The 56979-nt window shown below is 42.6% G+C and carries 65 protein-coding genes, 1 other RNA gene and 1 pseudogene (1 of these 67 only partly in view); 17 read left to right on the forward strand and 50 right to left on the reverse strand.

The window, feature by feature from the left end:
• Positions 1-158 precede the first annotated feature (158 nt).
• Both FED51_RS17760 and FED51_RS17765 read left to right on the forward strand, forming a co-directional pair.
• On the forward strand, positions 159-428 hold the full coding sequence (locus tag FED51_RS17760; protein WP_010899621.1) for a hypothetical protein: 270 nt from the start codon (positions 159-161) through the stop codon (positions 426-428).
• Positions 429-442: 14 nt separating this feature from the next.
• Positions 443-766, forward strand: a complete 324-nt coding sequence (locus FED51_RS17765; protein ID WP_010899622.1) for a spore coat protein — start codon at positions 443-445, stop codon at positions 764-766.
• Positions 767-808: 42 nt separating this feature from the next.
• On the opposite strand, the gene FED51_RS17770 is transcribed toward FED51_RS17765, so the two are convergent.
• On the reverse strand, positions 809-1057 hold the full coding sequence (locus FED51_RS17770; protein WP_010899623.1) for a YusU family protein: 249 nt from the start codon (positions 1055-1057) through the stop codon (positions 809-811).
• Between the two features lie 116 nt (positions 1058-1173).
• On the opposite strand from FED51_RS17770, the gene FED51_RS17775 reads away from it, so the two are divergent.
• Genes FED51_RS17775 through FED51_RS21220 form a run of 3 tightly spaced genes read left to right on the forward strand, consistent with a single transcriptional unit; the run spans position 1174 to position 3091 of the window.
• Positions 1174-1563, forward strand: coding sequence for a GntR family transcriptional regulator (locus FED51_RS17775; protein ID WP_053430322.1), 390 nt, complete (start codon positions 1174-1176; stop codon positions 1561-1563).
• The gene (locus tag FED51_RS17780; protein ID WP_053430321.1) at positions 1541-2392 is read left to right on the forward strand and encodes an ABC transporter ATP-binding protein; all 852 of its coding nucleotides are present in this window, start codon (positions 1541-1543) and stop codon (positions 2390-2392) included. The genes FED51_RS17775 and FED51_RS17780 overlap by 23 nt, the downstream gene beginning before the upstream one ends.
• An 18-nt stretch (positions 2393-2410) precedes the next feature.
• Positions 2411-3091, forward strand: a complete 681-nt coding sequence (locus FED51_RS21220; protein WP_053430320.1) for an LTA synthase family protein — start codon at positions 2411-2413, stop codon at positions 3089-3091.
• A 112-nt stretch (positions 3092-3203) separates the two neighbouring features.
• Here FED51_RS21220 and FED51_RS17790 read toward each other — a convergent pair whose 3' ends face one another.
• On the reverse strand, positions 3204-5090 hold the full coding sequence (locus FED51_RS17790) for a zf-HC2 domain-containing protein (RefSeq protein WP_053430319.1): 1887 nt from the start codon (positions 5088-5090) through the stop codon (positions 3204-3206).
• A 139-nt stretch (positions 5091-5229) separates the two neighbouring features.
• On the opposite strand from FED51_RS17790, the gene FED51_RS17795 reads away from it, so the two are divergent.
• Entirely contained in the window at positions 5230-5634 is a 405-nt protein-coding gene (locus FED51_RS17795; RefSeq protein WP_053430318.1) for a secondary thiamine-phosphate synthase enzyme YjbQ, read from the forward strand.
• 435 nt (positions 5635-6069) lie between these two features.
• Here FED51_RS17795 and FED51_RS17800 read toward each other — a convergent pair whose 3' ends face one another.
• Entirely contained in the window at positions 6070-7626 is a 1557-nt protein-coding gene (locus tag FED51_RS17800; protein WP_053430317.1) for a flotillin family protein, read from the reverse strand.
• 465 nt (positions 7627-8091) lie between these two features.
• On the opposite strand from FED51_RS17800, the gene FED51_RS17805 reads away from it, so the two are divergent.
• Complete coding sequence (locus FED51_RS17805; protein WP_138090788.1) at positions 8092-8292, forward strand: hypothetical protein; 201 nt, start codon at positions 8092-8094, stop codon at positions 8290-8292.
• Here FED51_RS17805 and istB read toward each other — a convergent pair.
• Both istB and istA read right to left on the reverse strand, forming a co-directional pair.
• Positions 8269-8994 (reverse strand): IS21-like element helper ATPase IstB, encoded by a 726-nt coding sequence (gene istB / locus FED51_RS17810; protein WP_134229558.1) that lies wholly within the window; start codon positions 8992-8994, stop codon positions 8269-8271. The two genes, FED51_RS17805 and istB, sit on opposite strands and share 24 nt — an antisense overlap.
• On the reverse strand, positions 8994-10502 hold the full coding sequence (gene istA, locus FED51_RS17815) for an IS21 family transposase (RefSeq protein WP_134230280.1): 1509 nt from the start codon (positions 10500-10502) through the stop codon (positions 8994-8996). Before istA ends, istB begins: the two co-directional genes overlap by 1 nt.
• Positions 10503-11007: 505 nt before the next feature.
• On the opposite strand from istA, the gene FED51_RS17820 reads away from it, so the two are divergent.
• The 3 genes from FED51_RS17820 to FED51_RS17830 are packed head-to-tail and all read left to right on the forward strand — an operon-like array spanning position 11008 to position 13924.
• Complete coding sequence (locus FED51_RS17820; RefSeq protein ID WP_053430315.1) at positions 11008-12045, forward strand: FtsX-like permease family protein; 1038 nt, start codon at positions 11008-11010, stop codon at positions 12043-12045.
• On the forward strand, positions 12042-13241 hold the full coding sequence (locus FED51_RS17825; RefSeq protein WP_053430314.1) for an ABC transporter permease: 1200 nt from the start codon (positions 12042-12044) through the stop codon (positions 13239-13241). The genes FED51_RS17820 and FED51_RS17825 overlap by 4 nt, the downstream gene beginning before the upstream one ends.
• Positions 13238-13924 (forward strand): ABC transporter ATP-binding protein, encoded by a 687-nt coding sequence (locus FED51_RS17830; protein ID WP_010899635.1) that lies wholly within the window; start codon positions 13238-13240, stop codon positions 13922-13924. Before FED51_RS17825 ends, FED51_RS17830 begins: the two co-directional genes overlap by 4 nt.
• 450 nt (positions 13925-14374) lie before the next feature.
• Here the strand turns inward: FED51_RS17830 and FED51_RS17835 are convergent, their stop codons facing one another.
• Positions 14375-15262, reverse strand: a complete 888-nt coding sequence (locus FED51_RS17835; protein WP_053430313.1) for an AraC family transcriptional regulator — start codon at positions 15260-15262, stop codon at positions 14375-14377.
• A gap of 459 nt (positions 15263-15721) precedes the next feature.
• Here FED51_RS17835 and FED51_RS17840 point away from each other — a divergent pair, with 459 nt between their 5' ends.
• Complete coding sequence (locus FED51_RS17840) at positions 15722-15940, forward strand: hypothetical protein (RefSeq protein ID WP_138090791.1); 219 nt, start codon at positions 15722-15724, stop codon at positions 15938-15940.
• A gap of 9 nt (positions 15941-15949) precedes the next feature.
• Here the strand turns inward: FED51_RS17840 and FED51_RS17845 are convergent, their stop codons facing one another.
• The 3 genes from FED51_RS17845 to FED51_RS21635 form a co-directional block, all read right to left on the reverse strand.
• Complete coding sequence (locus FED51_RS17845) at positions 15950-16195, reverse strand: helix-turn-helix domain-containing protein (protein ID WP_138090794.1); 246 nt, start codon at positions 16193-16195, stop codon at positions 15950-15952.
• Entirely contained in the window at positions 16192-16353 is a 162-nt protein-coding gene (locus tag FED51_RS21225; protein WP_175414336.1) for a hypothetical protein, read from the reverse strand. The genes FED51_RS17845 and FED51_RS21225 overlap by 4 nt, the downstream gene beginning before the upstream one ends.
• An 89-nt stretch (positions 16354-16442) precedes the next feature.
• The gene (locus FED51_RS21635; protein WP_276403784.1) at positions 16443-16577 is read right to left on the reverse strand and encodes a hypothetical protein; all 135 of its coding nucleotides are present in this window, start codon (positions 16575-16577) and stop codon (positions 16443-16445) included.
• 219 nt (positions 16578-16796) lie between these two features.
• On the opposite strand from FED51_RS21635, the gene FED51_RS17850 reads away from it, so the two are divergent.
• Together FED51_RS17850 and FED51_RS17855 are read left to right on the forward strand one after the other, a co-directional pair.
• Positions 16797-17333: a Panacea domain-containing protein gene (locus tag FED51_RS17850; protein WP_138090797.1), complete on the forward strand. Its 537-nt coding sequence runs from the start codon at positions 16797-16799 to the stop codon at positions 17331-17333.
• Positions 17334-18410: a hypothetical protein gene (locus FED51_RS17855; protein ID WP_138090800.1), complete on the forward strand. Its 1077-nt coding sequence runs from the start codon at positions 17334-17336 to the stop codon at positions 18408-18410.
• 25 nt (positions 18411-18435) lie between these two features.
• Here the strand turns inward: FED51_RS17855 and FED51_RS17860 are convergent, their stop codons facing one another.
• From FED51_RS17860 to FED51_RS18025, 35 genes and pseudogenes are all read right to left on the reverse strand, one after another.
• Complete coding sequence (locus FED51_RS17860) at positions 18436-19602, reverse strand: peptidoglycan-binding protein (protein WP_138090803.1); 1167 nt, start codon at positions 19600-19602, stop codon at positions 18436-18438.
• Entirely contained in the window at positions 19602-19829 is a 228-nt protein-coding gene (locus FED51_RS17865) for a phage holin (RefSeq protein WP_138090806.1), read from the reverse strand. The genes FED51_RS17860 and FED51_RS17865 overlap by 1 nt, the downstream gene beginning before the upstream one ends.
• Positions 19826-20110 (reverse strand): hypothetical protein, encoded by a 285-nt coding sequence (locus tag FED51_RS17870; protein WP_138090809.1) that lies wholly within the window; start codon positions 20108-20110, stop codon positions 19826-19828. The genes FED51_RS17865 and FED51_RS17870 overlap by 4 nt, the downstream gene beginning before the upstream one ends.
• A gap of 76 nt (positions 20111-20186) precedes the next feature.
• The gene (locus FED51_RS17875) at positions 20187-20450 is read right to left on the reverse strand and encodes a hypothetical protein (RefSeq protein WP_138090812.1); all 264 of its coding nucleotides are present in this window, start codon (positions 20448-20450) and stop codon (positions 20187-20189) included.
• Positions 20450-20860, reverse strand: coding sequence for a hypothetical protein (locus FED51_RS17880; protein WP_138090815.1), 411 nt, complete (start codon positions 20858-20860; stop codon positions 20450-20452). Before FED51_RS17880 ends, FED51_RS17875 begins: the two co-directional genes overlap by 1 nt.
• Complete coding sequence (locus tag FED51_RS17885) at positions 20857-25422, reverse strand: phage tail spike protein (protein ID WP_175414337.1); 4566 nt, start codon at positions 25420-25422, stop codon at positions 20857-20859. The genes FED51_RS17880 and FED51_RS17885 overlap by 4 nt, the downstream gene beginning before the upstream one ends.
• Positions 25423-25439: 17 nt before the next feature.
• The gene (locus FED51_RS17890) at positions 25440-26135 is read right to left on the reverse strand and encodes a distal tail protein Dit (protein ID WP_138090821.1); all 696 of its coding nucleotides are present in this window, start codon (positions 26133-26135) and stop codon (positions 25440-25442) included.
• Positions 26132-30286 (reverse strand): tape measure protein, encoded by a 4155-nt coding sequence (locus tag FED51_RS17895; RefSeq protein ID WP_138090824.1) that lies wholly within the window; start codon positions 30284-30286, stop codon positions 26132-26134. The genes FED51_RS17890 and FED51_RS17895 overlap by 4 nt, the downstream gene beginning before the upstream one ends.
• Entirely contained in the window at positions 30287-30850 is a 564-nt protein-coding gene (locus FED51_RS17900; protein WP_138090827.1) for a Gp15 family bacteriophage protein, read from the reverse strand.
• A 9-nt stretch (positions 30851-30859) separates the two neighbouring features.
• On the reverse strand, positions 30860-31309 hold the full coding sequence (locus FED51_RS17905; protein WP_138090830.1) for a hypothetical protein: 450 nt from the start codon (positions 31307-31309) through the stop codon (positions 30860-30862).
• A gap of 111 nt (positions 31310-31420) precedes the next feature.
• A complete protein-coding gene (locus FED51_RS17910) occupies positions 31421-31873 on the reverse strand; it encodes a phage tail tube protein (RefSeq protein WP_138090833.1) in 453 nt (150 codons plus the stop codon).
• Positions 31874-31875: 2 nt separating this feature from the next.
• On the reverse strand, positions 31876-32274 hold the full coding sequence (locus FED51_RS17915; protein WP_138090837.1) for a phage tail terminator protein: 399 nt from the start codon (positions 32272-32274) through the stop codon (positions 31876-31878).
• Entirely contained in the window at positions 32274-32600 is a 327-nt protein-coding gene (locus FED51_RS17920) for a minor capsid protein (protein WP_138090840.1), read from the reverse strand. Before FED51_RS17920 ends, FED51_RS17915 begins: the two co-directional genes overlap by 1 nt.
• Positions 32600-32941, reverse strand: a complete 342-nt coding sequence (locus FED51_RS17925) for a putative minor capsid protein (protein ID WP_138090843.1) — start codon at positions 32939-32941, stop codon at positions 32600-32602. Before FED51_RS17925 ends, FED51_RS17920 begins: the two co-directional genes overlap by 1 nt.
• On the reverse strand, positions 32935-33339 hold the full coding sequence (locus FED51_RS17930) for a head-tail connector protein (protein WP_138090846.1): 405 nt from the start codon (positions 33337-33339) through the stop codon (positions 32935-32937). The genes FED51_RS17925 and FED51_RS17930 overlap by 7 nt, the downstream gene beginning before the upstream one ends.
• A 5-nt stretch (positions 33340-33344) precedes the next feature.
• Positions 33345-33812, reverse strand: coding sequence for a putative Ig domain-containing protein (locus FED51_RS17935; protein ID WP_138090849.1), 468 nt, complete (start codon positions 33810-33812; stop codon positions 33345-33347).
• 79 nt (positions 33813-33891) lie between these two features.
• Positions 33892-34824 carry a phage capsid protein gene (locus tag FED51_RS17940; protein ID WP_138090852.1) on the reverse strand — a complete coding sequence of 311 codons (933 nt, stop codon included), beginning with the start codon at positions 34822-34824 and terminating at the stop codon, positions 33892-33894.
• 18 nt (positions 34825-34842) lie between these two features.
• Positions 34843-35412: a phage scaffolding protein gene (locus tag FED51_RS17945; protein ID WP_138090854.1), complete on the reverse strand. Its 570-nt coding sequence runs from the start codon at positions 35410-35412 to the stop codon at positions 34843-34845.
• 114 nt (positions 35413-35526) lie between these two features.
• Positions 35527-36696 carry a phage minor capsid protein gene (locus tag FED51_RS17950; RefSeq protein WP_138090857.1) on the reverse strand — a complete coding sequence of 390 codons (1170 nt, stop codon included), beginning with the start codon at positions 36694-36696 and terminating at the stop codon, positions 35527-35529.
• 4 nt (positions 36697-36700) lie between these two features.
• The gene (locus FED51_RS17955) at positions 36701-38200 is read right to left on the reverse strand and encodes a phage portal protein (protein ID WP_138090859.1); all 1500 of its coding nucleotides are present in this window, start codon (positions 38198-38200) and stop codon (positions 36701-36703) included.
• A 13-nt stretch (positions 38201-38213) separates the two neighbouring features.
• Positions 38214-39512, reverse strand: coding sequence for a PBSX family phage terminase large subunit (locus FED51_RS17960; RefSeq protein ID WP_138090862.1), 1299 nt, complete (start codon positions 39510-39512; stop codon positions 38214-38216).
• Positions 39463-40278, reverse strand: coding sequence for a phage terminase small subunit (gene terS, locus FED51_RS17965; RefSeq protein ID WP_138090865.1), 816 nt, complete (start codon positions 40276-40278; stop codon positions 39463-39465). Before terS ends, FED51_RS17960 begins: the two co-directional genes overlap by 50 nt.
• 80 nt (positions 40279-40358) lie before the next feature.
• On the reverse strand, positions 40359-40580 hold the full coding sequence (locus FED51_RS17970) for a hypothetical protein (protein ID WP_138090867.1): 222 nt from the start codon (positions 40578-40580) through the stop codon (positions 40359-40361).
• Positions 40581-40684: 104 nt separating this feature from the next.
• On the reverse strand, positions 40685-41590 hold the full coding sequence (locus tag FED51_RS17975) for a hypothetical protein (RefSeq protein ID WP_138090870.1): 906 nt from the start codon (positions 41588-41590) through the stop codon (positions 40685-40687).
• A gap of 182 nt (positions 41591-41772) precedes the next feature.
• Complete coding sequence (locus tag FED51_RS17980) at positions 41773-42210, reverse strand: DUF722 domain-containing protein (protein WP_138090873.1); 438 nt, start codon at positions 42208-42210, stop codon at positions 41773-41775.
• A complete protein-coding gene (locus FED51_RS17985) occupies positions 42194-43603 on the reverse strand; it encodes a DEAD/DEAH box helicase (RefSeq protein WP_138090876.1) in 1410 nt (469 codons plus the stop codon). The genes FED51_RS17980 and FED51_RS17985 overlap by 17 nt, the downstream gene beginning before the upstream one ends.
• Positions 43600-43935 carry a PDDEXK family nuclease gene (locus tag FED51_RS17990; RefSeq protein ID WP_218973202.1) on the reverse strand — a complete coding sequence of 112 codons (336 nt, stop codon included), beginning with the start codon at positions 43933-43935 and terminating at the stop codon, positions 43600-43602. Before FED51_RS17990 ends, FED51_RS17985 begins: the two co-directional genes overlap by 4 nt.
• 281 nt (positions 43936-44216) lie before the next feature.
• Positions 44217-46619: a virulence-associated E family protein gene (locus FED51_RS17995; protein WP_175414338.1), complete on the reverse strand. Its 2403-nt coding sequence runs from the start codon at positions 46617-46619 to the stop codon at positions 44217-44219.
• Positions 46620-46961: 342 nt separating this feature from the next.
• Entirely contained in the window at positions 46962-47456 is a 495-nt protein-coding gene (locus FED51_RS18000; protein WP_233443849.1) for a hypothetical protein, read from the reverse strand.
• A gap of 63 nt (positions 47457-47519) precedes the next feature.
• Positions 47520-47654: pseudogene (locus FED51_RS21780) on the reverse strand (zinc-finger domain-containing protein); the annotation flags it as partial.
• 19 nt (positions 47655-47673) lie between these two features.
• A complete protein-coding gene (locus FED51_RS18005) occupies positions 47674-49650 on the reverse strand; it encodes a DNA polymerase (protein WP_138090885.1) in 1977 nt (658 codons plus the stop codon).
• Positions 49647-50399, reverse strand: coding sequence for a DUF2815 family protein (locus FED51_RS18010; RefSeq protein WP_138090888.1), 753 nt, complete (start codon positions 50397-50399; stop codon positions 49647-49649). Before FED51_RS18010 ends, FED51_RS18005 begins: the two co-directional genes overlap by 4 nt.
• An 88-nt stretch (positions 50400-50487) precedes the next feature.
• A complete protein-coding gene (locus FED51_RS18015; RefSeq protein ID WP_138090891.1) occupies positions 50488-51675 on the reverse strand; it encodes a DUF2800 domain-containing protein in 1188 nt (395 codons plus the stop codon).
• The gene (locus FED51_RS18020; protein WP_138090895.1) at positions 51672-52100 is read right to left on the reverse strand and encodes a hypothetical protein; all 429 of its coding nucleotides are present in this window, start codon (positions 52098-52100) and stop codon (positions 51672-51674) included. The genes FED51_RS18015 and FED51_RS18020 overlap by 4 nt, the downstream gene beginning before the upstream one ends.
• Before the next feature lie 27 nt (positions 52101-52127).
• Positions 52128-52391, reverse strand: a complete 264-nt coding sequence (locus FED51_RS18025) for a hypothetical protein (protein WP_138090897.1) — start codon at positions 52389-52391, stop codon at positions 52128-52130.
• A 67-nt stretch (positions 52392-52458) separates the two neighbouring features.
• Here FED51_RS18025 and FED51_RS18030 point away from each other — a divergent pair, with 67 nt between their 5' ends.
• Positions 52459-52836 carry a DUF2513 domain-containing protein gene (locus FED51_RS18030; RefSeq protein WP_138090900.1) on the forward strand — a complete coding sequence of 126 codons (378 nt, stop codon included), beginning with the start codon at positions 52459-52461 and terminating at the stop codon, positions 52834-52836.
• Positions 52837-52901: 65 nt separating this feature from the next.
• Here the strand turns inward: FED51_RS18030 and FED51_RS18035 are convergent, their stop codons facing one another.
• From FED51_RS18035 to FED51_RS18050, 4 genes are read right to left on the reverse strand one after another with little or no spacing between them, the layout of a single operon-like run.
• The gene (locus tag FED51_RS18035; protein WP_138090903.1) at positions 52902-53156 is read right to left on the reverse strand and encodes a DUF7667 family protein; all 255 of its coding nucleotides are present in this window, start codon (positions 53154-53156) and stop codon (positions 52902-52904) included.
• Entirely contained in the window at positions 53065-53367 is a 303-nt protein-coding gene (locus FED51_RS18040; RefSeq protein ID WP_138090906.1) for a DUF771 domain-containing protein, read from the reverse strand. Before FED51_RS18040 ends, FED51_RS18035 begins: the two co-directional genes overlap by 92 nt.
• Before the next feature lie 48 nt (positions 53368-53415).
• On the reverse strand, positions 53416-53616 hold the full coding sequence (locus tag FED51_RS18045) for a helix-turn-helix transcriptional regulator (protein ID WP_138090910.1): 201 nt from the start codon (positions 53614-53616) through the stop codon (positions 53416-53418).
• A gap of 13 nt (positions 53617-53629) precedes the next feature.
• A complete protein-coding gene (locus FED51_RS18050) occupies positions 53630-53812 on the reverse strand; it encodes a helix-turn-helix domain-containing protein (protein ID WP_138090913.1) in 183 nt (60 codons plus the stop codon).
• 372 nt (positions 53813-54184) lie between these two features.
• Here FED51_RS18050 and FED51_RS18055 point away from each other — a divergent pair, with 372 nt between their 5' ends.
• From FED51_RS18055 to FED51_RS18065, 3 genes are all read left to right on the forward strand, one after another.
• On the forward strand, positions 54185-54610 hold the full coding sequence (locus tag FED51_RS18055; RefSeq protein WP_338035666.1) for a helix-turn-helix domain-containing protein: 426 nt from the start codon (positions 54185-54187) through the stop codon (positions 54608-54610).
• 8 nt (positions 54611-54618) lie between these two features.
• The gene (locus FED51_RS18060) at positions 54619-55020 is read left to right on the forward strand and encodes an ImmA/IrrE family metallo-endopeptidase (RefSeq protein WP_138090920.1); all 402 of its coding nucleotides are present in this window, start codon (positions 54619-54621) and stop codon (positions 55018-55020) included.
• 93 nt (positions 55021-55113) lie between these two features.
• Positions 55114-56199 carry a site-specific integrase gene (locus tag FED51_RS18065; RefSeq protein ID WP_138090923.1) on the forward strand — a complete coding sequence of 362 codons (1086 nt, stop codon included), beginning with the start codon at positions 55114-55116 and terminating at the stop codon, positions 56197-56199.
• A 60-nt stretch (positions 56200-56259) separates the two neighbouring features.
• Here the strand turns inward: FED51_RS18065 and ssrA are convergent.
• Positions 56260-56620: a transfer-messenger RNA gene (gene ssrA / locus FED51_RS18070) on the reverse strand.
• Positions 56621-56689: 69 nt separating this feature from the next.
• Positions 56690-56979, reverse strand: partial view of an SsrA-binding protein SmpB gene (smpB, locus tag FED51_RS18075; RefSeq protein WP_041820891.1) — the 3' portion only. The gene runs 175 nt beyond the window's last position; 290 of the gene's 465 nt are visible here — the last part of the coding sequence; its start codon lies off the right edge, out of view — the gene reads right to left on this strand; it ends in the stop codon at positions 56690-56692.

Consider the following 56979-nt stretch of genomic DNA (forward strand, 5'->3'; position numbering starts at 1 on the left):
CCTAATTTTTCATATTCACGCAAGGGATTTCTGAAAATTTTGCCGAACCATTTTACTTTCCAATGTATAAAGCGGTTTCCAGTCATATTTCCTCCTTGTTTTACAAAACTAACATTGTACCGGAAATAGGTGCACTACTGTAAAAAGGAGGCTCACTCATGCAGCAACAATCATTCATGCAATCTGGACAACAGCAAGGTGTCATGCCGCAACCACCACAGGTGATCACGGTGAAAGACCAACTGTACATTACGGATATGCTGTCATGGAATTTATTGGCTTGTAAAAAGGCTCATTTCTTCGCCCAGCAGTGTCAAGATCCTGAAGTGAAGCAGGCACTTGAACAAGCGGGGCAAATGCACCAACGCCACTACACGATGCTTCTTGGCCACTTACAAAACCAGCAAAACATGGCAACGGTTCAATAAAGGAGGCTTTTTACATGAATCAGCAGCAAAAAATCCAGAATCCAGAAACACCTGTTCAGAAGAACACGCAAATGTCCGATCGGGATTTCATCAATGATCAACTAGCAACGGAGAAGTACATCACTTCTTCTTACAGCATTGCAATGAACGAAGCGAGCCACCAACAGCTGTACCAAGATATTTTTACCGCCTGTCAAGAAGCACAAGATTGTCAACGTCAACTGTATGAACTGATGTTTAAGAAAGGGTGGTACAGCTTAGAAGCAGCTCCTGAGCAAAAATTACAAGAAGCGTACCAACAATTTTCCGGTTACATGAATCAGCTTCCGTATCACTAAAAAGATACAAACAAAAGCCTAGGGAAAATCCTAGGTTTTTGTTTACTGTTTATTTTCTCGTTGCTTTTTATTTAGTTGCTGGATGTCGAGGAATAGAGCTTTCATTCCTTCTTTCGCATCAGGGTATTGACTGCTCCAGTGTTTTGCGAGAGGTGGCATCGTTTTTGAAATATGAGAATAGATGGCGTAGGCACGAATTTTTTCTTTCATCTCCTCACTTGTATCCCCAACGAGAAGCTCTGCATATTTCTCCACCAATCCGTCCAATTGCTCTTTTAATTTTTCGTCCAATTAAAACACTCCCTGCCAATTGTTTCCGTCATTATACCATAGTCAAAAATATGTTTGACATTTTTACCGCCACGTTATATGGTTAGTTACATAAGTAACGAACCAAGGAGGTTGTGATGAACTATACGTTTGATGACAGCCGTCCTCTCTTTCAACAAGTGGCCGATGCAATTGCGAATGACATCATTCACAACGTCATTAAAGAGGGGGAGCAGGTCCCATCCACCAATCAATTTGCTAAGCATCATCAGATCAACCCTGCTACGGTGGCGAAAGGCTTTCATTTATTAGTAGGCCAAGGCATTTTATTTAAAAAGCGAGGGGTTGGCATGTTCGTAGCAAAGGGGGCACGAGATCAATTGTTGGAACAACGGCGAGAGACTTTTTATTCTGATTTTATCGTTCCACTTTTAAACGAAGCAAAAACACTTCATTTGTCAGAGGAAATGATTTTAGACCTGATTAAAAGAGGGGGAGCTAACGATGACAGCGACGATCACATGTGATCATGTCTCAATGACCATCAAAGGAGAAGAGATTCTTTCCTCCATTTCATGTACGTTTGAGGAAAACAAAATCTACGGCTTGCTTGGGCGTAACGGTGCAGGAAAAACAACATTTATGAAGCTATTAACAGGACAGCTGCTGCCTACATCAGGTTCAATACGCCTCAATGGAGAAGATCCATTCAATAACGAAAAAGCACAGATGCACCTTTGCTTCATTAAGGAAAACGGCAACTTTTTAAAGGGCTTAACTGTCAACCAGCTGATAAAAAACATTCCGAGCTTTTTTCCAAATTGGGACGATCAGCTTGTAGACGAATTACTCGATCGCTTTGAGTTGCCCCGTCATAAACGAATATCAACTTTTTCAAAAGGGATGGAATCGGCACTGGGCATTACGGTCGGTTTAGGCTCTAGGGCACCTGTGACGATTTTTGATGAGCCTTATATCGGGATGGATGCGGCTAATCGTCAGCTGTTTTACGATCGGTTGGTCGAAGATTATGCAGAGCATCCACGGACCATTATCATTTCCACCCATTTAATCGATGAAATTGCTAGCGTTTTTGAACGGATTACCGTCATTCGAAAAGGAAAAATGATTGTTGACCAAGAGGTTGATTCCCTTCGAAATCATGCCTTTAAACTGACAGGCAAAGAGAATGACTTTGATTTCCTTCAAGGGGTACAGGTTCTCGATGAGCAGCGCTTCATGGGAAAACGGACATTGACAGTACTCGATGAACATGGGACGCTCCAGTCGATTCCAGCGTCAATACAGAAACAGCCTCTATCGTTACAAGACTTTATGGTTCAAGTGACAAAATAGAATTAGGAGGGTTATCAAATGTACCATTCTCTCACCCAGCTTCGGTTACAAACCTACGATACAGGACGATCTTTTCTTATTTTCTGGTCGATTTTATTCGGATTTATCGTATTAAGCTTTGCCTTAAGTTTGTTTTTAACAGAAACGAACATTATTTTTTATGTCAGTTTCCCTAGCTATATTTTTGTAACCATTACAGGATTTTTAATGGTGAAGCAGGACTTTGCCTTTCTTGTCCATATGGGAAAATCAAGAACACATTTTACGTATGTGGCTTTTGCATTTTTCGTTATTCTTGCCATCGTCATGTCGTTCATCAATGCAATGGTTCACGTGATCACCCATTTCATCATTAACCAATTCGCCTTGACGATTACGATTGATACCTTCGCCATATTACTGCTGTCCCAGTCTAATTTTCTAACGAGCATTTGGGTAGACGCAACAATTATGCTCACCTTACTAACCGTATCGTTTTTCGTCGCAAGCATTTCGTACCGATTCGGCCGAGTAGGAACGTACCTTTTCTGTGCTCTCGTTTTGCTACTCCTCATTTTTCCACCGGTCCGTGACGTCTTGCATCCATTTTTCTTAGGCTTTAGTGAAAAAGGCGCGTCTCACTTCTCATGGCTTTTGCTGCTCAGTGTGTTTTTCACCAGCCTGTCAGTAGTCACATTGCGCAAATCGTCGTTATCTTAGGATAGTCGTGTACTCGGTTCCTACTCATTTAATATAAAGAAGAATCCATTTTGATCGTTAAAAACGCCGAATGCAAAAAGTCAGCCAAGGATAATTCAGGCTGACTTTGCTTTTATTCCTCTTTTAGTTCAAAACGGGTTGCACCTTTAATCACCTTCGTCTGACGGTGACCGTAAATTTTCATTAAAAGGGTACCATTCGCTTCTGTATCGGATAAGGAAAACGTGGATTCATATGGTAAGTAGCGATGCCCTGCTATTCTTAAAAGATGAGGCCCGTTTTTTTCTACCACTGATCCATCTCGATCCACATAAACAAACTGTTGTTCAAAATCATAAGGAAACACCTCTTGACCTTGCCCCGTCTCAAGGACGAAATGAAGGGCGTCATAAGGCCGGTCCGCGGAACGATCCTCCCTCATACGAAAGGTCCATTCGCCATTTTTTCGCTCGCGAATAAACGTTATCGGTGAACCGAGATAGTAAACGGTGGCGTAATTCTGGCCGTTAAAATCGAGCGGAATCTCTTGATAATATTCCACATTCTCAACGACGGTCGGGTCGATCAGTTCAACAGATGTCACATCGACAGGCTCCATCGGTTGAAAAGCGACTTTAAACTGCGTTTCCTCCCCCTCGGTATTCATATGAAACGAAAGGCTGTTCTGATTACGAACACGGTATTTATCGTTGATCATAAGCTCATGCAAGGAATAACTAATCTCGTATCCGAACCGATATTCAGGATCACGAACCGCGAAATCAGCGATCGTGGCTGTCGGTGCGAAGGTTAACGATTTTAACGTTAATTCCCATCCATCTAGAGTTGATGTCTCATTCACATCGACGACCGTAACAGGTTCACGCTCCACCTCGACACTAACCGACCATTCCCCAACTTGCTCAACTGGATTCTCCTCTTTTAGCTGGACAGGATACAGGCGCTGGAGCTCTACATGAATCATACCTTTCTTTTCAGGAATCGGTGGTAAAATAATAATTCCTGTGCTTACATTCTCATCAAATGTCAATGGTTCAATCCGCATGCTATCCCCTCTTTTAATAAGAGGCTTCAGCTGCCCACTTTCACTTTCAAACATCACCTGTCGACCATATTCTGGGAACAATGTTGTGTTTCCCTTCACGTTTTTCACTTCGTAATAGAGATACGTTTGCATTTCATCTGCCACAACATCGGTGATGGCAAAGCGCACCCCGCTGTCCTCCGCGGTCACATACATGGCATACCCCTTGAACATAGACCACCATTGATGAAGCCGCTCACTACCCGCAGGGGTCATCGATAAACCGACACCGAGGAGGAGAACCGCGGCTAAACCACCCGCCAACGTCAGTCGCCTTTTTCGAGCCCGTTGTTTTTTTCTCATGTACCAATCGATCCATTGCTCTAGCTCTTCAAAAAATTGATCAGATGGCTGCCGCGTACTGACATCTCGTTGAAAGCTTTCAATTGCCTGTTTAAACGCTCGTTCCTTTTCACGACACGACCCGCATGAAGCTAAGTGCTCTTTGACCTTGTGTTTTTCAAGGAAATTTAAGTGTCCATCCATATATTCGAACATAATCCGGCCCGAAAGCGAGCACGAATCATGTTCCTTCCCTGACCGAGCGCCTAACGTCACAAGACCTGCGAACTTTTCGTTTAGTACTCGTTCACGTTTAACATTGACCATTCGACTAATCGTCTCTACGGGCAGCTTTGCGATATAGGAAAGAACGATGACATCTTTCGTAAGCCCTTTTAATTCGGCTTCCATCCTCCCCTTCTTTTTCCGATGAACATGCCGATAAATGGCCTTAACAAGCTGCTCATGGGAAAACGGTTGTGACGAATGGCGATCTAATTCAATTAGTATTTTTGCAAATAATAAGGGAATCTCTTTTTCTTCTACATAAAAAGAAGCGATCTGGTAATAGGGCGTGCCATGCTGTTTCAGCCACGTCAGAAGGTCATGACCTCTTTTCTCTTGTCTTTCCATTTGTCGCCCCCTTTTCTCTCCATACTACTTCCTCTCTCCTCCACCATTATACTACAGAATCCCACCAAAAAATCATTGATCGAACGGCACATATTTGCTAAATCTAAATATATGAACTTGATTAGAAAGGGTGGTCCTTATGATGAAAACCTTCCATCTTACGACCCAATCTCGAGATGAGATGGTCGATATTACGTCACAGATTGAAACATGGATTCGCGAAACGGGTGTAACCAACGGGGTCGCGATTGTTTCCTCATTGCATACGACAGCGGGCATTACGGTCAACGAAAATGCGGACCCTGATGTCAAGCGGGATATGATCATGCGTCTTGATGAAGTCTATCCATGGCATCACGAAAACGACCGCCATATGGAAGGAAACACCGCCGCTCATTTAAAAACGAGCACAGTAGGACATGCACAAACATTGATCATTTCCGAGGGAAGACTCGTCCTCGGCACGTGGCAAGGGGTTTATTTTTGTGAGTTTGACAGACCGAGGACGAACCGCAAATTTGTCGTCAAATTGTTGACCGATTGACGTTATTACTATTAAGTTACTCGGCATCATTTATCACCTTAAGGATATCACGGCTCAAATCATTAGGATAAAAAATAACATATAAGCTTCCACTAAAAAGATCAATTTTTTATTGAGCATGAATCATTATTATAAGCCAATTGGCAAAAGAGAAAGGCCTGGTCATCCACACATTAAGGTATTCCGGGAAAGAAGGTCTTTTACCGAATATTCAGTACGAATACTGTCAAGGTATCTTTTTTGTGTATACGCATAATTAGACGGACGTTTCTATGTTAATTGGTCAAAATCATGAGACACCTGCGGGAAAAGCAAGAGAAGTAGATCCATCGGGGCGCTTTCCCCCGATTAGCTGAAGTTGAAACAATTTAAGAGTGGCACTCACCGTCCGAGTGCCACTCTTATTAACTGGGTTTTGTCCCAGCACCTATAAATTTATTTTTCCTCACTGTCACTGTTCTCAAGCGGCTGATCTTCTACTGGCTCTTCCGTTTCCGTTGATGCCGCTACGGGACTCTCGTAATGATCAGTTGGCACAGCTTCTGTGCGAACGACCGTGTGAGTATTTCCTCGGTTCACAAGATCGGTTAACAGCTTAGAGACATCAAGCCCTGTTAACTCTTTTAATGGCTCTTGGATTTGGGCCATCGTGTTCGTAATGCTCTTGCTATAGGAGGATACGCCGTTTCCATTGCCTGTATCGATAATTTTGACCGATTCAATATTCGATAAAGGTTTTGAAATCGATTCAGCAAAATGCGGTAACATTTCGATTAGCTTTTCAATGATAATGACTTCACCATGTTTTGCAATCGCCTCCGCAAGTAATCGCTTCGCTTCGGCTTCCGCTTCCCCGCGTTTACGGATAACTTCCGCTTCTGCCAAACCTTCTTCTCGCTTGATTCTTGCTTTCGTTTCCCCTTCAATCCGAGCTTTTTCCGCGTCTGCTTCCGCCTTTCTCGTCGTCTCATAGAAATCGGCATCTGCTTTTGCTCTACGCACTTTTGCTTCTTCTTCCTCTAGCTTTACCGCGCGTTCCCGTTCAAGATGCTTAATACGCAATTCTTCTTCTTTTTTCCGAGCAAGGAGCTGCAATTCCTCTTCTTGTACCTCTTTATCCAACTTCGCTTTCTCTAACAAATAGGATTGTTCTGCTTTTGCTCTCGCCCGTTCCGTTTCTTCTTTAATCGCTGCGTCTTTCAAGTCTTTTTCCTTTAACGCCGCAGCAATTTCAATTTTCCGTTGAAACTCTTGTTCTTTCGCTTCTTTATCATTATTCGCTTTATGAATTCGAGTTTCTTTATCACTATTCGACTCAGCAATTTCGGCCCTTTTGCGGACTTCCGCAATACGTGGGCGACCTAAATTTTCTAAATAACCGTTTTCTTTATCGGCATCTCGTAAATCTTGTAACCCTAATGACGTAATTTTGAAGCCCATGCTATCTAATTGCTTTTGCGCCACTTCGGTCACTTGTAAGTTAAAGCCTTCGCGATCTTCATTGATTTGTTCCACCGTCATTTTCGATAAAATCGCGCGTAAATTTGCATTCAGCACTTCTGAGATTTCACTTTCGATTTCCTTTTGTTCCTTGCCTAAAAATTGCTCAGCATAAATGGCGATTCCTTTTAACGTATCGGATACCGTCACCATCGCAACCGCATCAGCAATGATCGGAACACCACCATTTGTAAAGACACGTGGCGTCGTTAATTTTAATTGAAACGATGTTAAATCAACAGGGGTTGCCGTTTGGTGCATCTTAAGAAGGTGTCCTCCGCCACGAATGATTTTAATGGACCGCCCTTCATTATCCGTAAAAATATTCGTTTCCTTCTTTGGATCACCTAACTTCGGCCCTGCAATAATGAGCGCTTCGTTCGACCTCGCCGTTTTGTAGCGAAGCTTCATCCAGAACCACCAAACCACTCCGCCAATGGCTGCAAGCACAAGAATGGGGATTAAAAAAGCAAGAAACGTCACAACCGTCAAACCAATCTCCTCCTTAAACAAATAAAATGTAAACCTATTGTGCTTGCGATGGTCAAATATGCGGATATAAAATTGCATTCATAATAGAGCCATCTCAAGTACAATCCGACATTTTCGCTAGATTCCACCTTATGTAAAAATGTCTTATTTTTTTACGAGTAACAGGAGAAAAAGGTTCCACTCTTTTATACTCAACTATCAAAATAATGATTTTATCCAACATGAATCTATTTTTTAAAGCCTCGCCGGATGTCATATGCATATTTGATTGGAGAATGGATGCTTTTTAATGCTGTTTAGTTTTTGTCTATTTTTGTCGAAATGGTTGATATTTCATTTTATTAGATTAATATGGTAATTGTTAATTTCAACATAATGGATATCGCTATCCATATATTGGGGTTAAATCCCATTCACCCCTCAAAACATATGCAAAGGAAATCTATTCAAAGGAGTATAAGAGCTATGAAAAAGGTTACAAAATCTTTAGTAGTTTGGGGTCTAGCTTTTGGGCTAGTTTTTGGCGTAGGAACGGTAGGAGCAATGTATGTTGATAGTAAAACTCATAATGGCTTGTATTTGGCAAGAGAAAAATGCATAAAACGGCAAGCCTTTTTGCAGCCACTTAATAACACTTATTCCTTACATATTGTTCAAAAGGAATGACTCTTTCATTCGGTTACTATCTCCTCCGAAAATCACTAAATGAGAGTGGTGAATCAGGCGATCTACCACGGCTTCCGTTAAAATAGGGTCGCCAAATACATGATTCCATTGCCCAAACTGCAGATTTGTAGTGATGATAATACTCCGCTTTTCATAACACAAGGAGATGACCTGGAAGAGTAGCTCGGCCCCATGTTTGTGAAGCGGTATATATCCCAGCTCATCCAGAATTAAAAGATCAAGCTTCTCGATTTTCTTAAACAGCTTATTGAGATTTCCTTTGTCATTCGCCTCTAATAACTCATTGGCTAGAGAAGCAATGGTATAAAACTTTACTCGTTTCCCATATTTTTGTATCGCATTCATGCCAATGAGGGTGGAAAGGTAGGTTTTTCCTGCACCAACGCCGCCATAAAACACCATGTTTTCTTTTGATTCAATAAATTCACCGTCCAGGAGAGATTGTTGACTTAACCCCTGCCCCAGCTGAATATCCTTCCAGTCAAAAGGTTTGCCGGATACGTTCGGCAGGGTTGCCGCCTTGAACAAAAGATTAATTTTTCGTTCTTCACGCTGTTCTATTTCTTTTTCAAAGAGCTTCAGTAAATATTCTTCTGTGTTCGCCGCTTCTACCTCTCGGTAGTTCTCTCGAATCCAGCTTAGCTTTAAGCGCTTGGCATATTCTTGGATCTGTTCCTGCATTAGGCCTTCCTCCTTTCCTGCTGGAAGAAGACATCGTATTGATTCATACCTCGTTCAGCTATTGGCATTACTGGAACTGTACTTTTTAGCCTTACTGTCTCTCTGGAGCCTCTGCCATGAATGAGCTGATGAAAGACTTGCTTTATTGTTTCTGTGGATGGATGACATCGCTCGGATGCAATTTCCAGGGCCTCTGTAGCTGTCTCCAGACTATGGTCTTTAAGAAGGTCTGAGAGTAACTGAAGCGCCTTTTTCTTTTCTTCCAGAGTACATTCCTCCAGATAAGTTTGCCATTTAAAGGGCAGTTGATCATAGAAAGTTGTATATTTTAGCGCCGTCGGCCTTTTAGCCATTAGGTACAGATAAGGCTGCCATTTCATCGACTTTGATTCTTCTCCATACAGTCGTTCATGGCTCACAATCACTTCATAGTTGTCCGAAAGGATATCTATCCTGTTATAAGTGATGCCAGCCAATACCTTTTGATTGGCAAAGCGCGGGGAAGTAGAATACCTTTTCGTATCTACTAAGATATAGCCGTACTTGTCTGCTTTGAGAGTTTCATAGCGTACACAAGAGTATTCTTCCGGCGGTAAATACATTAACGCTTCTTTGTCCTCTTCAAACAGCCTGGCAATTTCTTGTTTCTTTTCATAATGAGGACGGTTTCGATCCTTTTCTGCCTCCTCCCATAACCGATCATTCAAATTATCCAGCTGATATACCGTTCGTTCCGGAAGGAAGAAATTATTCCTCGCATATTTAACCATCGCTTCTACATGTCCTTTTTCATTGCCGGCACCCGGATTACAAAATTCATACTCAAACCCGTAGTGCAAAGCGAAGCGCTTGAAACCCTCAGTAAGCTCGCGTTTTCCTTGTGGTAAAACCTTTTTTACTGCGGGGGATAAATTATCAAAACGAATCCTTTTTGGCACTCCTTGCAGATGATGGAAGAACCGTTTTAAGCCCTCCAGGAAACATTCCTGATTTTCAGCTTCAAACACCTGAACTAAGAATGCGTTACTGTATGGAAAAGAAAGCACCAAATACGGCAGGTCTATAACCTTTCCCTTTACTTTAAAAGGGGCTTCCCCAAAATCTACTTGAGCGTCTCCTGGCTTGGATTCCAACGGAAGAGCAGCGTCATCGCTTTCTTCCAATAACTCCTTTTTCCGTTTGGAGACATACCCGCGTACAGTTCGCTCTGAACCTTTGAAACTTACTTCATCTTTAAGTAATTGCCAAATACGTTTGGCAGTCCTTCGATACTTCTTTTTCTTCTTCATATCCTCTCTCAACCATTGATCAACTATGTCTTTGACTGGATCCATTACTGGAGCCGGCTGAGCTTTCTTCTTCTTCTTTTCCGGTTGGAAATTGTCCATATCGGCATACTTTTTGACTGTGCGGAAATCCGTGTTTGTTCTTCTCGCAACATCTGAGTACGAATACCCTTTTGAGTTAACTTCATTTCTGATATACTTAATTTCGTCCACTTGTAACATCTCCTAAAACTACCTCCTGCCAGATTATTGGGTCCAACAGGAAGTGTATTGAATTTTTGGGGTGTTAGCAAGTGGCTTTTTTTATGCAGGCCCCCCGCGGGGGGCCTGCATAAAAGGAATGCCATAACCTACATTTTTATTCTGCCATAAACATAATGGCTTTTATGTAACAGGTACACTTAAAAAGACGGCCAAGATTTGGTTTAACCCGAGTTGGGAAACAGATAATAGTTATGGTATGGAAAAGGGTAAGCACGTGAAACAATCGTATGTCCGTATTACGGAAGGGGATTATGACTCTGGGAGGAAATGGACATCTACAGCCAAGAGTAAAACTGAAAATAAGGAATATAGCAGGTCTATAACTAAAACAAACAACCCGGCTAAAACAATGAAAGCCAATTATGGTTGGCGTTATTTTTAATTTGTAAATTTCTTGCTAAGATTTTAGTATGGTACCTGCTTCAGTTGCAGCAGGTACCGCTATATATTAGGAAGGATAATCATGACATTACTAAAAAAGTCTCTATATATTATTGCTTACTATATCGTTGTTGCTACTTTTTCTTGCCTAGCCTTTTCTTCTTTAATTGATTCGTATGAACAAACAGCAACATTACCTGATGGCTTAAGCCCTGACAGTTTGCGAATTACCATTTACTTAGAAGAAGCCGATAAAGAACTGCTAACAACCGATCAATTCATTGAACAGTTAATGTCTCAAGGTGATCAACCTTTTTTACTGTATAAAGATGTTGATATGGCCTATGGAAAGTTCTTTTATTTACAACAACGTGACCTACCAGTAAGTAAAGTAGATTGGATGCAAGCCTATGAAGATCAACCTGTTGCCGTACTAGACCATGCAATGAAACACAATATAATTGAAAAAGGCGAGAAGAAATACTTCCGTTATAACAATCAAGACTATGAAGTAATCGATCTATTTACACCTAAGAACCACGTCATGGAATTAGAAAGGTCATTTTTCATTTCACTTGATCCAACAACAAATATAGCGGGAGTGTATAACATTGATGGATTATCCCCGAATACTGTCAATCAGGCATTAATGTCATTACAGGAAGAAGTACCGGCGTTATTATTTGAAATCAATCCGCTACAGCCTACAATGAAAGAGCGAATAGAATATGTCCTAGAAGATCAATTCATAGTCATCATCATATTGATTGTCACGATTAGTTTCATTGGGATGAGTACAATTGGAATAACTTCCGCTTGGATTGATTCTAGACGCGATGAAATATTTGCTCGTTACTTGGTTGGTGCACGGTTTAAAGATATACAGTGGTGGCTCCTCAGAGAATACCTGATTGTGCTGACTGGAAGCTTTACTATAGGTGCTATATGCGCTCTTCTGTTGGTCTCAGTTAATGCATTTGACAAAGTAGTCACTGTATTTGATGGACGTGGTCTTATGACATCACTCGCATTTTGCTTAACAATTGGTACATCGACACTTATCATTGCCTCATGGTTCAGTCAAATAAAAAAAGGAATCATTAGAAAGGGAGCATCATGATAGAGAATCAATTTATATTAGCATTAAAAGATTTGTGGCGAAAAAAGTGGCATTCACTCATTTTGTTGATTCAGGTAACACTTGTCCTCGTTTTGATTCATCTATCAGTTCTTTCTTTTCTTGATTTACAGCAAATGAAAGAGGAAGTATCACGATTGTCAAAGGATAAAGAGATTTATGCGCTGATGGATTTGACAAGTAATGACGATATTATGAGGCTTGTAAATGATGATGGCAAAGTTCCAGATATGCGTGCGTTGTATAACTATATTTTTCATAACGAGTCTTTTTCAGCTTTTACTTTATATTCAAATTTCATGTTTTTAGAAAACCCTCATTTACGCGGAATAAAGGGAGTATTCTATAACAATGAGGATGGTTCAAGTGAAGTTGAGTATGTATTGACATCAGAAGAATTTTTCAACTATTTCGAAGTGAATATTGCTGAAGGACGACGATTCAATACAGAAGATTACATCGAAAAAACGGAGGTCACCCCGGTCGTTATTGGTCAACATTTTGCACATATATGGAATGTCGGTGAGACTTTCACTGATGTATTTGACAATGAATATGAAGTGATAGGAATCCTAGAAAAAGGGGCAACATATATCAATATTATGTCCTCTCGAGAAATTTATCGATTGGATTCAATGATTTTATTACCGGTTAATGAAAGTAACTTGCAAAGTGTACCGGACTTTGATGAAATCATCCCAAGTGCGTATATTGTCCCACAAGATGAATCAATGATGAGGGAAATTATTGATTATGCTGCTCAATTGGAAACCTATACGTTGGTATATAAACGTTTAAGTGAACAAGTAAAGCATGTTATTAAAGATAAACAAACATGGATCCAGATGCAATTGTTTCTGTTGTCATTAGTGACATTGTTCACGCTGATTTCATTAATCGTTTCTCTTTTACAATTTATTGATAAAAATCAATATGAATTCGGTGTACATTATCTCACCGGAGCTGAAAATAAGCATGTCATGACGCGAATAATTTTCCATACATTACCTTTTATTATTATTGGTAATATGGCTAGCTTCTTTATAGACACATCCGTGTTGTCAACTTTTATTACACTATTAGCAAGCATACTTTTAGGAACTATAGTAGTGATCATCCCACTTGTAAAAATACAGCGATTGGGACTAAGTACAGTGTTGAGGTGGAAAAACAGATGATTCAGTTAGAAGGGATAACAAAAACATTTAATACGAACGCTGTTTCGTTTCAGGCGCTAAATAATGTGTCGCTATCTATTAAGGAAGGAGAGTTTGTAGCGATCACTGGAACATCTGGTTCTGGCAAAACGACATTGTTAAATATCCTTGGCTGCTTAGATGATCCAACGAGTGGCAAGTATTCGCTAACAGGGGAAGATGTTAGTCAGTATAATAAAACGAAAAAAGCACTACTACGTAATGAAATGATTGGGTTTGTATTACAGGACTTTGCATTGGTAGAACATTATACGGTGAAACAAAATGTAATGTTGCCGTTAATGTATGTGAGAGGAAATAAAAAGAAGAAAGAGCGCCAACAAAAGATAGAAGAATTACTTTCCAAACTTGGGATAGCTCATAAGGAAAAAGAAAGAACAGCCCTGTTGTCTGGTGGACAAAAACAGCGTGTCGCCATTGGTAGAGCATTAATTAATGAACCAAGGTTAATTTTGGCAGATGAACCGACAGGAGCATTGGACCAAAAGACATCAAAAGAAATTATGGAAATATTAAACAAACTACACAAGGAAGGAAAAACAGTGATCATTGTTACTCATGATCCTTTTGTTGCGGATTATTGTGATAGAATCATCCAGTTGGAGGACGGAAAGGTCGTGTCAGATACGTCTAAAGCAGTATAAATTGAGAGTATAGATTCTTTTGTGCAAATGAGAATTGCTCCAAATAAACGAAGAAGGCTTTACGTGGAGATGTGGGCATGCTAGACTTAGCAGACCGTTATGTCGCTAGTAATCATGCCCCCCAAGGCTCCATGTCAAGCAGAAAACCAATCCGTACTAGACCGAAAGCCCCCACGTAAGCCGCTCTTCAAAATAAATGGCTAGCTATAACATCATTCTGGCCAATCTCTTATCAGCATCGGTCAATTTTTAATTTTTCCGTCGTAGCTAAATAAATAATCTTTTAATTCCTCATCTGTCGGATAGGCTATTTTTGCTAAGCTGTCTATGATAACCGTTTTAGATCCTTCTTCTGCATCGCAGGTGGGTAAGTAAAAATAATCGGGTGTTTCTGCAACTGTTGTCAACAATCCGTTAAGTTGAGCCTAATAAGATAATAGCTCTTATTTCTCACCGCTTCGTTTTTTTTACAGGGATGTAGATGTCCATCTCTATGTTCTCTGTTCCATGGCACCTTTCGTCATACAGCTCGAATTCCACTACTCCATTGTGTTCATAATCCGATTGTGGAAACCATTCTGTAAAAATATAATTCCATGTGGACTGAATGGAAGAAGTAAACGATTCCTCATTTGCCTTCGGTGTAGTGAACACTGCATACTCCAGTTCGGGAAAACTTTTATACACCATCCCTTCAGGTGCTTTTGTTCCCTTCTCTACTTCCATTCCGATTACATACACGAACTCACCTGTCTCAGGATTAAACTCCGTGCAAATGCCGAGTTCCACATGTTTGTGTAGCGGATTCGGAATAGTGCAGCCTAATTTATTTTTCAAATAATGCTGCCAAAATTCAGGAATGTCTTTATTGTTTTGACCGTCTGCATTTTTCGTTTTAAGTTCGTATCCAATGATGTGAAAAGCAGGTTTCGTGACAAATTTCGGTTCCATCTTATGACCTCCTAGCCAAAGTTTTTTATCGAGACAGGCTTTTCCACGAAGGGGGCCGGATATTCTTTTTGCGTTTCGGTATTGTCTCGGTGAAACGCCATAGATCTTCTTGAACGCCCGATTAAACGACTCTTGGTATTGAAACCCAACCTCAATTGCAATCGTTATCACCTTTTCATCTGTATAGAATAAGCGTTCTGCTGCACAAGTCAGCCTTCGCTTTCTAATATAATACATCACAGATTCTCCCACTATTGCCTGGAAGACACGATGATAATGAAACGGTGAAAAGCAAGCGATCTTTGCTAATTGCTCCAGAGTCATTTGTTCCTGAAGGTTTTCTTCAATGTAATCAAGCGTTCGTTGGATACAAACCACATAATCCATTCCCCTTCACCTACCCTACATCCACTATAACAGCAAACAAACATTCGGTCTTAACCATTTTTGCTCTATTTTTTCTAAAGCAAAATAGTTATTCTGATCGTTTAAGTGCAAACTAAAACCCCTCATGAGGAAAATGTTGCTCCTTCAGGAGGGGTATGGACAAAAAATAAAGCATAAGTTAACCTCAACGGCAACTTATGCTTTATAGTATGTTCCGTACCATTTTGTTGAATTCGATGGAGACGGTGGGAATCTTGTCACTACATTTTATCTAGACTAACTTTTTAGCGAATATCCTAATTTATAGGCGTTTTTGCAAATCTCCTATAAAGAAAGTTAGTGAATATTTTAAGCAGTTTGTTACCAAAAACGTTACCACAAAAGAGCAGCTAAATGCTGTTCTTTTTTACCTTGAATACGAACAAATATTCGCATAAAATTAAGTTAGAGGTGAGCAATTTGGAGACAGCAAGAGACTTAACAGACGCGGAACGCAAATTGATGATTATTTTATTCCATATGATCAATGCAGGAAAGCCACTTTCCCTTCCAGTTATTAGTCTGCGTACAGGAAGAAGTGAAGAGGAGATCCGTAAGATGGTTGATGATTTATGTGAAAGAGGATGGTTATCGCTTGAAAATGGGCGCTTGAAGGTGATGAGGAGTGTAATAAAATAAAGGCCGCCCCTATTCATCATAAGGGCGGTATTTTTTGCGCAGCTGCTCAAGCTCTTTTTTCTTTTCTTCAATGTCATGCCTTAGAAACAGGCTCCCTCTTGGCAGTTCTTTAACCGGCTTAACTGCTCCGCTTTTTAAGAGCTGCGTCATTCTTCCTTTTGAAATGCCTAATAGAGCAATTGCTTCTTGTGTGGTGAGGACTTCATTCCTGATAAATTCCTCAACCTGCTCTCTGTTTTCTAAAATGTACTTCATTTCTTTTCATCTCTCTTCATACTAAGAATCATAATAATTCTCGCCAAATGAATGAGTACAGTAAGTCCAGCTAATGAAAGGATGATCCAATCCATTACTCCTAAGTCATTGAAATCAACCGCTAAATAAATACACAGCCCTAGCAAAACTAATATCATTACATTAGTGTATCCAAACTGTTTTAGCATAATTTGATGTGGATGTGTTATACTTTATTTAGTAGGGAGGGTTTCCCCTCCCGTGGTGGTTAACGGCGTTTCCTTTGGCGAGGACGCCGTTTTTGCTTTTCCTTGAGTTCTTGCAAGTCCTTCAAGCCCGACGTGATGGCTTTAAAAGCTCCTGCTAAAACCCCGATCAAAGCGATTAACTCTTTCACATCCACTTCATCACCTCCTTGATTATATTATAACAAATCTATAAACTTTTGTATAGTGTTTAAATAAAAAAATAAATTCTTTAATCACATAGGATGTTTAATTGAGCATGACTAAAAGAAAAATCGAGATAATTAAGATTAAATTCAGATAAATTAGTCTAAACAAAACAAATTTCATTTTATATGATATAATATGGTTACTAAAGAAGAAGGGGGTAAAACCGTATGCCAAATAATAAAGCTATCGATGTCGCTAACTACTTTGTCCATTTGGCTTTGCAACAAGGTAGTCCTCTTTCACATTTAAAATTGCAAAAATTACTTTACTTTGCTGAGGCCCATTATTCTCTCATAAGTAATGAACCTCTTTTCGAAGGTTCAATGCAAAAATGGAAACTCGGTCCTGTAGTTCCTGAAGTTTATCACGAGTATAAAACTTTTGGTTCAAGAAATATTACTCACATTCCTACAAAAAGTGAAGTATTATTTGATTTTGAAAAAATGGAGTTTATTAATTCTAAGCCTAATGATGATGACGTGATTGAAAGAATTGATGATAATGATAAACAGATTATTAAAGATGTTTTTGATAAATATAACTCATCCGATCCTTACGATTTAGTTCATAAAACGCATGAGCATACATTATGGAAAAAGGACGAAAATCAAATTTTATCAGGAGTAAGAGATTTAGAATACGATAAAGATGAGATGCGTCATTATTTCCGTGCTAATCCTGAACTATTGATTGAGGTGGATTAAATGAAGGAGCAGGGTCAGCAGGCGTTTCTTGATATATTAAATGACTTAGCTAAAGAAACCCCTCGGGACTCTCTTGACAGGGAGTCCTATCTTTCTCGTTTCAAGGCGCTTTATAGTAAATACCAAAGGCATTATTATGCAGAATTAACCCAACTTGTTTTCTTTGTGTTTCACGAGGAAGATGCTGAAATGTTAGATGAGAATTTACTGTATCTAATTGAGCATGAAAAAGACGACGATCTAAAGAAAAAACTCCACAAGATGCAAGACCATATTCAACTTACAATCAATCAAAAAAGGTACTACGAACAAATCCAAGCAAATGTTATAGATCATTTTAATAAGGAGCGTGTTAGGTTCCACATAAATCAAAAAAAACTGACAGATAAAATAGAATCAACTAACCAAATCGTGAGCCAAACTACAAAGAAATGGGAAGATACAGAAGAAAAACTATCAAACTTCAGTTCAAGGCTCTACGCAGAATTTATCGTGGTGCTTGGGATTTTTACCACTATTATTTTTGCTAGTTTCGGTGGTTTTGAAATTGGTTCTAGTATTTTTAGAAACATAGTGGAGGTTTCTACTGGGAAATTGATGGTTTTCGGAAGCATGTCAATTGGCGCAATGCTTTTATTGCTTTTTCTACTTATAAATAGTATCTCTAAACTGACCGACTTTAATATAAGAAGTTGTGGGTGTTCGACTAATGATAAATGTAACCATAATTCTTTTCAAAAACACCCCCTGGTTGTCATCGGTTTCTTTATACTAACTTACATATTTGTATTAGGAATTACCCAATATTTCTTCGACTATGAAAAAGAACTTAAGGCAGTTTTTAATTTTAATTTTTCCTTAAGTTCATTAAGTCTTGCCCTTATGTGTGCTTTCCTTTTTATTTTTGGTTACTTCCTATGGGTAATATTCAAATTCAACTATAACTACAACCGAAATGAGATACGAGGTTTCTGGGAGTTCTTTAAATATTTTAACCCAATGTATTCTGGACAAGAAAAGTTTGATAAGGGTCAATTTCATACTTCAGAAAAAGTAAAAACTCCTCTCTCCGATTAATTAGATTTTCGGAGAGGAGTTTTTGTTATCCCAATAGCGCTCCCCAAGTTTGAGGACCCGCAATCCCATCCACGCTTAAACGTCTAGCCCGTTGAAACGACCGAACAGCCGCGGTAGTCATAGCTCCGAAAACCCCGTCAAATGGTCCTGGATTAAACCCTCTAATATAGAGAATGGCTTGCAGCACGCGGGTAAGATTACCACGGGTCCCTGCTTGTAAATTGATGAGTGCAGCCCGTGTTCGCGGTCCAGGAATACCATCTATCTTTAATCCTCGGCCAAACTGTTTATTGAGCTCGGTTTGCAGCACCTTAACTAATCCTCTCATCGTTTGCGGTCCCGCGATCCCGTCAACCGCAATGCTGAATCCATAGCTGTTTACAAACTGTTGGATATTACGTACATATGGGTCACTACTTGGTTTAGCCTTAGAAGCACCAGATTGGGGTTGTTTGTGTTCGTTGTTTGACTTACTAGCTTTTGTATTAAAATTGATGACTTGGCCAACTTTAAGTTTAGTTGGATCAACTCCAGGGTTGGCTTTAATCAAACCTTCCACTGTTACTCCAGTTGCGCTATTTTTATGGGCGATGCTCCAGAATGTATCTCCTTCTTGAATCGTGTACGTTGAAAGTACAGTGGCTGGAGGTTTTGTGTTGGTTTGATCAGACGGCGACTGTGCCTTAAATGCCTTTTTATAATCAAATGTGCAACACTGTTTCCAAGCGTATCCCGGAAATTCGTGGTGTGATTTGTCACTACTTCCGATCTTGTCGGCTACTAACGCCGAGTGTAAATCTGCAATTGACGCTAAGGTCGGTTGATCTAGCTGTTCAGTTCGATAGTCGCCTGCAACACAAATACCTAATGCAAATGAGTTGCTGTTACCAACATGATAAGTACGACGATCAATGTCATGGCAATATACAATTCTTGCCCGCTTACCGTTTGGTGTATTTACTATATTTTGTGGTTCGATCACAAACGTATAGCCAATACCAGGCCATCCTAAAGACCCCACATGATAATTTGCAAATCCGGCAGCGGTCGAACCTGCAGAATGTTTTTTAGTCAAAGAATGATGCCAAGCACGAACAGTGATAGGCTGTGTACGTTTTGAATAATTCCCCTTTTTTCTTAATCGGTTCCGTTGATCGGATAACTGTGAAAGTTTCTCGAATCTATATCCCATTACTCGATCTTCCCTTTCTTTAGACCAGCTTCCTCTAAAACTTTCTTTTGTTCATGCCCTTTTTTGCTGATATAGTTGTTTTTCCATGCAGCGTAAACTGCTAGAGCGGCAACCACAAAACTAGTAACCGCCTCTGTTAAATCCCCCGGCACATTAACCCCGAAATACGCCAATAGTGCAGCAATCAAACCAAAAAACCGTGCAATGCTTCCTGTATCGAACATCATTTTTTACCCTCTCCTTTTAATTGGTCAATTCGCCGATGTGCGGACTTTGTTGATTCTTCAACCCTTGTTACCCGCTCTGAAATCTCTGACATCCTCATTTCATTAGCCTTTAGATCAATCCTAATGCTCTCAACACCTTGACCAATTGCATCAAGTTTTGTACGCACGACAGCCGATTCTGTAGCATCTGACTTAACATCTTTTGTGCGGTTAAACTGATAAGCCAAATAACTTATCACCAAACCACCGATAGCAACTAAAACGCCAAATTCGATAGACAAAACATCACCTACTTTTCAACAAAATTAAATGAGCCAACCATCACAGTCGGCTCATTTCAAACAAAATAAAAAAGCCTTACTCGGCTCCTTCCTCTGGCTCTTCTGTATTTTCATCATCCTGACTTTCGAGACGTGCAATGATCTTTTGTCTAACTACCTCTTGCAGGTCAGTTTCGGACGAGCAAGCAAAAAACTCTTCCTTTGTTACATCAGGTGTAAATCCACTTAAATTGATTTCTCCTTTTGCATCCAACCCTCGAAACTCAACTCTTACGTTTCCATTATCCAAAAACCGAGTGCCACTAACTCTGATTTCTAATTTTTCGATAAGTCCCACCATTACTCGGCTCCTCTCTCAAAAGCTTCGACTAGGACAAAATGAGCTTCTGCATCTTTTTCGGATAGTTCTTTGTTATAGTCGTTCACGATTTCTTCCAACGTTTTGAGGGCACTTTCTAAATTCTTGTCATTGATAACGAAATCTTCGTTATACAGTTCCTCCTGCTGTTTTTTAAACTCTCTGGCATCGTTCTTAAATTTGAGTTTTTCATTTTCATATATAAATTCGCCCTTTTCATCTGTTTCAACGTATTCCTTTAAAAGCTCCACCTCCTCTTCTCCAAGCTTTTTGTTTTGTTCTTCCAAAACCTTAACAATACGCATACGGTGAACGGATTTTTTGCCTTTTAGGGATAGCTTTCGCAAAAACTCTGACACGTCTTTTAGATGTTTGTTTGGAATTTTGATCATGCTATCTTCTCCTTTAATTGTTTTATTTCAACTCGTAATAGCTGGTTCTCAACTTTGAGCCAATTCACTTCATTTTCTAGTTTTGTATCTAGCTCTTGCACGGCTTTTATTGTAGGCGCGATAAGCTGTTCATACTGGACACCGTACATGCCGTCTTCGCCCCTGCTTATAATGCTGTACTCTTCTAGCTCTAAATCCTCATCTTCGAGTGTTTGTATAAGCTGTTGAGCTACAACCCCAAACTGTAATAGATTTTTTGATTGATCAGCAGGTGAATGCTTTAATCTAAATCGTTTTGTCTCCACACTACGAATAAAACTTAAACCAAGCGGGTTATTCGTTATATCTTCTTTTAACCTTTCGTCCGACCGAACATCCGGGCTGTTTCTGAGATAAATGTTACGTATCCTGTGATTATCTGCACTACCGCCGATCTGATAGTTATACGATCCACCATTTAACCCCCTAAACGTAATGTCGCTACCACCTCCACTGTAATTAGTTTCGATTAACCAGCCGCTTAGCCCGTTAAAATAGTTTCTTATGTTGAACGCTTGGGCTCCACGAATCTCATCACAAAAGAATCGATTAAACCTGCCGTTTTGGCTGCCTAGCTCATAATTGTGAGTAGAACCATTGATTAGAGTGATAGTTGGCGTGCCGAACCAATCAAACACAAGCCCCTTATCATATGCCATATCTCGAATCCTGAACCTATTACCCACAACAGAGTTGGACGAGTTGTTATTGCTAATACGGTAAGCGGTGTTTGTAATAAATCCGGTGAAACTATCATGTAAGCTATCTAGCGACCCCCCTGGTGTTGTACCTAGATACGCAAAAGGGACATCTCCACCTAAAGCCGACCCTATACCTAACCCGGCGGTCCGATAAAAGTTGTTAGGTCCGAGTTGGCTGAAAGAGATCGTGTTACCGACGTTAGTGAAAACTATTTTAGCTCCATTACCTAGTGTAAAATCTGCATTTGTCATGCTCAGATTTCCTGTGTTTAAGTTAAACGTTGTTGTGTTATTATTCGACCTTAAAATACCCGCCGTCACAGTACCCAAGTTAGCTGAGATTGCTGATAGACTGGCAGCATTAATTTTGTCAGCGTTGACACTTGCAATCTTGGCAGATGTGACAGCCAGATCCTCAATCTGTGCTGTCCCAATAACAGCTGTATCTAGTTTGGCTCTTGTAATAGCAGCGTTGTCAATGTGTGCGGTTTTGATGATCCCACTGTCGATCAGTGTTAATCCGTCAAGGTGGATCAAGCTCCCCTTAATGCGAATGCCCTCTTGCGACAAGTTAATAGCTGATACAATGCCATCCACATCAACTTTGAGGTTTATTTCGTCCGCTAATACCACCAATTCCGCCTCGGCTTGTGTCATGCGGCCAGCTAAGGAGTTTACTTCCGTTTTCGTCGCCCTAAGCGCAATCTGTTGCGCGTTTTGATCGATGAGCGTTTCAGCGCGGGTAATACGAGCTTCTGCATCTTCGGGAGCGGGGGACCAGTCTGAAGCATGATTTCCCTTTTCGAGTTGAGCCCGCCAAATAACAAACTCAATTTCGTCTTCTTCTTGGTTCGGCATCGTGCTGTACTGCGCCTGAATCCAATGCGATGCGGTTTCGTGGAAACGCCACGTCCCCGTGTGCACGACACGCTTCATTTCACCCGGTGCTATTGTTTCCGAGCCTACTCCATTCAAGCCATTTATGTTTATTCTCATTGGATTTGAGCCTACATTCCAAATCCATTGTGAAAAGGTGTATGTCTCGCCGGATACACCGCCATCAATCCGTCCGGTCGCTTTGACAACTTGCGAAGTAGACGGCACTCCCCAAAGACGCATACGTACAGCGTTAGACGCTCCCCATTCCTCGACTTTAACGCCAGTTGTGATGTCGCTACTTACACCTGCGCGGATGGCTATCCATCCATTTCCCTCACTGTTTCGGATGTAGTTACGCCCACCGATCTCTAAGTTATCTAAGTCCGATCTCAACGACAATACTTGTGACTGTATCCCGTTTACACCTATGGTTAACTGACTTAGATCGTACGCAACGTTGGTAATCTCGCCTTCAATCGCGTCTACTTGTGTTTTCTCCGCCTTTAGGCTAATAGCATGAGCATTTTGATCAATGCGCGTTTCTGCTTTCACTAACCGATCAATGGTGTCTTCTGGGGCTGGTGTCCAGTCTGTAGCTTTATTCCCCTTTTCCAATTTCCATCCACTTATGATGACTCTACCGTTTTTTCCTAGAGCAAAAGCTATTTGTTCCATCCCTGAATAATCTTCACGAACCGTCCCTGTGCTCTCAAAGTAATGCCAAGTGTCATAATCATAATCTACCAATCTTACTGGAACATTAATCAGGTCATGGAATGTGCCTGAACTACCTGCTTGATACTTTCGAACAAATATGGAACTATTCGTAGAGTCAAAAGTTACCGATGAGTCAATATAAAACCAACCTGAGAGTGTATATGTTTCTCCAGCAAGTAAAACTAAATTGCTAGTGTTGGTTTGTCTTAAAAAACGTCGATCATTCCCATCATAATTTCGTCTTTCGTTAACCGCCCCTTTTAATCCTATATACCCATCAGTAATGGGAATATTAATGTTTCCAGTGACACTCCAATGGTCTGTTCCCTCTTCAAACCCGCTATTTCTTAGAAGATTCCGTCCGCCGATCTCCAACCCGTCAAAACTTGACTGCAATGACGACACTCGCGTTGATATACTATCCACATTTACATTAATCTGCGCGATGTTGCTATTTATCAGATCAATATCGTAATCGATAAACGAAAATTTACCGTTAACGTAGTCTAGCCCCGCTTTTTCAGCAAGCTCTGCGTTAATTTGCTCCTCTACCGCCCTTATTTCCGTATCGGTGTACCGGCGTGCTTCTTGCTCTAATAGATCACGGGCATGTTGAGAAATGTTTTCAAACCTTACCCCTTCTACGCCGATAATGTCACTGATACGGTTTAATTCTCTTAACCTCTCCGCAAGGTCGGGACCAAATAAAATGTCATCGCTAATGACGCGGTGAGTGGATGCGGATACTTGATCCGACCAATCGGATGGGCGGCCGTGATAGTTAACAGCTCTCACTCGGTAATACCACACCTGATCCCGCTCAACCCAATGGGCAAAGGCAGATACTTTTCCTCTCCACAACAAGTGCTGGCTGTCCGGCACAAAATCCTTAACTTGCGAACCGTAAACCTCGTAATTATCAATGTAAAGCTCATCCGCGTAATCCCAATACAATTGGATCGCTTCAAAGCCGCCTTCTGCTCGTAAGTTGGCTGGCTTTGATGGCTTAATATCAGGAAACCTGCCTCTTGTAATCGTGCCACCACTGTCCCACTTTCCTTGATTGCGATTGATCGTCTCTATCACCCGATCAAGGCGATCATCATCAAGGTTAAGGAGCTGTCCCATCTCAACGACCATCGTACCCTCTACGTCTAGCAGATCGTACTCAACGGCGACCACACGAGCCTGTATTTCTATTGGTCTGGCAAACTGCCGATCGATGGCACGGGCTGTGTCGCCTAAGCTCACTTTTTGATCAAACAAGTCTACTGACAGCCTATAGTTAACTTCTGGCTTTTGAGCCGTTTCTAACTGCTCCCATGTAGCCCTTAGCAACTCGGCAGGATCTTCGATGTCTTGGTTCTGCCAAATACCATAACGGTGTAACCTTTTACCATTTTGTAAATAACCGTACTGTTTGAGTGCGTTTGGATCCCCCACCCAGCGCTGGCCTTTAGGCTTGTCAACAGGATCGCCATTTGCTTTACTCCACACAACATCAGCAAAATCAATATAACGAGTGTATCCACCTGTGTGCTCGCCCTCGTCATCCTCAATAGGCAAAGATGCGCCACGTCCATACAAAGCTGTGACAGGGTATGACAAGACCGTGCGACCAATCTCAGTCGTGTTATGGTCGATCTCAAATCTCTTGCCATGATCGGCACCTAAGCGTTGTTTGATCCTGATTTGTCGTGACGTAATATTGTTTTGGCTATCGAATGTGACTACATCCTTAAAATCGCCGCCCCAAACCTGCAATATGTTCCAGATGCCTTCAATTGAGCTGATATAGTAAAAGTTTGTGGTAGCTGTGCTTAGTTCAACTTCTACCGTTCCTGTCCATCTGGTGCCTTCAAGGGCAGCATCTATCGCTTCTTGTGCTTGCTTATCTACAAACCTACGATCAACAATAATATGATCATTGAGCTCCATGCAGGCAGGCTCACAAGTTGCTGTTGTGACAGGGCCGTCGATGTTGTCCTGATCGTCAATTTCTTTGATTCTAAAAAGTCTCAAGTCGCCCTCCGTATCACGAAAGACGACCTGATTTTCTTCAACAATATATTTTGCTTTAGGGATATCAGCTTCGACTGAAAAGACAAAAGGTGTGTCAGGAATATGGTTCAGTTCTTCGCGAAACTGGGTACTGAGTAGCCCTGTTTCTTCATTAATGATGGTTAATAATTTATCATCTTGATCAAAAATATATAACTCTGCCACGGACTTCCTCCTTTCTACTAATAGTATCTCTCCGTATAGGTGACTGTCGTTGGCTCACTTGCCCTAACCTGTACCGCACCTGGTTGCAACATTGTCCAATTAGTGTTCAAACTTACGGACACAGCCAAGTCCTTATTATTGAGCGTAACCTCTCGCTTACTGTAATCAATGCGTAAGATGTCACCCTCAATAAAGCTGTAATTAAGCAGCACATACAGGCCTTTGTTTGTCTCAAGCGTGTATTGTGAATGTGGCGCTGTAAACCGCGTGTAAGTCGTCCAAGGGGTTTGATCTTGGCCTTTTATGATGTGAGCTGTGTAAGACGCAGTGACATTGATTTCATTATCCGCTCCGAATCTATAGCCCTCAGGCAAATAAAAAGAGATAACCCCTTTTGCGTATTTATAATGTTCATTTAGTTCCATACCCTGATAGTAAGCTAGGTAATATCGATCGGGCATGTCTAAAAACTCAAGTTTTTTCGGTTCATCATGCACAAGCCATTCGGATAGTTCTTGTTTTAACTCCTCTATTCGTCTGTCACTTCGGATGGTGATGGGTACGTTTAGTTCCATCCCTCTATACCGCTTGCGGCGTACTCTGTCCCCGCCCTTTGGCTTTTCTGCTGTAATAAATTCAATCGGGGGAGTTGGCGGGCGATACAAATCCATGTTGACCCGCACATAGTCTTTTTTTATGCCGTTATAGATCATGTCACCCTCACCCCGTTTCTTCTTTTCCGATAGTTCTTTCGTTCCTGTAGTTCCGTAATATCGTCGACTAACTCACTTGCAAGCTTTTTATTGCCCACGTACACGTTGATGGTTGCCGGCTGCTTTTCGGATGGACCGCCTTTGCTACTATTGTCAGTAGGCCATTTAAAGTTTCTTAATGTGTTCAGCATCAGATCCCCTGGGCTTGTGTGTCCCATTCTAGATGCTCCCAAGGCAGCTTCAGGAGTTGATGCCAACACCATTTTTCCAGATAGATTATCCAGTTCTTTAAAGACCGATTTAGCATTTTCTCTAATCCCTAATGCAATCCCTTCTGGGATCCACTTTCCGACATCATCCCTCATTAGTCGTGAGGGTGAATGGATTTTTAATGCATTTTTCATTGTACTAGCAACTTGGTTTGCGATGCCTCTGGCTGTTGACATCACTCTACCCCTGCCAGCGTTTAATCCAGCATTTAACCCGGACATGGCGTTAAGCCCGATCTGTCTAAATTGTGATGGTGTTGAACTAAATGCACCAGTCAGGTTTCTTGCTAATCCACGCATTTGGTGTACTTGTCGGTTCGCGCCATTACCCAACTCAGTCAGCATAAATTGCATTGCCGTTTTAGCAATCTGCCTTAATTGTTGCGGGGTTTGTCTTAGAGCAGTTACTTTATCTCTTGCTAAATTACGCATCAATGTAACCTGTTGGCGACCACCGTTTTGCAGCTCCATCAGCATATATCGCATCGCCGATTGCGCAACTTGTCTAAGCTGTTGTGGGGTTTGTTTAAATGCTGCTACTTGATCCCGCGCTAAGCGTTGCAATGTTGTTACTTGTTGCTTAGCTCCAGCTAGTATAGCGTTAGTGCTCTGTGTCATCGCATTTTTCGTAATAGGCCCTAACTTACTTAACGCATTTTGGATAGACTGCACACCGGACTGATAGTTATTAGCAATCGAATTAAATCCTTGTTGGCTCCCTTGTATCACGCGATTAAACATTTGCTGTACAGCTTGTATAACCTTATTCGTGCCATTGTTAATGCCTAAGGCTAGACCTTCAGGAAGACCTTCTCCCATTCTTTTGAAGACTCTCGACGGACTATTAATTTCAAACGCCTGTTTCGCAGCATCTGTTGTATCATCAGCCATTTGTTTAGACGCTTGTTCTGCTTGAGGCGCACCAGTTTCAATCCCATCAGCCAGGCCATCCGGGATAGCATTTCCGATTGACTTGAAATCAGCAGATTCTATTTGTTGGGCTAGTGTTTGTTCCGTGTCAGTTACTAAGTGGCCAACAGCTTCCATTACACCTGATTCTTCGATGCCTAACGATTTACCCAAAACTTCCGTTGCTGTACTTCCAGCTCCAGCGAAGGCTTCGCTTAGAGCTGCTAGTTCTTCATCTGATGCTTCTACCATCGCTTTAACGTGTCCAGCTGACTCTGGACCAGCTCGACGCATCTCTTCCAGTAACCCCTCATCAATTCCACGTTCTGCTAGGATTGCGATATTATCAGCCCATTCGCTCATAACACGTTGATTCTCTAACAGATTTTCTTCCATTTCGGCTACAGTGACAGTTACTTCATCACTTAATGTGTCAAACATATCAGTGGCAGCGTCTTTATAGTCTTCCCATGCGGATTTCATAGATTCGACTGTTGCTTGCTGCGATTCTGATAAGTCCTCGAAAGCTATTATTTGATTATTAACCCCGTTTTCGGTAGCTTCCGTAATCGCATTGATAGAAGAAGTCAGTTGTTGTTCAGTTTGCGTATATTCGTCTCTTAATCTAATCTGAGTTTCTTCAAGTAACACGTTCTGTTCATCCAGTTCAGCGATAGCTTCTTTGTGATCACCAGCTTTTACAGACCCTTCTTCGAGCTTTTTGTTCCACTCTTCCCTCAACTGATTTGTTTCAGCGAGCTTTTCTTCAACTTCGGCCTGCTCTTTTAAAATTTCCGTAAGCCTAGATTGCGCTTCCTGGGCTACCTCTTGCTCTTTCATTAAATCGATGCGTGCCTGCAACTGTTCAGACGACATACTCAGTGCATCGGCCTCTTCGTTGTAAGCAAGGTTCAGCCCCTCTACAGACCCGTTCAACTCCTCAATATAGGAATTGAGTAGCGCTTTTTCCTGGGCTGATTTATTTTCCTTAGCAGCTAGTTCTTCAATTTTATTTGCAAGTTCTCCGTTTGCCTTTGCACTAGCGTTAATTTCGCTTTGATTTTTCTTATAGGCTTCAGATGAACTATTCAATGAATCATTTAATGCATTTGTTGATTTTCCTAGCTCTTCCGTTTCTGCGTTAAGCTTTTCGGCTTCAGGACTTGTTCTTTTGAACCACTTGACTAGTCCGACAACAGCACCCACTAAAGCACCAATGGCAAGCGTCACCCATCCGACAGGACCCAACAGCACTTTGATAGCGACATTTAACACATGGATAGCTCCGCTCAACCCAATCGTTGCAACGGATGCAAGCGTCATACCTGACGCGAGTGCAGCTTGGACAGCGGTCGCAATGGCGACAACCTTGTTATACGCCACAAGAGCAACTGTTGTGAGCTTAAGCTTAGCCCCATGCAAAGCTATCGCTAGTGCGACACGGTTGGTGGCTATTGCATAGGCGTTTTTAATCGCGGTCGCGGTGGCAATCACCGCGGTGTTGGTTTTAATGGCAGTAGTGGTCAGATTAATCACTTGATGCATAGCATAAGCTGTAGCCATGCCGATTAGCGCTGGGGTCAAAGCCTGCACAACTGGCATAACCGATTGTACCGCTGACGCAAATGCTTTTACATAAGGTGATGCCCCTTCGATTGCTGAACCTATCACTTTAAACGATGCATTGACAATGTTTTTTAAGCTATCAATGTTTTGTGCAATGTCTTTCCCAGTCACTTCTTTCGATAGCCTGTTAAAGGAGTCTATAATATTCGCTACTCCTCTAGCAGCAGCGTTTCTTAAGTTGCCGATCGACGTGGCAATTCCAAGGCTGTTTTCCTTTGCTAGTTGCGCCATGATGCCTGTTCCGGTACCCACTTCAATTAACTTGTCGTTAAACTCATCAAGTGTGATGGTCCCATCTTGTAAAGCTTTATATAAATCATCCTTAGCGCTTTTTCCTGCATAACCAAATGATTCGGCGATTTTTATCAACCCTACATCCATCGTCTCGCTTAAAGTGTTCCAGATGTCCATGTTCATCTGCCCTGTTTGGAGCGCTTTTATATACTGCTCTGTTCCACGCTTCGCTTGCTCAGCAGAGGATCCGCTACCTAATAAGGCATTATTCAAAGCTATCGCTGTATCAGCGGCCTTGTCCATGTCGTTAAATGACGTGTACATGCGCTGTGCGCTGGCAGCTATATCGTTAAGCGTCGTAGGTAAGCCGTCAATTCCCTCAGACAATTTGTCCATGGCTCTTTGAGAGTCTTCAGCTGACACGCCCAACGCCTGCAATACCTTGGGAAAGGCGTTAAGTGTATCGAAACGAGAGATTGCGGCATCCATAGATGACTTTAGTGTGTTAAATGCTGCAGATGCGATAGCAACAAGCCCCAGAGATACAGCTAGACTTTTAATACTAATTGACGCTTTGCCGGTTTCCTGCCCTACGCCTGCTGCCTCTTCCTTGGCCTTTCTAGCATTACTTGCCGCTTCATTCGCGCTGTCCGACATACCGCTCAGGCTATCAGAGACACCTTTAACGCTAGATGCCGCATCCGCGCTACTGTCCGACAAGCCGTCAATGGCACCATCTACACCCCTCAAATCCTTCGCTGTTTGGGACCCGCTACCGCCAAGGTTATCGATCGCGTCTTTTGCCCCTTTAACGCTAGACGCGGCGTCTGCACTACTATCTGCTACTCCATCTATAGCACCGTCTACACCTTTTAAGTCCTTGCTAGCTTTTGACCCACTATCACCGAGACTATCAACCGCATCCTTAGCGCCCTTGACACTTGATCCAGCTTTCGCGCTGCTGTCGCTAAGACTATCCATGCTGTTCTCTGCAGCTTTAATGCCTTTGCCGGATTTAAGAGCTGTATCTTCTAATCTGTCTAATTCTTTTGATGCTACTGTGACCTGTTTCCCGTCAACCTCAATCGATATTTTAATCGATCCATCTGACAATTAGTCCACCTCCTCCCTGTCAGCCTTAAGTGCGTAAATCTTTTGTAATTTACGCATGGATTCCTTATACTCCGCAGAATCTCCTTTGCTTGGTTTCCAACTCCTGATGTTGATGATACGCTTTAGTATCGTGTCGTCAGGCAAACCGTGCAAAAGTGCCTGAAATTCCTGCCAATGTAATCGCCCTTGCTCGTCAAACAGGTTGATGTCATATGCTTGTTTAAACGATGCGAAGATATACTTTGCATCCTGTTCCAAGTCAATTAGCTTCTCTTGGTCCTCCTCTACGGCTGGCATAGGGTTGCCCTTTCTGTCATATTCGATCGGTTGTTTGTTTTCGATATGGATAAAAGCTTCGTACACATACTGCCACAGCTCGTATACCTTCTCCTTCTCGTAATCGCACAACAAGAGGGCAAGAGCAGTGTCAGCTTTCTCATAATCTCTGAGGTTCGGGTCTTTGAGGACGTCAAACACGTCCAGTACGTTATCAAACGCTAGATCGATAGAGTATTCCTTACCTTCAAATTCAAAGCTAGTGACAAGAGGATCGTTCAGCCTCACAGCTGTCACCTACTTCTTTTTTGAGGCTTTTTTGTTTAAGTACTCATTTTTCTTGGATTCGGCTTTTTTCACACGTTCTTCTTCTAATTCCTCAATCCGTTTAGCAATTGCGGCACCAACGTCATCCAACGCCTGCTCTAGCGCCACGATGTCCGGGTACTTTTTATAGATCTCCTTGAACGCACCTTTCCCAAAGATAATGTCATATTGTGCTGCGATAAACTCTTTATTCACGTCAAATGCGGCGTCGATCGTTTTAACGTCGATGCTTTCAACGTCAATCTCTTCTGGAAAATGAATGTGTTTCGCTTTTTCCTGCGCTTCTTTTAGTTTTTGATTAGCAATTTCTTCCACGTTAAAAAAACGTCTAAGATTCTCAAGCGAGCTGTCGAACCACAGTTCAACGGTTCCGATCTTAACCGGAAACCCTGTCCGGTCTATGTTAATTTGTATTGACATTGTTTCCCCTCCTCTAAAAAGAGACACTCCACAAAGAGTGCCTCTGTTATTATACGAGCGTTACAGTCGCCCCATCTGTCGTAGGGTCAACATTTTCAACAGATGGGGGATCTACTCCCCCGACAGATCAGTCTCTTCCGGGATGGAGTCAAATCGAATGTTGCAGCTGAACGTTTCGTAGGCACTTGCGTCACCAGCTCCTGCGACAATTGACGATACTGTTGCCCGTCCTACCCATTCTTTCGTTCCGTCTGCCGAAACAACTTTGTGCCAGATTTTGCGACCTTCGCCCGTTTTGTACTTGAGGCTAGCAATCAATGCCTGTGCTGGATCTTCCGGATCGTAAAAGCCTTCAGGTGTGTAAGCACCAGCTACAGATACTACATCTGTCTCTGGCGTGCCATCCCCGTCATAAAACGCGGTATCTTCCGTTTCTTCTTGGGTATCGTCACCAATGGTAGAGATCCACTTCGCCAATTCCAACCACTCTTCTCCCGGTTCTGTTTGTCCTGGTTCGTAAGCTTGCACAAAATGTCCACGCAATGCGTTTTTATTTCTTGCCATTCCTATGCATCCTCCTTAAAAACTGTAATGTTCGCTTGTACATCTAGTAAAAAAACAAACCATCCTTGATCATCAATCTGATTAATAAATGGTTTGTTTGTTATGACCAGCTCGTCAAACTCAAAACTACCATCTTGGCTTTCCAACTCCTCCAATGCTTCCAGTTCGTTTTGTACTAGCCATAAAACACTACTAATCTTGCTTTGTAACTTTGACTTCATAGCAATCTCATAATTAAGCTGCTGATCGCTAGTGCCGTCCATATACTTAGCTGTTATCCTTGATCCGGGCAACGGGTACAGTACAAGAGACTCTTCTGTCCCTAGGTATCCAAGCTTGCAAGTGACAGGGAGCCCTGGGATTTCATTTATTCTGTCACAGAGCCTATCAACAAAATCCATTACCAATCAGCTCCCTTCAAAAACGCATTGATCCAATCACTCATAAACATGCCCTTTGCACGCATATCCCATCTTGGACCAGTACCTGGTGTCGTGTAGTTGTACATGTAGATATAAAACAAACGGGCAGCATACGGCGTATTCCAGATGAGCGCGTCGGCATTTGCAGTAGTATGCCCCGTACCTCTTAAGATTCCTTCTCGCATAGGGACAAACTGGTTCATATCTGCAAGCATTTGATTAGCAGCAGCATACCTTCCACGTCTTACGTTTTCATGGCTAAGTTTCTTTTTGGCACCAGTTAAGCTAACGCTAACCTGTACCATCAGACCACCTCTAATTCGTAAGAATATATGGTGGTACTGTATGCCTCATAAATGGGTATCACTTTAGTTACGACATGATCTTGTCCATCAAACACAAGGATAGACTGTGTTTTAAACTCTAGTAGCGGTGTTGTCATGCCCCCATAACAAAAAACAACCGCATTATATAGCAGTTGCTTACCGGATGAGTTTGAACTGTACTCTGCACCTCGATCTATACGGCAATGTTCAATTAACACAGGTTTAGCGTATTGAGGCTCAGACCACTTATTATCACCGATGTATTCATGGTACTCAAAGGAGTCAATCAGAAAATCAAGCGGGGGTTTTGGCATTACCATGACCTCACCCCGCTATAAAGTAAGCCCGTGCCCTCCAAGTAGATAAACACGTCCTCAGCGACTAGCGGCTTGCTTTCGTTTGCGCCAGACGGATTATACCTACTAGCATTTGATACACTCGTACGCCCTGCCTGGAAGGTCTGAGGCGCGTTGTTGATTTCCTCAAATGTTGTGGCTCCAAGCACATTGAAATACTCGATCTGGCTACACAGCCCGCGCTTAAACTGACGCACCCGCCACTCATTGTCCTTTTTAATGTCGTGTCGGTGGTAAAAATGACTAGTGATGTTATCAAGGGTGGCAGAAGCTTTCGGCAACAACTTTTTAAACTCCTCTTCTGTTACCTTAGTGCTACCTTCAGTCAAGTCCTCAAATTCTTCATATGTGAGATATGCCATTTTGTTTAATCCTCCGGATCAGGCTCTGGTGGCTCCGTCAATGTTAAAGTGTGCGTGTCCGTCTTTCCGCCATCATCCGTTGTCACAGTTGTTGTGTATTGGCCAGCAGGCACGTCTTCTGTCCACTCGATTAGCCCGCTATTGCTTACAGTAAGCCCTGTTGTTGGCGAGATGGAATAAGTCACGCCTTTATTCGTTGCGTTAGTAGGCTCAATAGTTGCTGTCAATTGACGGCTGCCTGCTGTCCCAGCTTCAGCTGTCGATGTTTTAGGCGACAACGTTACTCCTGTTACAGCAATCGGCAACATGGTAAATGCCGGAATATCCACTCTAACGGACTCCTTGCCATCTTCAACACGTACCGCCTGATACTCCCCTGCTGCCACTGTCGTATTTGGCGCGACGCCTCTAATTGTTAAAGGGCTTTCCCCCTCGGCTATCACAGTTTCACCTCGATAGATTTTAAAAGGCATTATACCCCTCCTCTATATCATGATAAATCAATAGTCGCCCCATCTGTCGTTGGCGTTACGCTGTCAACGACGGGGCCTGTTACTCCCCCGAATCGCCTGATACAACTTTAGCTACTGCTTTTTTATTGTCATCTAGGATAAACTCTCCTGCTTTACCGGCACCCTGCAACGCTACACCGTCAAAGTCCTCAGATTCGATAGTGCGGGCCGTGTTAATGCCTGTGAAGGCTTTACCGATGCCTGTGATGTAGGTATAGGCGACTTCGCCATCTTGCAGCATCGCATCTGGAATTTCTTCGATTGCAAAACCTTTAAAAGTTAAAATATTGTTTTGGTCAATATTTGCAGATGAGCTTTTAGCACTAGTAGTCAAAGGGTGATCCACAATAGCGTTATATAACTTTGCATTTACTTTGGCTACTTTTGTTCCAACAGCTTCGATGTTCACATAGTACTCAGATAGAGCGTTAAATAAGGCAAGCACGCTATCAGCGGTGTAATCTCCTAATGATTCTTCATGTTCAGCAACACTTGAAATAAATGCGCTGTGCTGAGCGTTAAACTTTTTGATTTTAGCTTGTGCCTGCAAATCCAACCGGTCGGCGACAGCAGCCTGAAAATCATTATTAACCGTGTGCCGGTCAATCCCCTCGTGATATACCCATTCCCAGCGGTACGGCACTGGTGTATCTTGATAAATGATTTCTGTACGTGGACCAAAGCGTGTGCTATTACCTGTACCTGTTCCAAAGGCAGTGTTAGCGTCCTTATTGTATTCAGTTCCTACAACCACCGGAATGTCGCTTGTTTTAACGTAAAAAGCTGTCTCGTTGTGCTGAACTCCGTCCAATGCTTCGATTTCCCCGCCGAAAAAGTCGCGGAAGTAAGCCTGCGTACGGAATACTGCTTGAAGCAGCTCTCTAAATTGTTTTTGATAACTGCGTGCTGCTAAGTTTTGATTTGCTGTACCCTCAGCAAAGAATTGCAAATTAATTGGTAAACGCTTGTTCATTTTCTCTACCTCTTTCTTTTAATTTTGATATTTAGCCAATTTCGCAACAAACGGATCATCCCCGCTACTATTGCTCCCTCCGTTGGGATTACCGGGAGTTACGATTTGCGGCGTTTGGCTATCTGTTTCGGATTCAAACAAATAATCATCAGACTCTTTCAGTTTGCTTAGCTGATCATCAAGACCTTTCAGCGTGTCTCCATCGAGCTTGATCATGTCCATGTCTAATAGTGCTTTAACAGCTTTAGTATTTTTAACTTTTGCACCAGCTAGAGCCGTTTCAAGCTTGTGATCAAACGCTTGTTGCTCCAACTTCTTTTCTAACTCACTCTTAGTTGTTGCGTTTTCTCCTTTCAAACGTTCAATCTCGGCAGTCAATTCCTCATTGTCTTTCACCTTTTCACCAAGATCAGCAAGCTGTGTATCACGGTCAGCGATTTGTTGCTTATAATCGTTAATCTGACTTTCAAGAGCATCCACCTTGTCAGCCTTCTCCTTGATCGAGTTGACTACTTTCCCATGACTAGCCATCACTTTATCAATTTGTTCATCTGTTAAACCTAAAGCTTTCAACTCTTCTCTATTCATACTTCATTCCTCCTACATTTGTTGACGCGGTATTGTCCGCGATGGATTAGCCATTTAACGCATAGCTGCGAGTATAAAAAATAAGCCTTTTAATGACTTGCTCAGGTCAATACGCTATGACACAAACGGAAAATCTTTAAGTAGAGCGTCTAACGGCGTGTACACTTTTTCACGCTTATAATTTCGGCTCAAGTACTCGCTATTCTCGTTGATCAGTTCCCTTATGGCAGCCTGTCTTCTTCTAACCATCTTTCGCCAATGGTCGGCTTTAGGGCTGCCTAATTCCTCGGCCACCATCAAGTTTTTCTTGTACTTCACGATTTCACGTTCAATCCGTCTTTGCGTGTCCTGGGCTTTAGCCACTTCAGCATTTAGTTCAGCGTCATATTTTGGCTGATTGTTTGTGTTAACGCCTGGAATAAAAGGTATATGAATATGCCTACAGTTAACGCCTCGATGGCCGCCAGGGGTACCATACTCAGCTTGCCAGTACGGATCATATATGGACTTGTACTCGCTATCCTCTGGTATCTCACTAGGCTGTCTCAAGTCTACGACATGCCCCTGAATTTTAGAGCACGCCTTCCTTGCCCCGACATGACTTGTCACAACCACCGTATGCACGCCATACTCAGCCATGCGTTCTTTTCTGAGTTGATCATAGGAGTTACCTAATGTTGACTTCAGGACCGTCCTGACATATCTCTCTAGGCTCCATGTATGGCCACCGCGGTCAACTAGGATCGTACGGATCCCTTTTTGCGCTAACTCGGTAATAGCCAGTTCAAGCGCATCCTCAAACGTATAGATACCTGTATTAAACATGGCTGTTGTCCGATTTAGCACATTTTGATAGGTCAACTGGGCAGTGCCTATACCGTAGTTTGTTGTGATCAGCGTCTGGTTGACGTAGTTATCGATATCGCTCCACACTTGGTTATGGTAAGCTCTCATCACGTTGTCGAGGTTGTTAGGTAGCGGCTTAGGGTCAAAAGGCAATTCCTTATCCACATCCTGGACAATTTGCCTCCCAGCTACCTCAAACATACGCTTGATTTCAGACTCAGCAACCGGAGTAACCTCGGATAGTAATTTAACAACTTCACGATTAAACACCCTTAGTTCAGCCATTTTTTGAGCTTCCCACGTAGGGATATCTCTTGAACCTTTACTAAGTCGCCTAATCATAATACGGATAATCTCGCCCTCAAGACTGTCGTACAGATCGCCCATGTTGGCAGACCATAAATCTAATTGATACGGTGTGATCTTTGGTTTAACCATTCAATCACTCCAAATCGCCAAAGAGCTTTTTCGATGCCAATTCATCTAACTTTGATGGATCCATCCCCAACTCATCGGCTCGAATGAGCTTTACCCACTTTTGTGCAGTTTCTTCACTTAATCCGAACATCCTTTGAATCGCTTCGACTTGGGGCATTAGTTTCAGGGTTACAGCTTTGCCGTAATAATTTAGTTTACTGTCTTGGCTTTCAAACACCCCGTCATCAAAATCAATAACGACCTTCAAATCTTGCGGCATTGGATGTAGCCCGTAAGCTGCGGCCAGCTCAAAGATCGTTATGACAAGTTCCTTTAAGGCCTCGCTAACAATAAGCACGTTGTCTGATCTGGTAGAAAACGTCTCAGAGTTTTCCGAAATGATCTCAGTAGCAGTTTTAACAGAATGGCCGTCAAAACTAAAAGTGCCGGCACTAAAACCGGTCTGCAATTCGATGGTCCTTAGAATAAAATTAATAGACTCAATAAATTCTTTTGCCCTCAAAGATGGGACGAACTCATCAATGAACGGCTCGTCCGTTTTAAGCTTTTGATACACAGATGTCTTTGAATCGAATCGTCGAACCGGTTTTCCCTTTTCGTCAAATCGGACTTTAAAGAAATGATCTGAGGCTAGAATTTTCCGTCTAGCTTCTTCAATTTCCCACATGAATTCATCGTATTTTTCGTTTATATCCTTAATCTGCCGCTTCGCGTTATCGATCACACCCAAGCTAAGCGGACTACTTAGATTGACATTGTTTTTGCCAGCAAGCTTAATGTATATAAACAGTGGCCTGCTAAAGTTTTTCATCTGTACCTCTGCTTCAAGGTCCTTATATTTATCCAAACTGTCTAGAGGAACTTGAACGCCTACTACTTCTTTTCGTTCGGATCTATAAAGCTCGTTTCTAATCCAATACTCACTATTTCTCCATTCATGAAACTCAAGAAGCGTGTAGTAGATCGTCTTTTTCCCTTCCGTCTCTCTGGTAACTGTAGCAATAGCCGCTTCGCTAACATCACTAGTGTTTGACTGCAATGGATAGAAGGCGTCTGCCAAACAATGTGAGATTTTAATTCGCTTAGACTCGGTGTCTACATAGGGCCTTAACACCAAACCGCCTATTGCGTAACCAGCTTCAAGCTGTTCGCCGAAATTTTTACGGAATTTATTATGGTTGAATACATCCTGTAAAAAATCATTTGACGTATCGTTTTCCATTTCAATGGCACAGCCTTCGTTAAACACCAGCTTCGCAAGCTTTTTCGAGACAACCTTGGGTACATTCAGCGAATGGAACGGCCGCTCTGCAAGCTCTCCCTCGCTATTAACATACTCAACATCATCAAACTGGCTGCGATAAAGTTGTATGTTCTCTTCAATCCGTTGGTACTCTTCTTGAGGGACTGCAATTTTAGGGTGATCCGTAATCTTCTGTAGACTTTGTACCATGCCGATTTTAGCGCCTCCTTTCCGAAAGAAATTTTTGATCCTTTCAAACATCACCTCACCCCTTTTACACTAGGTATGTTTTTGTAAAATAGTTCACCGCGTATCTAAGTTCGTCACATGCGTGGTTGTATTTATCCACCGGATAGCCCGCATCATTTCTGACATACATTCCGATCTCTTTAATCAGGTTATAGTGATCGTACTCACCCTCGATGTCCAATAAAAAAAGAACCCCTTTCGTTAAGGCGTTCTGTACTCTTTCAATCCCAACCTCGATTTTTAGCCCATTGCTAGTTACTCGATCTCTGCTGTTGTTATCCGCTTTATCCGTCATGACGCCCAACAGGTGGAGCTCCTCTCTTAAGCTCTTACACGCTGGATCCACGAAGAAATAGTTCCACCGTGGAAAATCCCATTTATTGTAGCACCACTCGATAAACAGCTTAATTTCTTTCGCATAAACAGACATAGCTTTGACTTGCCCTGTCTCTGATCCGCTGTGATAGTAGTTGGCAAGCCTAGTGAGATAGTACTTACCCTCATCAAATGATACGGCATAAAACCCGCATGACGTAGCGTCCCCCTGGCCGCCATCTGCAACAAAGAACGTTTCGAGTACTCTGCCTTTCATCGTCTTGGCCAAATGTTTATCCTGGTTAAACATTGCGTATATGACACCCTCCGGCATAACACGCTTCCCGTGCCAATCACGATCTAGCAAGTATTCACTGGATGATAGCTCGTCATATAATTCCTTTTTCCGCTCCTCTGTAAGCGCTGGATTGTCATGGGGTGTCCAGTGACGAAATAAGAATCTCCCCGATTTAATAAATCGATCCAGCTCTTCAAGGTTAGGATGGTTAGGAGCTGGTGGGTTTTGCTCGCCCAGGTGATACCGCCATTTTGCGGCAAAGGTACGCCTAAACGATTCCTGAATAAAATCTTTATGCAACAAATTAAATTCCAGAAACGTAACGGATCCTAAAGACATGCCTGTAATGGCCCCCACGCTATTTGCTTTCCCTCCGCCTTTGTAGTAAATCTTTTTATCGCCAGTGGGCGTATAAATCAGCAAGTGGTCACCGTGTTCGTCATGTCTGATATCTGAACACCCATCAAAGATATGCATTAGTCCTAGGCCGTCACCATCCATAAACATTCGGAAAGCTTGTTCCTGGTTGTATGCAGACACTAAATGGTTTTGATCCGGCGTACGCAAATAGAAATCAGCCATTTTGAATGCGTCAGAAGTGGTTTTACCTGATCGGGGCGTGCCCTCGTTCAGTTCAAAGGTTATACCTGTGATGTCTTGATTAATGTTCTCTATCTGTTTCGGACTGAACGCCAGTTGAGCCACTGCCATCACCACCAGACTTCACATCTAGAAGGGACTTCAATAAATCGTTCACTTGACCTTTAGCTGTCAGCTTATCTGCTTTATTTTTAGCGATTGCAGCTTCTGCTTCGACCTTGGCAATCTCGGCTTTCGTCTTATCGATGGATCCCTGCATCTTTTTAATCTCCAATAATCTATAATCGTTATAGTCAGCCATTTCAACGAATTGCTTAAGCATATTCCTTAGCTCAGACATGGCTCTGCTTTGAGAATTTAAAAAATTCGCCTGTTTATCCCAAGCGAATTGAAGTTCATATTCCTCTTCCCAACTACTTCCGGAATCAGAACTGCTGTGTTTTTCTTTTTTCAGTTCTTTTGTTAGATCGTCCTTGCCCGTAACGTGCATGATCTGCTGAGCTCGCATGATGGAGGCAAACTTCATCTGTATGCTCATCCAGAGTATATCAAGCGGATCCAGTGCATCCATGTCGTTCACGATTTCTAACGTTTCCGGCGGTAGGTATTTAGCAAACAACCCGTGCGTCTTGGCGTTCTGATTGCCTTTAGGTGCAGCCCCGCCCCGATTACCCTTTGCGTTCTTATTACCAGGCTGCCCACCTTTACTTTTTGTGCGCACACTTTTTTCAGAGGGTGCACCCTTATTTCTGGACCATCCATGACGTTGCTTCCAGGACTTCACCGTGTTAAGAGATACATCGTATTTCTCTGCAATCTCTTTGTATTTCATGCCCTTGACATAATCTTTTTCGGCTTGAATATGTTTATCAGCCACTACATCATCACCCACCCCCAGAGGTATTCGAGTTTATTTTGCAAATAAGAAAAAGCACCACAAGCGGTGCTTAAAAACTGTTAATCTATTCTTTCAACCCTAATTTTTCTATCGATATTTTCCAATTCAAGATAATATCTCATGCCATCTTTATATATTTTTACTTTTGGTCTGAATTTGTATCTATATTTATAATAATATTCTACTTGTTTCCACTTTTGACCATTAGTCAATTCAAAGATTGTCTCACCGTCAAAACCTTCAGACTCACCTTCTAGTCTACTTTCTTTATACAGCTCCATATCCACACCTCCCTTCATCTTACACAATTCGATAAAAAGAGATAATTTCCTCCAACTATTGACCTAAACTGAAAATCGCTCACGCCAGAGTGCCTTGAGTGTTATCAATGTGTAAAGCCGTACTCTTTCCAAAATGGATTAGAGGTTTCCTTATTCATGTCTCCAATCATTCGCTGAGTTTCGCCATCAAGGCTTTCCCATATCCCCATCCTTATGTGATAGGCATCTGCCATACTGTAAAACTTATAAGCGTCTAAGCTATCCAACTCTTTCCACTTATCAAAATCAATCTTATCAAGTGAGTCTCTTGTGAAGTAGGAAGAGACAGCGATCGTGTCTTGATTAGTAGTAGATATTACAATATTTTCATAATCATAGTCTTTCACTGTATTTAGAATTTCTATCGCTTTATCTGGATACCCTGTTTTACTCGCTACAAAGGAATCTGCACTCAATGCACTTTCGGTTCGAAAGGTGATAGATACAGATTTTTCGTCTACCGCTATTTCTATATCAGATAACGCTTTTATATCTGATAAACCTTCTTCTACTTTCTCAGCTTCCACTAAATACTTAGCACCAGACAAAACATCTTCGAAAGTGTCTTTATACTCGTCTGCTATATTAAGATCATAATTAGCATTTAAATCATATAACGTTTTAGCCCTTTTTTCCATGTGCTCGTGCCAGCTTTCTTGGAAGGTAGGGGAGTTAATACTTTCACCCATCATAAGAGTTTTAATAAAATCTAGACCCCTTCTATAATCATCATAAAGCACATACAAGCTAGTATCTTTAAAATCGTCAGCTTCATATTTTTCAAGTCCGTCTAATTCAATCTGAACAGCATTTTCAAGGTCTTCAATAGAAATCTCGTCAGACAGTTGTTCTGTGTACTCCCATCGTTTCTCTAGCCCTTCGCTGAGTTTATTCAAAGCTTCTTCATCTACTTTTGCGCCGCAACCGGCAAGAATAATCAAACTTAAAATCAAACATAATAGCTTTTTCATTCTAAATCACTCCCGTATAGTGCTAAGTAAATATTACCACTACAGGGCGTATTATTCCATACAAAACAAAGTATAAAAGGCACCAACCGCTAAAAGCGATCAGTGCAAAAAAAATAATGAGAATTTCACCACGTTATCATAATAGCACGGATTTAGACCTCAAAAGTGACATCATAGTGGCATCATCTCCACCCTAACAACTCGACAGTTGCTAAAACGATGTCATCTCTCCATCTCATTGCTTGTCTTTTGCTAACATTGCACTCTGCCGCTATCCCTTCCCACGTAAAGCTTCGTCCGCTCCAATACCTGACTCTTACCAGTTGTTTGTAGTTATCTGGCAACGAGTTATACACGTGTTCGATTGCCTCAGCGATCTCCGTGAGAAAGGACAATTGCTTGCTTGTCGTTAACCGTATCGCCATACGTTCTGTCGGCTTCCCTGATGGTTTTACGCTGTTAGCCCCCGCTACAACCGTCGGGTCATTGACCTCTTCGTTGAACGGGTTCATAATTTCCGCCCGAAGTTTAGCAATCTCTTTCAGCGTTTGGTGGTAGTTGTACCATTCAGCCTCTGTCTTTTTGAAAGTGATTTTGGTTGGTTTAATTACGCTTGTCATCGCTAGGTATCCCCTCCTGTGCCCTTTCAATTCTTGCTTTTAGGGCTTCTAGTAATTTATCCTGCGTAGCGGCTTTCCCTTCCAGCGCTGTCATCACTTCCTCATCTGCACCGCCTTGGACAACCAGATGGTGCAAAATGACTTTTTGCGTCTGTCCTTGTCTATGCAGACGTCCATTTGCCTGCTGGTACAGCTCTAGCGACCAATTGAGTCCGAACCACACAACGTGATTCCCTCCGTCCTGTAAGTTAAGCCCATACGCCGCACTGGCCGGGTGTGCAAGCAAAACATCAACCTCTCCCGCGTTCCAGTCTAGTTGATCTTGTGGTGTTTTCAGCTCGCGGATGCGAAGGTCTGATTTCTCAAGTGCTTTTTTAATACGGGTCAGATCATGCTGAAAGCTATAAAACACAAGTGCCGGTTTGCCATTTAGTTGTTCGATCAGTTCCAAAAAGGCATCGATCTTGTTGTTGTGGAGTTCGTGTACGTTTCTTTCTTCGTCATAGAGTGCGCCGTTGCATAGCTGAAGCAACTTCCCTGTCAATACCGCTGCACTTGTTGCCGTGATCTCGGTATCTTCAACCTCTAGCAAAAGTTCTTTTTCCATACGTTCATACTGTTTTTGTGCCTTTTCGTCCAGTTGTACCGGAATGACGTTAACCACCTCTCCTGGTAATTCAAGATAGTCTTCAGCTTTCATGCTAATGCAAATATCGGAAATTTTTTGCTGAATAGCGTCATCCGCGCCCGGCTTAGCTGTATATCCATGTCCGTTATAATTCTTTTCAAAATACCGGTTGCGATAATGTGTGATGTATTTCTCCAAGCGTTCACCGCCATCCAGCAAATACATTTGTGGCCACAAATCCAACAAGCCGTTTGGGGCCGGAGTTCCTGTCAAACCGACGATCCGTTTGATATGCGGCCGAACCCAGGTTAGGGCTTTAAAGCGTTTCGCCTGATGGTTCTTGAACGATGACAGTTCATCCAGCACCACCATGTCAAATGGCCAAGCATTGCGGTAGTAGTCTACAAGCCAAGCCACGTTATCTCTGTTGATTACGTATACGTCTCCTGGTGTATTTAGCGCCCGTATTCGCTGCCTTTGACTCCCTAGAACGGTTACAATTCGCATATGCTTCAAGTGCCCCCATTTTGCAGCCTCATTGGTCCAAGTAGCCTCTGCCACCTTTTTAGGGGCAACGACCAAGCACCGGCGAATCGCAAATCGGTTATACTTCAAATCATTCACGGCTGTTAGTGTGATTACGGTTTTTCCAAGTCCTAGATCCAGAAAAAGTCCAAGCGCTTCATCTACTAACAAACGATTAATGCAATATCGTTGATAGTCCCAAGGTTTGAAATGCTGCAATGCTGGTACTGCCGTACTCATGGCTGGGTCAACTCCTGTAGATAATACTCCATCAGTCCGTCTTCGTAATGGTCCAGTAATTCATTTACCAACTCTTTGCTGTCAATCACCGTTACGTGTCGGCCAAGAGCTCTAATTTTCCTGTGCTGATTCAGTTGTAACTTAGTCGGTTTTCCACCCGGCGCTTTTAACTCAATAAAGATATCCGGCGCACCTGGCAACATAACAATCCTGTCAGGCACGCCACTGTTCCCAGGCGACACCCATTTATACGCAATTCCGCCTGCTGCTTTCACTCGATCTCGAAGATAGCTTTCGATTTCTCGCTCTCTCATCTTGACAAACCTCCGCATAAAATGGTATACACGTGCGCGTCCGTGCGCGTAACTTTTTAAAAATTAGGCGTATAGAGGGGTTATATATCTCTCTATTTTCTCTATTCTCTCTATTTTTTACTTCTATATATTTTAAAGTTGACAAGGTTGACAATAATATCTAAACACATAGTATATAAGGGTTTTTTCGTCAACTTTACCTGTCAACTTTGGCATTTTTCAAAGTTGACAAGGTTGACATACCCAAAATTTAGAAGGTTGACAAAACGGCTCAAAGTTGACATTCAAAGTTGACAAAATCATTCACGAATATAGCCTCCTTTGATCTTCCCGTGTGGCCCAAATCGATACACATTGTTGTATTTTTTCCACCCGTCTAATTGATCTAGTATGCTGTTGATCCTTATAGCCTCCGGACGCCGCAACCCCCGAACGTCCCCGTTCAAGGCTTCTATCCATACTTCTTGGGCGCATATACGATCCCTTGGCACAAGCTCCCCTTCGTATTTCCCGAATTCTCCTGACCAATATAATTTTCGGTCTGAAAGACTTCTCTTGTTCCAATCTGGAGGTACCAAGCGTTCGGCAAATTCCGCCACTACTCCCTCCCATGGATCCACTTCTCGATGTAGCTCCTGCTGCCGTTTAGCTTCAGCTTCTAGCTCATCTGGTAAAATTAGCGGCTCTCCCATCTTCCAACGCATAACCCCTTCCGCCCATATCTGATCAATCTCATCGTCCAAATCACGAAACACAACCTTTGTAGGTGGCTGTTTGCCGCAATCAATCGGCCAAAATCTGCGGCCACCTGTTGGGTCTTTTAGATATTGATCATCATTTGACGTCCCAAAAAACACACATCGGCGTGGGTGTTTCTCAGACTTTCGGGCGTACGCAGCTCTGTAACTGTCTTCCGTCCGTGACAGGAAACTCTTGATCGTTCGAACATCGGACTTCGTATAGGCTCCCATTTCGCCCACTTCTACAATCCAGACGCCTTGTAAAAGCTCTGCAGCCTCTTTGCCTTCGAAGCTTTCTATCGAGTTGCTAAACCAATCCTTGCCTAGCTTTTGAATTAACGTCGTTTTCCCGATCCCCTGCGCCCCTGTCAGTACAGGCATCGTGTCGTATTTCAGTCCTGGTTGCATCGCTCGTGCTACAGCTGCCGTGAATGATTTTCGCGTTACAGCCCTCGTATACGGCGTGTCTGCTGCCCCCAAGTAATCAATAAACAACGTATCAAGGCGAGAGGTGCCGTCCCATTCAAGGCCATTAAGGTATGAAACCACAGGGTTGTATTGATTCTTACGGGCATAAAGCACAAGTCCATCCTGAATAATACCTTCTGTTCGAAACCCAAGAACACCGTGGATGTATTCCCGCAGTCCTGCGTCATCATCGTCTCGCCATTGAAAAATTCCATCTTCGTCGTTTCTAGGGGGCCACGGCAGTGGAGCTAGCCCCATGATCCTATTGGAAAATATGTCCATTCGTATCCGTTCTTTCAGGTTAGCGTCGTTTTCAAGCACGATTCGTACATTTTTACTCGACTTCAACGGCGTTCCGTTGCTGTTGATCTCCAATAGCTTGATCCAGCTTAGGTCATCTGGTTGTTCGATTTCTGGCGTGTTGTCAAAACTTTGTACAGCCTTCTCATATCGTTCCTGCATAAGGAGTTTTGAAACCGGCTCTTGTTCCATCGCAAAGGCACACATCGCCGAATAACTAGGTAGCCGATTGGTTGGAGTGCCTGGTTTGGCCTCGTCATCCTGATCACCAAACTTGTGCAGCCGTACCAGGTCAAACGCATTAACAAGTCGGCCACTACACGGGTCAGTAGCATGGTGGCTGTATAAAAACGCACCCTCGTCATAAACGATCGCACCACCAGATGTACTACCGCCGGTGTACGTATACCGACCGTCATCGCTTGGCTCATAGATACCCGGTAAAAAGGTGTCCATAGCAGCGATCACGTCATAAACACGGCAGAATGCCCCTACAACACCCGGCTTTGTAGTTGGATCTCCTTGCTTGGTGGCCATGCGAGTGTGCGATTGTTGAGCACCGGGCACCTGAGGCCATTCTTGCCAGTTGCGCCAATCGTTGTACATTGCCAATACTCCGTCCGCCGACAACAATGGTTTGTCCCCGAAATGGAAAACGTACTGACTGTCTGAACAGCAAGATGGCCAATACATCAATCTAGATGCTTGAAACGTGGTCGGATCGGCCAGTTCTATCCCAATGATCTCCGCCATTTTTCGAGCCAGAGGCTCATATTCGTCTGCGTTAACCATCCGATCTATCGGCAGGAGCGCGCGCAACCGCGGTCCTGCCTCCTCATGCTTGCGTGTGGAATAAACCACATAGGCACATCCCAGACCATCCAAGCGGCGTAGCACGCCTGTGGTACCTCCTGCCGGAATATTATCTAGGTCAAGCGTAATTAAGTCTCTACCAGTCACGCTGCTTGCCTTACGGCGCCCTCCAGATAAGGTACCTCCGACAAAACCGCCCACGTCTTTCAGGTCATCTTGTTGTCCTTTTGGCATTCGTAGATACTCCTGCAAGGTCTCCGTGCCACGTACCACAGTTCGCAGCCTATCAATTAACTCTGACCACCATATGGTCTGCGGCTGCCAGTTGATCGAGTGGCGGTTCCCGGCAGATGAAATGGTAAGTTGTCTATCATGTTGCATAATGACACCTACTCAACAGTGGATTTTCTTTCGTCTAATGCTTTGAATCTATTTTTCAGACTTACAAGGAACTCTCCGATACAACTCTGACAAAGGCAAGACGTGTGGGCGTGCCTGCCGCTTATCCTTATCCTGAACACATCTTGCTTAGATCCACATTTCTCACATGGTTTTTGTCGCTCCGCGCTAACTCCGATCATCTGCCCATCACCTTCCATCCTTTCTCCATTCGGCTTTTGATCTCGTACTTTCTCAAGGGCTCGTAGAGATAGACCCTCTCACAGCCTTCACGTCGGTAAAGCAAGTATCATCTTGACTTTCGTTTACGAGACATAGTGGCCATCACCGAGGTTCGTGAACTAAATGAGCAGTAAACGCGGCTGCAAGAGTTTTATAAAGTTCCTTATATTTTTGCAGTTCTCCCTCAACCTTAGCCATTTCTTCTTCGTACTCTTCAGCCAGCTGCTGTTTTACGTTTGCAACTTTTTGAGTGTTGGACTCCTTATCACTTCGAAGTGAACCAATTTGATCAAGGAGTTCTACTTCCTTCGATCTCAACGTTTCTACTTCTTGCTTTAGGCTCTCGTTTTCATCCATGATCTGTGATAGTTTGCTTTTTAATTCCTGAAAGGAAGAGTTAGGTTCTTGACTCAGTGCCTCTTGCTTCTTGCCTTTCTTGAGAGAGAACCCCTCTAACCCCCAACCCTTTTTATATGAACTGAGCTTTGCAGGGGTAATCCCAAACTTTGAAGCAATCTTATAATCTGAAAGCTCCAACTCTTTTAAACTCAGATACTTCTCCTTTGACACCTCAACATTCACAGCTGCTTGACTCACTTTTTTCACCCTTTCTGCTTTCTTTTTACGTTCGGAATTTGTTTTTTCAAGAAGGTGATCTCCTAAAACTTTTATCTTCTTCCCTACTTCACATTGAGTAGCACAGTAATTGCTAAGTTTTCGCTTTGGCCGATCACACGTCTCACAGTGCTGATCCTCTAAATCATTAATCCTTTTAACAATTTCTACGCGAGCCATTCCTTTCAACCGACTCACCTCAATCCTTCATATAGTAATCGGTGACAAAGCCATCAGCTGTAAGAGGTAACCCAGAGGCCCAACTGATCGGCTGACCCATAACCTCTGTTACATAACCCAGCATTTCCTCTGCCTGATCCTTTGGAGCTTCTAAGACAATTTCATCATGAACATGCATGACAATTTGCTGGTTTGCCAAACGTGCTAAATTCACCGCCAAGCAGTCCCTCGCAATGGCTTGAACAATGTTCTCCGTTAACTTTCCGCCGTACGTGTTCAGCACCGTCCATTTTTTCTTTGTTTGATCAACACCCCAGTAATGGAGCGCTGGCTTACCAAAATCATTTTCACGCAGAAAGGGTTTCGCATAGTACAACTTACGACCAGATGGAAGTGTAATGGTAAAGTAATCTTGCTGGGTTTCGTAGTGGCTTTCACGTTGCATGAGCACCCCGCGTACACCTACTGGTTCCCCTGCCTCCATAACATGCATCGCTGCCCCTTCAAGGCTGTACCACAAATCTACAATTCGCCGGTTTGCATTCCGCCAGCGCGTGACGATCTCGGGAAGCTCCTCTTCTGTTAGCCCCTGGTCTAAAGCCCCCATACTGATCAAAGCGCCTTTACTACCTTGATAGCCTAGAGCTAACTCTGCCACTTTCCCCTTTTGGCGTAAATCAGACCCTTTATCAATTTGCTCAATCGGCACACCAAACATCTGACTAGCCGATGCTTCGTAAATCTTGCCGTGAGTCTGAAAGACATCCAGTCTCCACTGTTCCCCTGCCAACCAGGCGATAACACGGGCCTCAATGGCCGAGAAATCTGACACGATCAACGTATTCCCTTCTGACGGCACGAATGCTGTTCGGATCAGCTGTGAGAGGGTATCTGGGATATTGCCATACATGAGCCTCAGCATTTCAACGTTTCGATTAGTCACTAGTTGCCTAGCGTACTTTAAAGTGTTCAAGTAGTTACGCGGTAGATTCTGTACCTGTACAAGCCTCCCTGCCCAGCGACCCGTCCGATTCGCGCCATAGAATTGCAGTAATCCCCGAACACGATGGTCTTTGCATGCCGCTTGTCGCATTGCTTCGTACTTTTTAGTGCTAGTTTTGGATAATTCCTGACGAATCTCTAGCACACGTTTTGCTTTCCCTTCGTCCAATTGATCAATCATTTTGCTGACTGTGCCTTTCTGCAAGTTCTCCACTTTTTCACCAGTCTGCTCTTCCAGCCACTTGCTCATCTGCTGGACAGATTTCGGATTTTCTAAACCTGTCAGGGCTACGGCTTCCTGGCGTAACTCTCCAGTAACCTGTTCATCAACCGCTAACGCGCCCTCGACCATATCCAGATCCACGTTTATACCACGGGCATTGATCATTTGATCTAGGACCCACAGTTCTTGTTCCTGATAAGGCAACGGAAAGGAATTTAATCGCTGAAGGATTTCCATTTCAGCCACAACGTCACCGCAGCAGTATTGTTTGAACAACTCCCATTTTTCTGGCTCATGGTGTGGCAGCGTACGGGTGCGGTGACCATTTTTCTTCGTTGGTTTGCAAGGAACACAAAACGTCCGAATGAGTGAACTGCCGACTCCCATTTTGCGCTTATCTTGAGGAAGCCCGATCGCCTCCCCGATGGCCGCAAGGCCCCCCGGGTAACCGTTATAAAGCCCATGGACCATCGTGCAACGCCATTGATTGAGCCAACCAACAGGATCAATCCCTAAGAATTTGCTTAAGCAATACCATTCAAACGCGGCATTATAGGCGTGCTTTATGACACTTTTGTCAGTAAGGGCGTCAACAACAAAAAACGGAATCTCTTCACCTTGTGCAAGGTCTATGATCTGCGGCTCACTCCCGTCCCTAGAGTACGCAAAAAGCAATATTTCAAAATCTGGGGACTCCACGTACTTGTAGAGTCCCGATTTTTTGATGTCTACACTGCTATAAGTTTCAATGTCGATAGACAGGTGTTTCATATACCCCACACGCCACCGTTTTGTGGCTTACCTGTGATTGGATCGATTTGAGGTTGTTGCCCTTGAGTTGGAGCCTGTTGACCTTGTGGTGGTTGTTGCATTCCATATCCTTGAGATTGCACTGGTTGACCAGACCATTGTTGTGGTGGCTGCTCATAGCCTTGCGGCGGTTGTTGCGGAGCATACTGCTGCTGTGGTGGCTGAGTGAAACCAGCACCACCAAATGCTTGCTCAGCTGTAACACGACCGCCTAATGGTTCACCATCCCGAGTTTTTTGAACAGGCCCTAAGCCTGCACCAATCCCTTTATTCCCGCTGTTGCTGTACGGGAAAAAGTTAAGGTTCACACGACCATACATGCCGCTGTATACATCTGTTTGGTTAATGATCGGGTTTAATTGTTCATCGACGATGGCTTGTTGTTGCTTAGAACTAGCGGTTAGCACCCAATGCCCTTTACATTCCTCACCAAACGGCTCCCCGTTTGGACGTACCCCATCCCCATCATGAATGGGAGTGCGCGGCTGGGCTGGAGCTGCACCATTCCAAACGCCTGCCTTTCCCTTCTCGACAGCTGCAGCAATAGCTGCTTGGATCCGTTGCATCGTGGCTGTGTCTGACTTCGGAATCAAAATAGTAGTGCTGTATTTTGGCTCTTGTCCTGGCTGATTCGCTCGCGGTTGAAAAAGATTCACATAACTTAGTCTCACTTCACCAGTCGTTACGTTAGTTGATTGTTGATTAGTCATACTATCACTTCTCCCTTTTTTATGTGTTGCCCCCATCTTCCGGAGCTATATTGATCTACATGGTAATCTGCTATGCCACCCATTGCCTTCACTCTTCTCTTTTCCCAAACACTTGTTCCGGATTGATTTCTGGTTGATACGCAGGCCGTTTATCATCGTCTGGTGCAAGTGTCGGTGCACCTGGAGTTTTGATGACATATCCGGGTTCCTCTAATAATTCACGATATTTCTTTTTCTTCAGTTGCTTTTCCAACTGTGCGGGGGTTAACGGCACACGCTCGTATAGGACAGCTTCATCAATGCCGTTTTTCTGCAAGTACTCAAAGGTTTTATCCAAATCGACATATTGCCGGCTTCCTCGTCCCTCCACGGCTTTCCAACCTGGTACTTCTCCGCCCTTCAAGACCTCAGCCAGAACCAACTTTTTTAAACTGTTGTACCAGCTGACAATCCCTTCCGCTTTTTTCAGCACTTCCCCAGCTTCTTCCCAACTGATCAGAGGCGGCTTCAAAGGTGCTTTTTCTCCAGCCGAAAGAAGCTGTTCTACTCGAGCACGGCAAGTTTCTTTTGCCCGGCAGAAACCACAATGCTCACCAGATACATATTCACCTTTTCCTTCAAAGGCTTGCTTTGCAATGGGTTTGATCGATTCGCCCCAAGCAAGTAAATCACGCGTGGATAGGGTCCATTCAGATGGTTGCTCCCACACTCTTGGCTGTACGATCGCCATATGCACAGTCTCGATCGGGTACAATAAGCCGTAGGCGCTCAGCGCGCCAAGCGCGTATAGTTTCATTTGTGGATTGTTTTCAGCTTCAACCGGCTTACCTTTTCCGTTTTTATAATCGATCACGTGCATAGTCGATCCGCCGATAACAATGCAATCAGCCGTACCGAAACCCTCAGGCGCATAGTGGCTGTAATCCACTTTACGCTCAATCACAATATGGGGCGGTGAACTATACTCATGTACAACGGACTGAACATACTCCAGATAGGCATCTGTATTTGCGTCCATGTCATCTTCCCAGTACTCACTCTTTTTGAACTTACGTTTCTGAGCAGCAAACTTCTGTGGCCCCATCGGCTCAACAAAATACTTTCGTAATTTCAATTCTGCTAGCTCATGGGCCAAAGTTCCGGTTTTTGCCGCGTCGCTGGTAGTGTCGGGAAGAGTCTCTTCAAGGCGCGCACTCGGTGGGCAAATGAGCCACCGGTGCGCACCTGAAGCTGACAATAGCGCGTGCTCTCTTTCTGCGTGTGTAGCTTGCGTCATATTTTGGCCCCCAGGCTACGTAAGTACGTTGCGAACTCTCCATAGTACGCTTTATCGAGATGCGAGAGTGCCTGAGCCCCACGTTGATTGAGCCAAGCGGTCAGTTCCGGCCCTTTACCGGAATCGACGAGTGGGCCAGCAGCAACCCCCAGTTGCTCCATGGTATAAGTGGTTTCTGTTGTCGGCACAGCTCCTGTTTGCGGTGTTGATTGCTGTTGCGGCAGTTGTTGAGGAGTAGAAGATGCCTGTACTGTCGGTACTGGTTGCGACGGTTGAGTCGTAACAGCCTGCGGTTGAGTATTTTGTGCTGATTGCTGTGTTGGTGCTTGTTCCTCTGTAGATGTGATCTCCTGAACGGCTTTTGTCAGCCCTCCAAGCAGCTTTGCTAATTCAGGTGTGACTCCGATGGTTACGTTTATATTCATGATTTTTACTTCCTCCTTTTAGTTGTGCTATACTGTGAGTGATAAATTGTTTTCTTGATTTGCCGATTGTGTTGCCGCACGATCGGCTTTTTCTTTTTGATCTAACGCTGCTTTCATGCAGATCCGTTTGATTCGGATTTCATTCCTCACTCTCAAAACGGCTCTAGCCTCATCAAGAAAGCCATTTTGCTTGTGGAGCCCTGCAATCTGAAGAGTAAAAGCTTCATAGTTTACGAGATGCAGATAGGCGCTCATAGATGGGTAGTCATACATACCTGGTACTGCTGACAATTTCCTCACCTCCTTTAATTAATTCACTAATCTGTGGTAACATTTTCATAGAAAGGAGTGACTAATAATGAAACTTAACTATGATTGTGTTAGAGACGTTTTGTTGACATGTGAAGACCTTGGTTTCGATGAGAAACCATCAGCGAAATTCTTCATAGAACATGAAAAACTACAATGCTACACTGTTGAAGATATACTCTACTCTTTTAAACAATTAGATTCAGCTGGGTACATAGAAATTAGAGAATTCAAAGCACTTCGTGTACCTTTCGACTTTATATTTAAAGAAATCACGTGGTCTGGTCACGAATTTCTAAAAAATATTAAAGATGATTCTGTTTGGTCTAAAGCAAAAGAAAAAGTTTCTAGTAGTGTTGGCACAGCATCTATTTCAATTCTTAGTGCTACAGCAACAGCAGTTATTAAGAACAAACTTGGACTTTAACAGCTTAATTTCAATGCCGTTTATCAGGGCATAAGCCGTGAGTTTATGCTCCTGTAGGCCTTCTTTCACCTCCAACTCTTAGCGATCTCATCTATTTGGTTGCATATCTCATGCTGCCACTTGTGATCCCGTGTCTCGTATGCGATAAACGATAAGCTTTTCAGCTCATCCAACCGCACAATCAGCATGGCGCTAGCTTGCAAACAATGGTCGATTTCTGATAGCTCCTCAGTACTTAAATTTCGATAACCGCCTAGGTGATGGGCTTTTAACGTGAGTTCGGCTAAGCGACGGTGAACCGGATGCACTTGGATTGTCATGGCTATGCCTCCTTTTTTGGTATAATCCCCCTTGAGAGGAGGTGATGAAATTGACTTTCCGACTAACTCTTTTCTCCAAATCCTTCATGTTCCAATACACACCAAACAATTGATGCAGTTTTAACTCCTCTAACTCAACCTTAGTTATCACCACCAAATCAAAAGGAATTTGAATTAACAGATTTACATTTATTTTTTTTGGGTTGTCCATAAAACCACCTTTTTTTAGGATTAGTGTGCTGCTAAGGACTTCCTTGTATTACTCCTTAGCTTCCTCCCAAAATAAATCATCTAGGGTGCAACCAAAGATTTTACATAGCAACTTAGCTTCACCCATAGTAAACTCTGTTTTACCGGACTCCTTGTGCTGATATGTCACAGGGTGAATTCCGATCTTCTGAGCGACATCTTTTTGCTTAAGTCTCTTCTCTCTCCTTGCAACATAAAGTTTGTGATTCATTCTGTAGCCTCACTTAAATGTTCAGGATTTTACAAATGTGTTTGATATGTTCTTGGGCTTTCGGACCATTTTTACGACCGTGTATGATGTCAGAGAGATATACACTTGAAATGCCAATCATACTAGCTAATTCTTTCTGGCTCATTTTGCGCTTGAATAATTCGGATCTAACTTTCAACGCTAATTCCTCTTGCACTTGACTTTCCTCCTTTCAAGCATCAATTAAGTTCTAGAAAGAATAGACGAAATAGTTAAGTGAACTTACCTAAATAATTCCACCACCTTTGTTAATTTTTAAGCTATAAAATTAGCTAAAACTGTTGACATAAAGTATCCAATAGTATACTATTTAGCCATAGCTAAATAAGACTTAAGAAAGCCTGTAATTAACACGTTTTAACCGTTCCCCAACGCCAAAACTGTGTTTTGCTAGGTCATGTTTTTCATTGTCTTTTTAGCTAAGTAAATAGCTTATGTGATCATAATAATACAATTGGATACCTTAGTCAACAATAAATTATCCAATTGTATAATTTATTTTCTGTAAGTAGCCAGAAAGGTTGATATTATGCTATTTGACAGAGTTAAAGAATTATCCGAACAACGAGGAGAAAGCCTAAAAACGGTGGCTCAAAAACTTGGATTCAGCGAAAATGCATTTTATAAGTGGAAAAAACAAAGTCCGAAATCAGAAGCTTTACAAAAAGTCGCTGATTATTTCGATGTCTCAACTGACTACCTGCTTGGTCGTACTGACAAAAAAAGATATTATGACCTAACTGAAAAAGACGAACGAGATATTGAAAAGGAACTCAACAAGATCATCGAGGGAATCAATAGTGGATCCTATGCTGCATTTGATGGTCAAGATATTGCTGACTTGGACGATGAAGATAAGGAGTTGCTGATCGCATCATTGGAGAATTCACTCCGATTTGCTAAGCGGATGGCAAAGAAAAAATTTACTCCACATAAATATAGAGACAAGGAGTGAAGGCTTTTGTGCGACATGTAAAAGGTAAGGTCAATGAATTAATTAAAAAATACGAGACAAGTAATCCATTTAAAATCGCAACTTGCAGAGATATTCACATTAATTACGAATCGTTAGGTAACATTATGGGCTACTACACGCAACAATTTCGCATCCAAATGATCTACATCAATGAAGATACGACAGAAAAAGAGCGCCTTTTTATATGTGCTCATGAGCTTGGACACGCCATCTTACACCCTGAAGCAAACACACCCTTCTTAAAGAGGCATACGCTTTATTCTACGGATCGAATTGAGCAAGAAGCGAACTACTTTGCAGCTGAACTTCTGTTTTACGATAAAACTTTAACATCGTCAGAAGTGATACATGAATACGGTGTGCCGTATGAAGTTATAAAAAATTTTTAACTCCGAACGCGAACGTACATTCTACTAAGGAGGTGAACGAAGATCACAATTTTACTAACCTTTTAAATTTACACCAAAAAGGAGGCTAATCATTTGGCGATTTATAAAGATGAGGAAAGAGGGACATATTATTTTATCACTCGAGTGCCTAAGAGCGGTGGAGGGACACGCCAAGTTAAACGAAGGGGATTTAAATCAAAAGCAGAAGCAAAAAAAGCAGAAGCTATAATTATCGCGAGTGCTGACGAATATGAAGAAGAAGATCCCACATTTGATTTTATGGCCAAAGAGTATCTTGCTTGGTATAAAAAGAGAAGAAAAGCATCATCCTACCTAAAAACAAGTAGTATAATTGAAACCCACTTGATCCCTAAATTCGGGACTAAGAAGCTGAACAGTATCCGATCCCGTGACATAATGAGGTTTCAAAATGATCTACTTGATCAGTTTGCTGTCTCTCATGTTAAAAAGATACATCAAGTGTTATCGGCTATTTTTAACTTTGCAATTAAGCAGGAATACACTAAAGACAACCCTGCAAGATTAGCAGGCAACGTGGACATCGAGGAAGAAAAACACATAAATTATTGGACGTTGGATGAGTTCAAATCTTTTATCAAAAATGTGGACAAACCGTTATATTATGCTCTGTTTATGACTCTATATTATAGCGGAATGCGAAAAGGTGAGCTTTTAGCACTTACATGGGGCGACATTGATTTTGATAATAATACGATCAACATAGATAAAACGGTTTATAATCGAATCGTCACCAAACCCAAAACAACATCTTCCATTCGAAAAATCATGATGCCAAAACACGTAATGAGATTGCTCTCTCAACTGAAATCAGAAAACAATCCTAAAATGACTTATGTTGTGTTCGGTGAGTTTAATGATCATATTCCGACCACAACGCTAGACCGAAAGTATGAGGAGTATGTAAAAGCATCAGGTGTCAAAAAAATACGATTGCATGATTTCCGTCACTCACACGCAAGTTACTTGATCAACAAAAACACAATTCCTTCTGTTGTAGCAAAAAGACTTGGACATAAAGATGTAGGTACAACATTAAACACTTACAGCCATCTGTATCCGAGCACAGAAAAAGAAGCCGTCACTAAAATGGAGGACGACTTCAAGTATGCTGACATTATTCAATTTAAACAGGCTTAATGTTACCACGTATGTTACCACGGTTTAAAAAACCCCGTGAAATCAATGTTTCTCCGTAATAGATGGAGACGGTGGGAATCGAACCCACGTCCAGAAATAACGAGTACTTAAGCTTCTACGAGCGTAGTCACTGTATTCGCATTTCGCCGTTACTTCAGCCCAGCGACAGGCTTCCGTAAGGCTAGTCTGATAAATCTCTTCCTTCACCCACAGACGGAGGGTGAGAGGCGTAGCCCACTAAAAGTGAGTCCCGACACCTACCACATGGGCGATGGAGGGCGGAACCGCATTTGCTAGCTTAGGCAGCTAATGCGAAGTTGTTGTTTTCTTTGCCAGTTATTGGCGATGGCGTTTTAACGAGTTCGCCACCTCGGCTCGCCACTTAAGCTCGACCTATTCCTGTCGAATCCAGAACGTCCCCAAGTTAAAAAAAGAGCATTTTGCTCTGGACTTCTTATTATAACATGCGTACAAACAATTTCAAGAGGGACTAGCGATTTTTTTCTTTTAACGCGCGCTCGACTTCACGTTTTGCATCCCGGCGTCTTAGCGTTTCGCGCTTGTCGAAGGTTTTCTTTCCTTTGCCGAGGCCGATTAAACATTTGGCAAACCCATTTTTAATATAGATTTTTAATGGCACAATCGTGTATCCTTTTTGCTGCGTCTGACCAATCAACGTATCAATCTGCTTTTTGTGCAACAGTAGCTTCCGCGCTCTTGTCGGTTCATGGTTATAACGGTTGCCCTGTTCGTATTCACTAATGTGGCAGTTGTGTAAGT

It is taken from the genome of Halalkalibacterium halodurans (genome assembly GCF_005671335.1).
Taxonomy (GTDB): Bacteria; Bacillota; Bacilli; order Bacillales; family Bacillaceae_D; genus Halalkalibacterium; species Halalkalibacterium halodurans.

Coding starts and splice junctions, on each gene's coding strand:
- FED51_RS17760 (WP_010899621.1), top strand. CDS start 159: ATGCAGCAACAATCATTCATGCAATCTGGACAACAGCAAGGTGTCATG.
- FED51_RS17765 (WP_010899622.1), top strand. CDS start 443: ATGAATCAGCAGCAAAAAATCCAGAATCCAGAAACACCTGTTCAGAAG.
- FED51_RS17775 (WP_053430322.1), top strand. CDS start 1,174: ATGAACTATACGTTTGATGACAGCCGTCCTCTCTTTCAACAAGTGGCC.
- FED51_RS17780 (WP_053430321.1), top strand. CDS start 1,541: ATGACAGCGACGATCACATGTGATCATGTCTCAATGACCATCAAAGGA.
- FED51_RS21220 (WP_053430320.1), top strand. CDS start 2,411: ATGTACCATTCTCTCACCCAGCTTCGGTTACAAACCTACGATACAGGA.
- FED51_RS17790 (WP_053430319.1), bottom strand. CDS start 5,090: ATGGAAAGACAAGAGAAAAGAGGTCATGACCTTCTGACGTGGCTGAAA.
- FED51_RS17795 (WP_053430318.1), top strand. CDS start 5,230: ATGATGAAAACCTTCCATCTTACGACCCAATCTCGAGATGAGATGGTC.
- FED51_RS17805 (WP_138090788.1), top strand. CDS start 8,092: ATGAAAAAGGTTACAAAATCTTTAGTAGTTTGGGGTCTAGCTTTTGGG.
- istB (WP_134229558.1), bottom strand. CDS start 8,994: ATGCAGGAACAGATCCAAGAATATGCCAAGCGCTTAAAGCTAAGCTGG.
- istA (WP_134230280.1), bottom strand. CDS start 10,502: ATGTTACAAGTGGACGAAATTAAGTATATCAGAAATGAAGTTAACTCA.
- FED51_RS17820 (WP_053430315.1), top strand. CDS start 11,008: ATGACATTACTAAAAAAGTCTCTATATATTATTGCTTACTATATCGTT.
- FED51_RS17825 (WP_053430314.1), top strand. CDS start 12,042: ATGATAGAGAATCAATTTATATTAGCATTAAAAGATTTGTGGCGAAAA.
- FED51_RS17830 (WP_010899635.1), top strand. CDS start 13,238: ATGATTCAGTTAGAAGGGATAACAAAAACATTTAATACGAACGCTGTT.
- FED51_RS17835 (WP_053430313.1), bottom strand. CDS start 15,262: ATGGATTATGTGGTTTGTATCCAACGAACGCTTGATTACATTGAAGAA.
- FED51_RS17845 (WP_138090794.1), bottom strand. CDS start 16,195: ATGAAGTACATTTTAGAAAACAGAGAGCAGGTTGAGGAATTTATCAGG.
- FED51_RS21225 (WP_175414336.1), bottom strand. CDS start 16,353: ATGATATTAGTTTTGCTAGGGCTGTGTATTTATTTAGCGGTTGATTTC.
- FED51_RS17850 (WP_138090797.1), top strand. CDS start 16,797: ATGCCAAATAATAAAGCTATCGATGTCGCTAACTACTTTGTCCATTTG.
- FED51_RS17855 (WP_138090800.1), top strand. CDS start 17,334: ATGAAGGAGCAGGGTCAGCAGGCGTTTCTTGATATATTAAATGACTTA.
- FED51_RS17860 (WP_138090803.1), bottom strand. CDS start 19,602: ATGGGATATAGATTCGAGAAACTTTCACAGTTATCCGATCAACGGAAC.
- FED51_RS17865 (WP_138090806.1), bottom strand. CDS start 19,829: ATGATGTTCGATACAGGAAGCATTGCACGGTTTTTTGGTTTGATTGCT.
- FED51_RS17875 (WP_138090812.1), bottom strand. CDS start 20,450: ATGGTGGGACTTATCGAAAAATTAGAAATCAGAGTTAGTGGCACTCGG.
- FED51_RS17880 (WP_138090815.1), bottom strand. CDS start 20,860: ATGATCAAAATTCCAAACAAACATCTAAAAGACGTGTCAGAGTTTTTG.
- FED51_RS17890 (WP_138090821.1), bottom strand. CDS start 26,135: ATGATCTATAACGGCATAAAAAAAGACTATGTGCGGGTCAACATGGAT.
- FED51_RS17905 (WP_138090830.1), bottom strand. CDS start 31,309: ATGTCAATACAAATTAACATAGACCGGACAGGGTTTCCGGTTAAGATC.
- FED51_RS17910 (WP_138090833.1), bottom strand. CDS start 31,873: ATGGCAAGAAATAAAAACGCATTGCGTGGACATTTTGTGCAAGCTTAC.
- FED51_RS17915 (WP_138090837.1), bottom strand. CDS start 32,274: ATGGATTTTGTTGATAGGCTCTGTGACAGAATAAATGAAATCCCAGGG.
- FED51_RS17920 (WP_138090840.1), bottom strand. CDS start 32,600: ATGGTACAGGTTAGCGTTAGCTTAACTGGTGCCAAAAAGAAACTTAGC.
- FED51_RS17925 (WP_138090843.1), bottom strand. CDS start 32,941: ATGGTAATGCCAAAACCCCCGCTTGATTTTCTGATTGACTCCTTTGAG.
- FED51_RS17930 (WP_138090846.1), bottom strand. CDS start 33,339: ATGGCATATCTCACATATGAAGAATTTGAGGACTTGACTGAAGGTAGC.
- FED51_RS17935 (WP_138090849.1), bottom strand. CDS start 33,812: ATGCCTTTTAAAATCTATCGAGGTGAAACTGTGATAGCCGAGGGGGAA.
- FED51_RS17940 (WP_138090852.1), bottom strand. CDS start 34,824: ATGAACAAGCGTTTACCAATTAATTTGCAATTCTTTGCTGAGGGTACA.
- FED51_RS17945 (WP_138090854.1), bottom strand. CDS start 35,412: ATGAATAGAGAAGAGTTGAAAGCTTTAGGTTTAACAGATGAACAAATT.
- FED51_RS17950 (WP_138090857.1), bottom strand. CDS start 36,696: ATGGTTAAACCAAAGATCACACCGTATCAATTAGATTTATGGTCTGCC.
- FED51_RS17955 (WP_138090859.1), bottom strand. CDS start 38,200: ATGTTTGAAAGGATCAAAAATTTCTTTCGGAAAGGAGGCGCTAAAATC.
- FED51_RS17960 (WP_138090862.1), bottom strand. CDS start 39,512: ATGGCAGTGGCTCAACTGGCGTTCAGTCCGAAACAGATAGAGAACATT.
- FED51_RS17970 (WP_138090867.1), bottom strand. CDS start 40,580: ATGGAGCTGTATAAAGAAAGTAGACTAGAAGGTGAGTCTGAAGGTTTT.
- FED51_RS17975 (WP_138090870.1), bottom strand. CDS start 41,590: ATGAAAAAGCTATTATGTTTGATTTTAAGTTTGATTATTCTTGCCGGT.
- FED51_RS17980 (WP_138090873.1), bottom strand. CDS start 42,210: ATGACAAGCGTAATTAAACCAACCAAAATCACTTTCAAAAAGACAGAG.
- FED51_RS17985 (WP_138090876.1), bottom strand. CDS start 43,603: ATGAGTACGGCAGTACCAGCATTGCAGCATTTCAAACCTTGGGACTAT.
- FED51_RS17990 (WP_218973202.1), bottom strand. CDS start 43,935: ATGCGGAGGTTTGTCAAGATGAGAGAGCGAGAAATCGAAAGCTATCTT.
- FED51_RS17995 (WP_175414338.1), bottom strand. CDS start 46,619: ATGCAACATGATAGACAACTTACCATTTCATCTGCCGGGAACCGCCAC.
- FED51_RS18005 (WP_138090885.1), bottom strand. CDS start 49,650: ATGAAACACCTGTCTATCGACATTGAAACTTATAGCAGTGTAGACATC.
- FED51_RS18010 (WP_138090888.1), bottom strand. CDS start 50,399: ATGACTAATCAACAATCAACTAACGTAACGACTGGTGAAGTGAGACTA.
- FED51_RS18015 (WP_138090891.1), bottom strand. CDS start 51,675: ATGACGCAAGCTACACACGCAGAAAGAGAGCACGCGCTATTGTCAGCT.
- FED51_RS18020 (WP_138090895.1), bottom strand. CDS start 52,100: ATGAATATAAACGTAACCATCGGAGTCACACCTGAATTAGCAAAGCTG.
- FED51_RS18030 (WP_138090900.1), top strand. CDS start 52,459: ATGAAACTTAACTATGATTGTGTTAGAGACGTTTTGTTGACATGTGAA.
- FED51_RS18035 (WP_138090903.1), bottom strand. CDS start 53,156: ATGACAATCCAAGTGCATCCGGTTCACCGTCGCTTAGCCGAACTCACG.
- FED51_RS18040 (WP_138090906.1), bottom strand. CDS start 53,367: ATGGACAACCCAAAAAAAATAAATGTAAATCTGTTAATTCAAATTCCT.
- FED51_RS18045 (WP_138090910.1), bottom strand. CDS start 53,616: ATGAATCACAAACTTTATGTTGCAAGGAGAGAGAAGAGACTTAAGCAA.
- FED51_RS18055 (WP_338035666.1), top strand. CDS start 54,185: ATGCTATTTGACAGAGTTAAAGAATTATCCGAACAACGAGGAGAAAGC.